Raw genomic sequence first — 57671 nt, 5'->3', positions numbered from 1 at the left:
TGGGGGCACTTGATTGGGCTCCGGAAGCTCGGCGCAAGCGGCAAGCGAAGCTGAAACAATGAGGCTTTGGCAATGCAATACAATCTCACCAGGATCGACCCCGATGCTCCTAACGAGCAGTATCCGATTGGCGAACGGGAAACCGTCGCCGATCCGTTAGAAGATCAAGTCCACAAGAACATCTTCATGGGCAAGCTCGAAGACGTGCTGAACAGCACGGTCAACTGGGGTCGCAAGAACTCCCTGTGGCCGTACAACTTCGGCCTTTCGTGCTGCTACGTGGAAATGACCACCGCCTTCACGGCGCCCCACGACATCGCGCGCTTTGGCGCCGAGGTGATCCGGGCATCGCCGCGCCAGGCGGACTTCATGGTTATCGCCGGTACCTGCTTCATCAAGATGGCGCCGATCATCCAGCGTCTCTACGAGCAAATGCTCGAACCGAAATGGGTTATCTCCATGGGTTCGTGCGCCAACTCCGGTGGCATGTACGACATCTACTCCGTCGTTCAAGGGGTGGACAAGTTCCTGCCCGTGGACGTCTACGTGCCTGGCTGCCCGCCCCGCCCTGAAGCTTTCCTGCAAGGCCTGATGCTGTTGCAGGAGTCGATTGGCCAGGAGCGTCGCCCACTGTCCTGGGTCGTTGGTGATCAAGGCGTGTATCGCGCCGAGATGCCGTCGCAAAAGGAACAGCGCCGCGAACAGCGTATCGCAGTCACCAACCTGCGCAGCCCCGACGAAGTCTGATCCAGCTCTGTTCCTGAACAAGAAACACGAACCTGGCTTCATTCTTTACGTTGACCGAAAGCGATAAATAACCATGACTACAGGCAGTGCTCTGTACATCCCGCCCTACAAGGCAGACGACCAGGATGTGGTCGTCGAACTGAACAACCGTTTTGGCGCCGAGGCGTTCACCGCCCAGCCGACCCGCACCGGCATGCCGGTGCTGTGGGTTGCCCGTGCCAGACTCGTCGAAGTCCTGACCTTCCTGCGCAACCTGCCCAAGCCGTACGTCATGCTCTATGACCTGCACGGCGTGGACGAGCGCCTGCGCACCAAGCGCCAGGGCCTGCCCGATGGCGTCGACTTCACCGTGTTCTATCACCTGATGTCGATCGAGCGTAATAGTGACGTAATGATCAAGGTCGCCTTGTCCGAGGGCGACCTCAGCGTGCCGACCGTGACCGGTATCTGGCCGAACGCCAACTGGTACGAACGTGAAGTGTGGGACATGTACGGGATCGATTTCCCCGGCCACCCGCACCTGTCGCGCATCATGATGCCGCCGACCTGGGAAGGTCACCCGCTGCGCAAGGACTTCCCGGCCCGTGCCACCGAGTTCGATCCGTACAGCCTGTCCCTGGCCAAGCAACAGCTCGAGGAAGAAGCCGCGCGCTTCAAGCCTGAAGACTGGGGCATGAAGCGTTCCGGCGCCAACGAGGACTACATGTTCCTCAACCTGGGCCCGAACCACCCTTCGGCCCACGGTGCGTTCCGCATCATCCTGCAACTGGACGGCGAAGAGATCGTCGACTGCGTCCCGGACATCGGCTACCACCACCGTGGCGCCGAGAAAATGGCCGAGCGCCAGTCCTGGCACAGCTACATTCCGTACACCGACCGCATCGACTACCTCGGCGGCGTGATGAACAACCTGCCGTACGTGCTTTCGGTCGAGAAACTGGCCGGGATCAAGGTGCCGGACCGGGTCGACGTCATCCGCATCATGATGGCCGAGTTCTTCCGTATCACCAGCCACCTGCTGTTCCTGGGCACCTATATCCAGGACGTGGGCGCCATGACGCCGGTGTTCTTCACCTTTACCGACCGCCAGAAGGCGTACACGGTGATCGAAGCCATCACTGGTTTCCGTCTGCACCCGGCCTGGTACCGCATCGGTGGCGTGGCCCACGATCTGCCACGGGGTTGGGAAAAGCTGGTCAAGGACTTCGTCGAGTGGATGCCCAAGCGCCTGGACGAATACACCAAGGCCGCCTTGCAGAACAGCATCCTCAAGGGTCGTACCATCGGCGTCGCCGCCTACAACACCAAGGAAGCCCTGGAATGGGGCGTCACCGGTGCAGGCCTGCGTTCCACCGGTTGCGACTTCGACCTGCGCAAGGCCCGCCCGTACTCCGGCTACGAGAACTTCGAATTCGAAGTCCCGCTGGCGGCCAACGGCGATGCCTACGACCGCTGCATGGTTCGCGTCGAAGAGATGCGCCAGAGCGTCAAGATCATCGAGCAATGCATGCGCAACATGCCGGAAGGCCCGTACAAGGCGGATCACCCGCTGACCACGCCGCCACCTAAAGAGCGCACGCTGCAGCACATCGAGACCCTGATCACGCACTTCCTGCAGGTTTCGTGGGGCCCGGTCATGCCGGCCAACGAGTCCTTCCAGATGATCGAAGCGACCAAGGGCATCAACAGTTATTACCTGACGAGCGACGGCGGCACCATGAGCTACCGCACCCGGATCCGCACCCCAAGCTACCCGCACCTGCAGCAGATCCCTTCGGTGATCAAAGGCAGCATGGTCGCGGACTTGATCGCGTACCTGGGTAGTATCGATTTCGTTATGGCCGACGTGGACCGCTAAGCATGAACAGCACGCTTATCCAGACAGACCGTTTCGCCCTGAGCGAAACCGAGCGCTCGGCCATCGAGCACGAGCTGCATCACTATGAAGACCCGCGCGCGGCGTCGATCGAAGCCCTGAAGATCGTCCAGAAGGAACGTGGCTGGGTGCCTGACGGCGCGCTCTACGCCATCGGCGAGATCCTCGGCATCCCGGCGAGCGACGTCGAAGGCGTCGCCACCTTCTACAGCCAGATCTTCCGCCAGCCGGTAGGCCGCCACATCATTCGCGTCTGCGACAGCATGGTCTGCTACATCGGTGGCCACGAATCCGTGGTCAGCGAAATCCAGAGCAAGCTGGGCATCGGCCTCGGCCAGACCACCGCCGACGGCCGTTTCACACTGCTGCCGGTGTGCTGCCTGGGCAACTGTGACAAGGCCCCGGCGCTGATGATCGACGACGACACCTTCGGTGACGTTGCACCCGCTGGCGTCGCCAAATTGCTGGAGGGCTACGTATGACCCTGACTTCCTTCGGGCCCGCCAACCGCATCCAGCGCTCGGCCGAAACCCATCCCCTGACCTGGCGCCTGCGTGACGACGGCGAAGCCGTGTGGCTGGACGAGTACCAGGCCAAGAACGGCTACGCCGCCGCGCGCAAGGCGTTCGCCGACATGGCCGTGGACGACATCGTCCAGACCGTGAAGGACTCTGGCCTCAAGGGTCGCGGCGGTGCGGGCTTCCCCACCGGCGTGAAGTGGGGCCTGATGCCCAAGGACGAATCCATCGACATCCGCTACCTGCTCTGCAACGCGGATGAAATGGAACCCAACACCTGGAAGGACCGCATGCTGATGGAGCAACTGCCCCATCTGCTGATCGAAGGCATGCTGATCAGCGCCCGTGCGCTGAAAACCTACCGTGGCTACATCTTCCTGCGCGGCGAATACACCACCGCCGCCAAGCACCTGAACCGTGCCGTGGAAGAAGCCAAGGCCGCGGGCCTGCTGGGCAAGAACATCCTGGGCAGCGGTTTCGATTTCGAGCTGTTCGTCCACACCGGCGCCGGACGCTACATCTGCGGTGAAGAAACCGCACTGATCAACTCCCTCGAAGGCCGCCGCGCCAACCCGCGCTCCAAGCCGCCCTTCCCTGCCGCCGTGGGCGTGTGGGGCAAGCCGACCTGCGTGAACAACGTCGAGACCCTGTGCAACGTGCCGGCGATCATCGCCGACGGCGTGGACTGGTACAAATCCCTGGCCCGCGACGGCAGCGAAGACATGGGCACCAAGCTCATGGGCTTCTCCGGCAAGGTCAAGAACCCCGGCCTGTGGGAACTGCCTTTCGGCGTCACCGGCCGTGAGCTGTTCGAGGACTACGCCGGCGGCATGCGCGACGGCTACAAGCTCAAGTGCTGGCAGCCCGGCGGTGCCGGTACCGGCTTCCTGTTGCCGGAACACCTGGACGCACAAATGTATGCCGGCGGCATCGCCAAGGTGGGCACCCGGATGGGTACCGGCCTGGCCATGGCGGTGGACGACAGCGTCAACATGGTGTCGCTGCTGCGCAACATGGAGCAGTTTTTCGCCCGCGAATCCTGCGGCTTCTGCACCCCTTGCCGCGATGGCCTGCCCTGGAGCGTCAAGCTGCTGATGGCCATCGAGAACGGCGAAGGCCAGCCCGGCGACATCGAGACCCTGCTGGGTCTGGTGGGTTTCCTCGGCCCAGGCAAGACCTTCTGTGCTCACGCACCGGGTGCCGTGGAGCCGTTGGGCAGCGCGATCAAATACTTCCGCTCTGAATTCGAGGCCGGCATCGCGCCCACCCGCACAGGCGATCTCAATCAGGTGGTCACGCCGACCATGGTCGGCGCGTAACACGCTTAAAAAGGCGAAGGGTCCGTGCCCTTCGCCTTTCGTCCGATGACGCCTTTGCAGGCTGTTTGGATTCGGACGAATAACAAGATTCCATTAGCCACGCCCGCTGACACCGGGCCAACGAAGAACTTTGAACCATGGCCACTATCCACGTAGACGGCAAAGCGCTCGAAGTCGACGGGGCAGACAACCTGTTACAGGCATGTCTGTCGCTAGGCCTCGACATCCCATATTTCTGCTGGCATCCCGCGCTTGGTAGCGTCGGGGCCTGCCGCCAGTGCGCGGTCAAGCAGTACACCGACGAAAACGACACCCGTGGTCGGATCGTCATGTCCTGCATGACCCCCGCCACCGACAACACCTGGATCTCCATCGACGATGAAGAATCCAAGGCGTTCCGCGCCAGTGTCGTCGAATGGCTGATGACCAACCATCCGCACGACTGCCCGGTCTGCGAGGAAGGCGGTCACTGCCACCTGCAAGACATGACCGTGATGACCGGCCACAACGAGCGCCGTTATCGCTTCAAGAAACGCACCCACCAGAACCAGCAACTGGGCCCGTTCATTTCCCACGAGATGAACCGCTGCATCGCTTGCTACCGTTGCGTGCGTTTCTACAAGGACTACGCCGGCGGCACCGACCTGGGCGTGTACGGCGCCCACGACAACGTGTACTTCGGTCGCGTTGAAGACGGCACCCTGGAAAGCGAATTCTCCGGCAACCTCACCGAGGTCTGCCCGACTGGCGTGTTCACCGACAAGACCCACTCCGAGCGCTACAACCGCAAGTGGGACATGCAGTTCTCGCCAAGCATCTGCCACGGCTGCTCCAGCGGTTGCAACATCAGCCCGGGCGAGCGCTACGGCGAACTGCGTCGCATCGAGAACCGCTACAACGGTTCGGTGAACCAGTACTTCCTCTGCGACCGCGGCCGCTTCGGCTACGGCTACGTCAACCGCACGGATCGCCCACGCCAGCCGCTGCTGGCAGGTGGCGCCAAGCTGAGCCTGGACGAAGCCCTGGACAAGGCCGCCGAACTGCTGCGCGGCCGTAACATTGTCGGCATCGGTTCGCCACGGGCCAGCCTGGAAAGCAACTACGCATTGCGTGAACTGGTCGGCGCCGAGCACTTCTACAGCGGTATCGAAGCCGCTGAACTGGAGCGCATCCGCCTGGTGCTGCAAGTGCTCAAGGACAGCCCGCTGCCCGTGCCGACGATGCGTGACATCGAAGACCACGACGCTGTGTTCGTCCTCGGCGAAGACCTGACCCAGACCGCCGCGCGCATGGCCCTGGCCCTGCGCCAGTCGGTCAAGGGCAAGGCTGAGGACATGGCCGACGCCATGCGCGTCCAGCCATGGCTCGACGCTGCCGTGAAGAACATCGGCCAGCATGAGCTGAACCCGCTGTTCATCGCCAGCCTGGCTGAAACCAAGCTCGACGACGTCGCCGAAGAATGCGTCCACGCCGCCCCTGACGACCTGGCGCGCATCGGTTTTGCCGTGGCCCACGCCCTGGACGCCAGCGCCCCGGCCGTCGAAGGCCTGGACAGCGAAGCGACCGCCCTGGTCCAGCGCATCGCCGACGCCCTGCTGGCGGCCAAGCGTCCGCTGGTGATCGCCGGTACTTCCCTGGGCTCCAAGGCCCTGATCGAAGCCGCCGCCAACATCGCCAAGGCCCTGAAGCTGCGCGAGAAGAACGGTTCCATCAGCCTGGTCGTGCCGGAAGCCAACAGCCTCGGCCTGGCCATGCTCGGTGGCGAATCGGTCGATGCCGCCCTGCAAGCGGTGATCGACGGCAGCGCCGACGCCATCGTGGTGCTGGAGAACGACCTGTACACCCGCACCGACAAGGCCCGTGTGGACGCTGCTCTGAGCGCCGCGAAAGTGCTGATCGTTGCCGACCACCAGAAGACCGCCACCACAGACCGCGCCCACCTGCTGTTGCCGGCGGCGAGCTTCGCTGAAGGCGACGGTACGCTGGTCAGCCAGGAAGGCCGCGCCCAGCGCTTCTTCCAGGTGTTCGACCCGCAATACCTGGACGCCAGCATCCTGGTCCACGAAGGCTGGCGCTGGCTGCACGCCCTGCGCGCCACCCTGCTGAACCAGCCGATCGACTGGACGCAACTGGACCATGTCACCGCTGCCGTGGCTTCGAGCACCGCGCAACTGGCCGGCATCGTCGACGCCGCGCCGTCCGCCGCGTTCCGCATCAAGGGTCTGAAACTGGCCCGTGAACCGCTGCGTTACTCCGGCCGCACCGCCATGCGCGCCAACATCAGCGTGCATGAGCCACGCACCCCGCAGGACAAGGACACCGCGTTCGCCTTCTCCATGGAAGGTTACTCGGGCTCCGCCGAACCGCGCTCGCAAGTGCCGTTCGCCTGGTCGCCGGGTTGGAACTCGCCGCAAGCCTGGAACAAGTTCCAGGACGAAGTCGGTGGTCACCTGCGTGCCGGTGACCCGGGCACCCGCCTGATCGAAAGCCAGGGCGATGGCCTGAGCTGGTTCGCCAGCGTACCGCGTGCCTTCAACCCGGCACCGGGCACCTGGCAGGTCGTGCCGTTCCATCACCTGTTCGGCAGCGAAGAGAACTCTTCCAAGGCCGCGCCGGTGCAGGAGCGCATCCCGGCCGCCTACGTGGCCCTGGCCAAGTCCGAAGCCGATCGCCTGGGTGTCAACGACGGCGCCCTGCTGAGCCTGAACGTGGCCGGCCAGACCCTGCGTCTGCCGCTGCGCATCAATGAAGAACTGGGCGCCGGCCTGGTGGCCCTGCCGGCCGGTCTGGCGGGCATCCCGCCGGCGGTGTTCGGTAAAACCGTCGACGGTCTGCAGGAGGCAGCGCAATGAGCTGGTTCACCCCTGAAGTGATCGATGTGATCCTGACGGTCCTCAAGGCCATCGTGATCCTGCTGGCCGTGGTGGTCACAGGCGCGTTGCTGAGCTTTGTCGAACGTCGCCTGCTGGGCTGGTGGCAGGACCGCTACGGTCCGAACCGCGTCGGCCCGTACGGCATGTTCCAGATCGCCGCCGACATGATCAAGATGTTCTTCAAGGAAGACTGGACGCCGCCGTTTGCCGACAAGGTGATCTTCACCCTGGCACCGGTGGTGGCCATGAGCGCCTTGCTGATCGCCTTCGCGATCATCCCGATCACCCCGACCTGGGGCGTGGCGGACCTGAACATCGGCCTGCTGTTCTTCTTCGCCATGGCCGGCCTGTCGGTGTACGCGGTGCTGTTCGCTGGCTGGTCGAGCAACAACAAGTTCGCTCTGCTGGGCAGCCTGCGGGCTTCGGCCCAGACCGTGTCCTACGAAGTGTTCATGGGCCTGGCGCTGATGGGCGTGGTGGTCCAGGCCGGCTCGTTCAACATGCGCGACATCGTCGAGTACCAGGCCCAGCACCTGTGGTTCATCATTCCGCAGTTCTTCGGCTTCTGTACCTTCTTCGTCGCCGGCGTGGCGGTGACTCACCGTCACCCGTTCGACCAGCCGGAAGCGGAACAGGAACTGGCGGACGGTTACCACATTGAATATGCCGGCATGAAATGGGGCATGTTCTTCGTCGGCGAGTACATCGGTATCGTCCTGATCTCGGCATTGCTGGTGACGCTGTTCTTCGGCGGTTGGCACGGTCCGTTCGACATCCTGCCGCAACTGTCCTTCGTGTGGTTCGCCCTGAAGACCGCGTTCTTCATCATGCTGTTCGTCCTGCTGCGCGCCTCGATCCCGCGCCCGCGCTACGACCAGGTGATGGACTTCAGCTGGAAATTCTGCCTGCCGCTGACCCTGATCAATTTGCTGGTGACCGCTGCGATCGTGTTGATGAACACGCCTGCGGCCGCGGTTCAGTGAGGATTTGACCCATGTTCAAATATATTGGCGACATCGTTAAGGGTACCGGTACCCAACTGCGAAGCCTGGTCATGATCTTCGGCCATGGCTTTCGCAAGCGCGACACCCTGCAATACCCGGAAGAGCCGGTCTACCTGGCACCGCGTTATCGCGGCCGCATCGTCCTGACCCGCGACCCCGACGGCGAAGAGCGCTGCGTGGCGTGCAACCTGTGCGCCGTGGCCTGCCCGGTGGGCTGCATCTCGCTGCAGAAAGCTGAAACCGAAGACGGTCGCTGGTACCCGGACTTCTTCCGCATCAACTTCTCGCGCTGCATTTTCTGCGGCCTCTGCGAGGAAGCATGCCCGACCACCGCGATCCAGCTCACGCCGGATTTCGAAATGGCGGATTTCAAACGTCAGGACCTGGTGTACGAGAAAGAAGATCTGCTGATTTCCGGTCCCGGTAAAAACCCTGATTACAACTTCTATCGTGTTGCAGGTATGGCCATTGCCGGTAAGCCCAAAGGCGCCGCACAGAATGAAGCCGAACCGATCAACGTGAAGAGCTTGCTGCCTTAAGGAAGAAAGATGGAATTCGCTTTCTATTTCGCATCGGGTATCGCGGTGGTGTCCACGCTTCGTGTGGTCACCAACACCAACCCCATACATGCCCTGCTCTACCTGATCATTTCGCTCATCGCCGTGGCCATGACTTTCTTCGCTCTCGGTGCACCGTTTGCCGGGGCCCTGGAAGTGATCGCCTACGCCGGCGCCATCATGGTGCTGTTCGTGTTCGTGGTGATGATGCTGAACCTCGGCCCGGCCTCGGTGCAGCAGGAGCGCAACTGGCTCAAGCCCGGTATCTGGGCGGGGCCGGTGATTCTCGCCGCCCTGCTGCTGGGTGAACTGCTGTATGTGCTGTTCGCTCACCAGAGCGGCCAGGCCATCGGCCACACCACCGTAGGCGCCAAGACCGTGGGCATCAGCCTGTTCGGTCCGTACCTGCTGGTGGTCGAACTCGCCTCGATGCTGCTGCTTGCCGCAGCCGTCACGGCGTTCCATTTGGGCCGTAACGAGGCGAAGGAGTAATCACATGCCTGCTATCCCTCTCGAACACGGTCTGGCGGTTGCCGGCATCCTGTTCTGTCTCGGTCTGGTCGGCCTGATGGTCCGCCGCAACATTCTGTTCGTGCTGATGAGCCTGGAGGTCATGATGAATGCCGCCGCCCTGGCCTTCATCGTCGCGGGCGCTCGCTGGGCGCAGCCCGATGGACAGATCATGTTCATCCTGGTGATCAGCCTGGCAGCCGCCGAGGCCAGTATCGGCCTGGCGATCCTGTTGCAGCTGTATCGCCGCTTCCACACGCTCGATATCGACGCTGCCAGTGAGATGCGCGGATGAACATGATCTTTCTGACTTTCGTATTTCCCCTGATCGGTTTCCTGCTGCTGGCGTTCTCCCGTGGACGCTGGTCGGAAAACCTCTCGGCACTGGTTGGCGTCGGCTCCATCGGCCTGTCGGCGATCGTTGCCGCCTACGTGATCTGGCAGTTCAACGTCGCACCGCCCGAAGGTGGTCACTACACCCTGGTGCTGTGGCAATGGATGGCGGTGGAAGGCTTCACGCCGAACTTCGCCCTGTACATCGACGGCCTGTCGATCACCATGCTCGGCGTCGTGGTCGGCGTGGGTTTCCTGATCCACCTGTTCGCGTCCTGGTACATGCGCGGTGAAGCCGGTTACTCGCGCTTCTTCGCCTACACCAACCTGTTCATCGCCAGCATGCTGTTCCTGGTGCTCGGCGATAACCTGTTGTTCCTGTACTTCGGCTGGGAAGGCGTGGGCCTGTGCTCGTACCTGTTGATCGGTTTCTACTACAGCAACCGCAACAACGGCAACGCGGCACTCAAGGCGTTCATCGTCACCCGCATCGGCGACGTGTTCATGGCCATCGGCCTGTTCATCCTGTTCCAACAGCTGGGCACGCTGAATATCCAGGAACTGCTGGTCAAGGCACCCGAGCACTTCAAGGTCGGCGACTTCTGGATCGTCCTGGCGACCCTGATGCTGCTGGGCGGCGCCGTCGGTAAATCCGCGCAACTGCCGCTGCAGACCTGGTTGGCGGACGCGATGGCCGGCCCTACCCCGGTGTCGGCTCTGATCCACGCCGCAACCATGGTGACCGCGGGCGTCTACCTGATCGCCCGTACCCACGGCCTGTTCGCCCTGGCGCCGGACATCCTGCACCTGGTCGGCATCGTCGGCGGCGTGACCCTGGTACTGGCCGGCTTTGCCGCCCTGGTACAGACCGACATCAAGCGCATCCTCGCCTACTCGACCATGAGCCAGATCGGCTACATGTTCCTGGCCCTGGGCGTCGGCGCCTGGGAAGGCGCGATCTTCCACCTGATGACCCACGCCTTCTTCAAGGCCCTGCTGTTCCTTGCCTCCGGTGCGGTGATCGTTGCCTGCCACCACGAGCAGAACATCTTCAAGATGGGCGGCCTGTGGAAGAAACTGCCGTTGGCCTATGCCAGCTTCATCGTCGGTGGCGCGGCCCTGGCGGCCCTGCCACTGGTCACCGCCGGTTTCTACTCCAAGGACGAGATCCTCTGGGAAGCGTTCGCCAGCGGTAACCAGGGCCTGCTCTACGCCGGCCTGGTGGGTGCGTTCATGACCTCGCTGTACACCTTCCGCCTGATCTTCATCGCGTTCCATGGTGAAGCCAAGACCGAAGCCCACGCCGGCCACGGGATTGCCCACTGGCTGCCGCTGTCGGTGCTGATCGTGCTGTCGACCTTCATCGGCGCCATGATCACCCCGCCGCTGCACGGTGTACTGCCGGAAAGCGTCGGCCATGCCGGCGGCGAAGCCAAGCACAGCCTGGAAATCGCCTCCGGTGCCATCGCCCTGGCGGGGATCCTGCTGTCCGCCCTGCTGTTCCTGGGCAAGCGTCGTTTCGTCACGACCATCGCCAACAGCGGCCTGGGCCGTGTCCTTTCGGCCTGGTGGTTCGCTGCCTGGGGCTTCGACTGGATCTACGACAAACTGTTCGTCAAGCCATACCTTGCGATCAGCCACATTCTGCGCAAAGACCCGCTCGACCAGACCATTGGCCTGATCCCGCGCATGGCCAAGGGCGGCCACACTGCCCTGAGCCGTACCGAGACCGGTCAACTGCGTTGGTATGCGGCTTCCATGGCGGCTGGCGCCGTGCTGGTTATCGGCGCCATCGTGCTGGTAGCGGTCTGATATGAACCTTGCGAACTTGCGAAAGGAAACGAGCCCGTCATGATTCTGCCCTGGCTAATCCTGATCCCCTTCATCGGCGGCCTGCTGTGCTGGATCGCGGAGCGTTCCAGCTCCACGCTCCCGCGCTGGATTGCGCTGCTGACCATGTCCCTGGAACTCGCGCTCGGCCTCTGGCTGTGGGCGACCGGCGACTTCTCATTTGCCCCGGCCCCTGGCGCCAACCCGACTTGGGCGCTTGAGTTCAAGCACCTGTGGATCGCGCGCTTCGGCATCAGCGTGCACCTGGCCCTCGACGGCCTGTCGCTGCTGATGATCCTGTTGACCGGCCTGCTGGGTATCCTCTCGGTACTCTGCTCCTGGAAAGAGATCCAGCGTCACGTCGGCTTCTTCCACCTGAACCTGATGTGGATCCTGGGCGGTGTCGTCGGCGTGTTCCTGGCGCTGGACCTGTTCATGTTCTTCTTCTTCTGGGAAATGATGCTGGTGCCGATGTACTTCCTCATCGCGCTCTGGGGTCACAGTTCTTCGGACGGCAAGAAGACCCGGATCTACGCGGCGACCAAGTTCTTCATCTTCACCCAGGCTTCCGGCCTGATCATGTTGGTGGCGATCCTGGGCCTGGTGCTGGTCAACTTCAACAACACCGGCGTGATTACCTTCAACTACGCCGACCTGTTGAAAGTGCAGATGTCGCGCACCACCGAGTACGTGCTGATGCTGGGCTTCTTCATCGCCTTCGCGGTGAAGCTGCCGGTGGTGCCGTTCCACTCCTGGCTGCCGGATGCCCACGCCCAGGCGCCGACCGCCGGTTCCGTGGACCTGGCCGGTATCCTGCTGAAAACGGCGGCCTACGGCCTGCTGCGTTTCGCCCTGCCGCTGTTCCCCAATGCCTCGGCCGAGTTCGCGCCGATTGCGATGACCCTGGGCCTGATCGGGATCTTCTACGGTGCGTTCCTGGCGTTCGCCCAGACCGACATCAAGCGCCTGATCGCCTTCTCCAGCGTCTCGCACATGGGCTTCGTGCTGATCGGGATCTACTCCGGCAGCCAGCTCGCCCTGCAAGGCGCGGTGATCCAGATGCTCGCCCACGGCCTGTCGGCGGCGGCGCTGTTTATCCTCAGCGGCCAGTTGTACGAGCGCCTGCACACCCGGGACATGCGTGAGATGGGTGGCCTGTGGTCGCGCATCGCCTACCTGCCGGCCATCAGCCTGTTCTTCGCAGCCGCTTCCCTGGGCCTGCCAGGTACCGGCAACTTCGTCGGCGAGTTCCTGATCCTGATCGGCAGCTTCGTCAGCGCGCCGTGGATCATCGCCATCGCCACCTCCGGCCTGGTGTTCGGTTCGGTCTATTCGCTGATCATGATCCACCGCGCCTACTTCGGCCCGTCGAAGTCGGACGAAGTGCTGCGCGGCATGGACGGTCGCGAACTGATCATGGTGCTGGGCTTGGCGATGCTGCTGGTCTACCTCGGCGTCTACCCGCAGCCGTTCCTCGACACGTCTGCCGCCACCATGCATGGCGTGCAGCAGTGGCTCGGCACCGCCTTCTCTCAACTCGCTTCGGCCCGGTAAGAGCGCTATGGAATTCACGATTCAACACTTTATCGCGCTTGCACCGCTGTTGATCACCAGCGCCACGATCATCGTGGTGATGCTGGCGATCGCCTGGCGGCGCAATCACTCACAGACCTTCCTGCTGTCGGTGGCGGGGCTGAACCTGGCCTTGCTGTCGATTTTGCCGGCGCTAAAAGTCGCACCATTGGCGGTAACGCCACTGATCCAGATCGACAGCTTCGCCTGCCTGTACATGGCGCTGATCCTGGTCGCCACCCTGGCCTGTGTCACCCTCGCCCACGCTTATCTGGGCGATGGCGGTTCGGGTTACCCGGGCAACCGCGAAGAACTGTACCTGCTGATCCTGATGGCCGCCGCCGGTGGCCTGGTCCTGGTCAGCGCGCAGCACCTGGCCAGCCTGTTCATCGGCCTGGAACTGCTGTCGGTACCGGTCTACGGCCTGGTGGCCTACGCCTTCTTCAACAAGCGCTCCCTGGAAGCCGGCATCAAGTACATGGTGCTGTCGGCGGCTGGTTCGGCGTTCCTGTTGTTCGGCATGGCCCTGCTCTACGCCGAAGCCGGTACCCTGAGCTTCGTCGGCATCGGCCAGGCCCTGGCGGCCACCGGCCTGCCTAGCCCGATCGCGCAACTGGGCCTGGGCATGATGCTGATCGGCCTGGCGTTCAAGCTGTCGCTGGTGCCGTTCCACCTGTGGACCCCGGACGTCTACGAAGGCGCCCCGGCGCCAGTAGCGGCGTTCCTGGCCACCGCGTCGAAAGTGGCGGTGTTCGCGGTGATGGTGCGTCTGTTCCAGATCTCGCCAGTGGCCAGCAGCGGTGTGCTGAGCAACGTGCTGACCATCATCGCCATCGTGTCGATCCTGTTCGGTAACCTGCTGGCACTGACCCAGAGCAACCTCAAGCGCCTGCTGGGTTACTCGTCCATCGCCCACTTCGGCTACCTGCTGATCGCCCTGATCGCCAGCAAGGGCCTGGCGGTGGAAGCCATCGGCGTGTACCTGGTCACCTACGTGATTACCAGCCTCGGCGCCTTCGGCGTGATCACCCTGATGTCCTCGCCGTACAACGGTCGCGACGCCGACGCCCTGTACGAATACCGCGGCCTGTTCTGGCGCCGTCCGTACCTGACCGCCGTGCTGACCGTGATGATGCTGTCCCTGGCCGGCATCCCGCTGACCGCCGGCTTCATCGGCAAGTTCTACATCATCGCCACCGGCGTCGAGGCCCACCAATGGTGGCTGGTCGGCTCCCTGGTGCTGGGCAGTGCCATCGGCGTGTTCTACTACCTGCGCGTCATGGTCACCCTGTACCTGATGGAACCCAACCTGCGTCGCCACGACGCCGAGTTGCACTGGGAACAGAAAGCGGGCGGCGTGATGCTGCTGGCCATCGCCATCCTGGCGTTCTTCCTCGGTGTGTACCCGCAGCCGTTGCTGACCCTGGTCCAGCAAGCGGGCCTGACGGGTTGATTGCCTGAGCAGAGTCGCTGTGAAAAACCCGTATCGCGAGATGCGGGTTTTTTTATGCCTGTGTTTTGATCTTTTGATCTTTCGCTTGAGATTCAACTGGTAGTGGAAAGATCGCAGCCTCGCTTCGCTCGACAGCTCCTACAGTTGTCCAGCGGGGCGGGGCGACGTTTCGCTAAATCCCTTCACCACAGATAAATTCCTTCGCGGATTCGTTACTATGTCCGCTCCCCTGCCCTTTCAGTCACCGAGCCCACACCGATGCCCACCCCCAAGGACATGGCCAGCGACAGCCCCGCACCGATGATTCCCGAGCAGCGTCGGGAACAGATCCTGCGTCAGTTGCGCAAGCATCAGGTGCTGAGCGTTCATCAGTTGATGGAGATGTTCGATTGCTCGCACATGACCGTGCGCCGCGACATTGCCCTGCTGGAGCAGGAAGGCCGGGCTTATTCGGTGACCGGTGGGGTGCGTATCGCCAGCCAGTTGCACAGCGAGCCGAGCCATCAGTCCAAGGCCGTGGTGGAGCTGCCGCAGAAGCAGGCCATGGCCAAACTGGCGGCCAGGCTGTTGAAGGATGACATGACGGTGTACCTGGATGCCGGCACCAGCACGCTGGAGATCGTGCCCTACATCAAGGCGTTGTCGGGGATGACGGTGGTGACCAACGATTTCGGAGTGGTCCAGGCGTTGATGGAGGCGCCGCAGGTGACGGTGATTCATACCGGCGGGCAGTTGGATCATTCCAACCACTCCTGCGTCGGCGGGCTGGCGGTGGCGACCTTGCGTCAGGTGGTGACGGACATTGCCTTCATGTCCACCAGTTCGTGGGACCTGCAACGGGGCATCACCACACCATCGGCGTTGAAGGTGGAGGTCAAGCAGGTGGCGATGCAGTCGGCCTCGCAAGTGGTGCTGGTGGCCAGCAGCTCCAAGTACGGCACCTTCAGCATGTACCGCATCGCCGGGCTGGAGCAGTTCGATTTCATCATCAGCGACGACGCCCTGGCATCGGCGGCGGCCGATGGCATTCGCAAGCAGGGCGTCGAGTTGCTGCTGGCGGGTGGGCAGTCTGCCTAAGATCGTCGTAAGCCGGTCCATCGCTATCGCGAGCAGGCTCGCTCCCACAGGGGATTGATGGCGAACGCGAATCTTGTGAACAGCCGAAATTTCTGTGGGAGCCAGGCTTGCCCGCGATGGCGGTGGCACAAATAGATTGATGCAAGCTGTGCCATCGCTTTCGCGAGCAAGCCCGCTCCCACAGGGGGATTGATGGCGGATGCGGATCTTGCGAACAGCCGAAATCCCTGTGGGAGCGAGCCTGCTCGCGATGGCAATGGGTCAGTCAACATCAAAGCAGGCTGACCCCACCACCATCTCTCACAGTTCCTAGCGCGCTTTCCAGTCTCGCAGCCATTGCAGGCCGGCCGAAGTATCGCCGCGGGGACGGTATTCGCAGCCGACCCAGCCGTCATAGCCCAGCTCGTCCAGCAGTCCGAACAGGAACGGATAACGAACCTCCCCCAAGTCCGGCTCATGCCGATCCGGCACGCCGGCAATCTGGACATGCCCGATACCCCTGAAGTCGCGCCTGAGTTTGCTCGCCAGGTCGCCCTCGACGATCTGGCAGTGGTAGCAATCGAACTGGACCTTGAGATTCTCCGCCCCGACCTCCCGGCAGATGGCATGGGCCTGATCCTGGCGATTGAGGAAAAAGCCGGGCATGTCCCGGGTGTTGATCGGTTCCAGCAACACCGTGATCCCGGCCTTCGCCGCCCGAGCGGTGGCGTAGGCAAGGTTTTCCAGGTACACGCCGTGGTGCCGGGCCCGCTCGGCTTCGGACGGGAGCAAACCCGCCATCACGTGAATGTTCGAGTTGCCGAGCACCGCGGCGTATTCCAGGGCACGCTCGAAGCCTTGACGAAACTCCTGCTCGCGCCCGGGCAACGTCGCCAGCCCCCGCTCCCCCGCCGCCCAATCCCCGGGCGGCGCGTTGAACAACGCCTGGACAAGGCCATTGTCATCCAGCCGCAGCTTGAGCACCTCGGGGCTGTACTCGTAGGGGAACAGGTATTCCACGGCATCGAAACCGTCGGTCGCCGCGGCCGCGAAACGGTCGAGGAAATCATGTTGCGGGTAGAGCATGCTGAGGTTGGCTGCAAAACGGGGCATACCGACGCTCCTTGAATAAAAGGTCAGACAAAAGGCCAGATCAACAAAGTGATAGCAAAACCGAGTGTACCGAGCAGCGTGGTGATCACGGTCCAGGTGCGCAGGCCGTCCGCCACGTTGAGCCCTGCCAGTTTAGTGAAGATCCAGTAACCGGCATCGTTGATGTGGGACATCGCCAGCCCGCCACCGCCCATGGCCAGGCACAGCAGCGCCAGGTGGTTGGGGGTCAGGCCGAGGGTGGCGATCAAGGGACTGATGATACCGGCAGTGGTCACCAGCGCCACCGTGGTCGAGCCTTGCACGGCGCGCAGCAGCATGGTTAGCAAAAAGCCCAGCGCCAGCACCGGCAACCCGGTGGTGCGCAGCATCTCGGACACCACCGCACCGATCCCGGTGTCTACCAGCACCTTACCGAACACACCACCGGCACCGGCGATCAGAATCACCATCGCCACCCCCGGCAACGCCGAGCCGATCACATCAGACACCTGGCTGCGACTCCAGCCCCGCCGTGAGCCCAACAGCCAGGCGCAGAGCAAGGTGTCGATCAGCAGCGCCACCAGCGGCGCCCCCAGCACCGTCATGACCCCACGAACCGTGGACTCCATCGGCAGCAGCGTGGTCGACAACGTGCCCAGCAGAATCAGCACGATCGGCAGCAGGATCAGTCCGACAATCAGGCCGAAACCCGGGGGCGGCGCGGGCGGCAACTTGGCGACCAACGTGCCGGTGGATTCCTCCAGGCCCATGTGGGACACCGCGACGGCAGCTTGCAGCGGATCCCGGCCGTTGCCATTGCTCCAGGCGGCCAGGTCTTCGTTGGTGACGTGGGGACCGTAGACTTCGGCGCGGATGTCATCGGTCATCGGGTAGAAACGACGCGTCATGCGCCCCGCCACTTTGTAGCCGACAAAACACAGAAATGCGGTCAACGGCAGGCCGAACATCAGCACACGCCCCAGGTCGGCACCCAACTGGCTGGCCGCCGCCACCGCCCCCGGATGGGGCGGCAGGAACGCATGCACCGTGAGCAGCGCCGCGCACATCGGCAAGGCGAACACCAGCAACGGCTTGCGGGCGCTGCGGGCCACGCCATAGGCCAGCGGCATGAGGATGATGACGCCCACTTCGAAGAACACCGGCACGCCAATGATGAAGCCGGCGATGGTCAGGGCCAGTGGTGTACGGCGGTTGCCAAAGCGTTCGATCAGGGTTTTCGCCAGGGCCTCGGCGCCGCCGGAAAGCTCGATGATGCGCCCGATCATCGCGCCCAGGGCAATGATGATTGCGATGTGGCCGAGGGTCTTGCCCATGCCGCCTTCAATGGTCGCCACCAGGTCCGCCGGTTTCACCCCGGCCACCAGCGCCACCAGGATGCTCACCAGCATCAGCGCCACGAACGGTTGGAACTTGTACTTGAGCACCAGGAACAGCAACAGCGCGATCCCGGTACCGGCCGTGATCATCAGGATGACCGGGCTCATGGGCGCGACCCTCGGGAGCAGATCGGAAGAACGCTTGCGCGACAAACACTGCGATTACGATGAGTCATGGAATGAATCCTGTTGTTATTGTTTTTCAGATAGCCCGCTCTGCACCTGCGGCGAGGGGATTTAGCAAAACGTCGCACCGGTCCGCAGGACTGCCGTAGGAGCTGCCGAGCGAAGCGAGGCTGCGATCTTTCCACTGCCAGTTGAATCTCAAGCGAAAGATCAAAGGATCGCAGCCTCGCTTCGCTCGGCAGCTCCTACGGGGCGCTGTTCGGCATGGCGCCCTACCAATCGGCGCCAAAGGTGTCGCGCAGCTCATCCAGTGCCGCCTGATCGAGCGGCTCGGGCCGGGGATTGCTCAGCAGCCAGAGCCGCGCGGTTTCTTCCAATTCCTCCAGGGCGTAGCTGGCCCGGGACACGCTACTTTCCCAGACCACCGGGCCCAGGCGTTCGAGCATCACGCCGCGAACCCGATTGGCCAGTTGCGCCACCTGCTCCGCCACGTCGGGCGAGCCGGGACGCTGGTAGCCGATCAATGGAATGTGCCCGACCTTCATCACCTGATAAGGCGTGAGCGGCGGCAAGATGTCGTCGGGGCGCCAGACTCCGGCCAGGGTCAGCGCCACCAGGTGGGTGGAGTGGGTGTGCACCACGCCGCCGACCGTCGGGTTGCGGTCGTAGACCTGGCGATGCAAGGCCAGGGTCTTGGACGGCTTGTTCCCGGACAGCCATTCGCCGGCGGCATTGACCTTGGCGATGGCTGCTGGATCGAGACGTCCCAGGCAGGCATCGGTGGGCGTGATCAGCCAGCCATCGTCGAGCCGGGCGCTGATGTTGCCGGCGCTGCCGACGGTGTAGCCACGCTGATAGAGGCTAAGGCCGACTTCGCAGATCTCTTCGCGCAAGGCGCTTTCCGGGCTCATCGGGTGCCTCCGGCCAATTGCGCGAGGGCTTTGGCGAAGAAATCGCGACCGCCGAAATTACCCGACTTGAGTGCCAGGGCCAGCGGTTGCGCGCCGCTGCTGACGGTGGCAGGCACCCCCGGATCGATCTGCGCGCCGATCTGCAACAGCGTCACCCCCAGCGCCTTGACCACCGCGCCGGAGGTTTCGCCACCGGCAATCACGAAACGCCGTACCCCTTGTTCGCGCAAACCTTGGGCGATCTCGCCCAAGGCGTTCTCCACCAGCGCACCGGCCCGCCCGGCGCCCAATTGTTGTTGCACCGCCTTGACTTCATCGGCGCTGTTGGTGGCATAGATCAGCACGGTGTCCGCCGCGTCGCGGGCAAACGCCAGGGCTCGGGCGACCACCGGTTCACCGGCGGCCAGCGCCACGGGATCGATGCGCAAGGCCGGCCGCCCGGCCTCGAGCCAGGCGGCCACTTGTCCGTTGGTGGCGATTGAGGCGCTGCCGGCCAAGACCACTTCGCCACCGGGGACCTGGGGCAGCGTCGACACATCGAAATCCCTCAGCTGGCCGGTTCGCCGGAAGTTGTCCGGCAGCCCCAGGGCCAGCCCGGAACCGCCCGTCAGCAGCGGCAGGTCCGCGCAGGCCGTGCCGAGGGTGTGCAGGTCTGCATCGGACAACGCATCGGCGATGGCCATGCCCACACCCTGGCCGCGCAACTCGGCCAGCTTCGCCCGCACCGCGTCCACGCCTCGGGCGACACTGTCGTAACGCAACAGGCCGACCTTGTGGGAGGTCTGGGCTTGCAGCACACGCACCAGGTTGGCGTCGGTCATCGGCGTCAACGGGTGGTGTTGCATGCCCGACTCGTTGAGCAATTGGTCTTGCACGAACAGGTGACCACGGAAGATCGTCCGGCCGTTCTCCGGGAACGCCGGGCAAGCCAGAGTGAAATCACTGTCCAGGGCTTTGAGCAGGGCTTCGCTGACCTGGCCGATATTGCCCGCGGCGGTCGAGTCGAAGGTCGAGCAATATTTGAAAAAGATCTGCTGGCAGCCACGCTCACGCAGCCAGGCCAGCGCCGCGAGGGATTCGTCGATGGCCTCGGCCACAGGCAGGGTCCGCGACTTGAGAGCAATGACGATCGCATCGGCCGCCAGGCCTTCAGCCTCGTCGGCACCGGGAATGCCAATGCTCTGCACCGTGCGCATGCCGCCGCGCACCAGCATGTTGGCCAGGTCCGTAGCACCCGTGAAGTCGTCGGCAATGCAGCCCAGCAGTGGGCGCGCGTTGGAGGGGGTCATGGCGGTTCCTCAGAGCGAGTCAGGCTTGGCGGTCGGCAGGTCGATGCCTGGGAAAATCTTGATCACCGCCGAATCATCCTCCCGACCGAAACCGGCGCTGGAGGCCTGCATGAACATCTGGTGCGCGGTGGCCGACAACGGCAGCGGGAATTTGCTGGCGCGGGCGGTATCGAGCACCAGGCCCAGGTCCTTGACGAAGATGTCCACCGCCGACAGGGGCGTGTAGTCAGCCTTGAGGATGTGCGGCACGCGGTTTTCGAACATCCAGGAATTGCCAGCGCTGTGGGTGATCACTTCGTACAGCGCATCGGCATCGACGCCTTCGCGCAGCCCCAGGGCCATGGCTTCGGCCGAAGCGGCGATGTGTACGCCGGCCAGCAACTGATTGATGATTTTGACTTTGGAGCCCAGGCCATGGACGTCGCCCAAGCGATAGACCTTGCCCGCCATGCCTGCCAGGACCGCTTCGGCCTTGGCGTAGGCCGGCGCCGGGCCGGACGTCATCATGGTCATCTCGCCGGCCGCTGCCTTGGCCGCGCCGCCGGAGATCGGCGCATCGAGGTACAGCAGGCCGGTCTGCGCCAGGCGCTGGCCCAGCTCCACGGCGAAGGTCGGCGCCACGGTGGCGCAGCCAATGACCAGACTGCCCTCGCCCAAGGCTTGCACGGCACCGTTTTCACCAAACAACACGGCATCGGTCTGCTCGGCATTCACCACCACGGTGATGATCACGTCGCATCGAGTCGCCATGTCGGCAGGCGACAGGCAGGCCACCCCACCCTCGCCGGCAAACTGCTCGGTGACCGCGGCGCGCACATCACAGGCATGCACATTGAAACCTGCGCGCAGCAACGAGCGGGCAATGCCCAGGCCCATCGCGCCCAGACCGATCACACCGACATTCTTGTTATTCATGAGGCACTCCGGAAGCGACAGCGAACTGTTCTGGTGGGTCTTGTTAGCGAGCTTTGTCCTACAGGTTGGGGTCGATCATCCACCAATGAACAGATCTTGTGAAGTATTTTTTCAATCTAACATTTTTTAACATCGCCGCTGTACTTCACCCACTGCCTAGGCAGGACTACCCTGAAACGCCAGAGAGCCCTGAAGGAGAGATGAGGTTGAGCGTCGATATCGAATGCGTGGTGGTGGGCGCGGGGGTGGTCGGTCTGGCCGTGGCCCGGGAGATGGCCCAGGCCGGTCATGAGGTGCTGCTGATCGAAGCCGGCGGCGCCATCGGCATGGGCACCAGCTCGCGCAATTCCGAAGTCATCCATGCCGGTATCTATTACCCATCCGGCAGCCTCAAGGCCCGGTTGTGCGTCGAAGGTCGGCACCGGCTGTACGCCTATTGCGCAAGCCACGGCGTGACGACTCGCCGGCTCGGCAAGCTGATCGTCGCCACGGACCTGGCACAGGTGGCCGGGCTCCAGGTGTTGCTGGAACGCGGCTTGATGAACGGTGTGGACGACCTGCGTCTGCTCGATCAGGAGCAGGCGTTGGCCCTGGAGCCGGCGCTGGCGTGTGTCGCGGCGTTGTATTCGCCTTCCACCGGCATCGTCGACTCCCATGCCCTGATGCTGGCCTTGCAAGGCGATGCCGAAGCGGCCGGCGCGAACATTGCCTTCCACACGCCGTTAATGGGGGTGCGCATCGATGCAGGGCACTTCCTGCTGGAGTTGGGCGGCACGGCCCAGATGAGTCTGTCGTGCCGCCGACTGATCAACGCAGCCGGCCTCCAGGCGCCTGCGCTCGCCCGACGCATGGAGGGCCTGTCGGCGCAAGCAGTGCCCGAGGACTATCTGTGCAAGGGCAACTACTTCAGCCTTGCCGGACGCGCGCCCTTCCGTCATCTGGTCTACCCGGCCCCGGAAGCCGCCGGGCTGGGCATCCACATGACCCTGGACCTGGCGGGCCAGGCCCGCTTCGGGCCTGATATCGAATGGGTCGAACATGAGGACTACCGGGTCGATCCGACTCGGGCCGAAACCTTCTATCCGGCGATTCGCACTTACTGGCCCGACCTGCCCGAGCACAGCCTGCAACCGGCCTACAGCGGCATCCGCCCGAAGATCTCCGCCCCGGGCGAACCCGCTCGTGACTTCCTCATCAGCAGCGCCGCCGAGCACCAGGTGCACGGACTGATCAACCTGTTCGGCATCGAATCGCCAGGGCTGACATCCTGCCTGGCGATTGCCGGACGGGTGCGGCAGCTGCTCGATGACTGAGCCGCAAATCCCCCTGTGGGAGCGAGCCTGCTCGCGATGAGGCCAGGCCAGCCGACATCATCATCGGCTGAGCGACCGCTATCGCGAGCAGGCTCGCTCCCACAAGGGGGTTCTTGGTCAGGGCAGCGCAAAGTGCAAGGCGCTTTGGCCCCGCTTCATGCAGCCTGCACGATGATAAAAACCATGGTTATCTCAACCACTTGTTTTTAAAGGAATTTTAAAAACATCCTGGCTGGCACGACCGATGCAACTCTCGGTTAACGCGACGTCGGCGCTTGAAGCCGGCGCGCAACCGTGAATTGCCGAGGAGCTGTATATGAACGCCATCGATCTGTTGAAAGCTGACCATGAACGCGTCAAAGGCATTCTTGCTCAACTGAGCGAATCCACCGAACGCGGCGTCAAGAAACGCACCGACCTGTTGGCGAAGCTGGAAATGGAAGTCTCCATTCATACCCGACTGGAAGAAGAGATCCTCTATCCGGCCTTCAAGCAGGCAGGCGGCAAGGATGAGGCCGAAATGTATTACGAAGCCAAGGAAGAACATCGCACTGTCGATTCCCTGGTGCTGCCGGACCTGAAGGCCACCGATCCTTCCCAACCGGAATTTGCCGGGCGGGTGAAAGTGGTCAAGGAACTGCTTGAGCACCACATCGAAGAAGAAGAAAAAGAGATGTTCCCTCAGGCTAAAAAACTGCTGGGCAAAGCCAAGCTGGATGCCTTGGGTGAACAGATGGAAACCATGAAGGCGCAGTACAAGAAGGAACTGAGCAGCCCTAACCTGGCCGCTTGATCGGACATGGCTGTGCGTCCGGCCGTCCAGCGACGGCTGGACGCTCAGCTATTGCATGTGTTCACGCAGAAACTCCACCAACGCCTGTACCGGGCGTGAGCTCTGGCGATGTTGCGGGTAGACCGCCGACAGGGCCAACGGCTCGGTTTCGAAGCCCTCCAGAACCTTGATCAGCCGCCCGTCCCTCAACGCCTCGCCGAGGATGAAGGTGGGGAGATAGGTTATGCCCATGCCGGCGATGGCCGCATCCCTGAGCAGATCACCGTTGTTGGCGCGCATGCGCCCGGCGACTTCCAGTACCAACGGTTTGCCAGCCCCTGCGAAACGCCACTGAACCTGACGGCTGTGACCGTAGGGCAGGCAGTCATGGTTGCGCAGGTCTTCGGGGCGCGAGGGGGTGCCGCGTTGCGCCAGGTAGGTCGGGCTGGCGCAGTACACCCGGTCGATGGTCGCGATGCGGCGGGCGATCAAGGTCGAATCCTCCAGCACGCCGATCCGTAGCGCCAGGTCGTAACCCTCCCCCAGCAAATCCACCGAGCGATCACTCAGGTCGACCTCGACGCTGACCTGCGGATAGCGCTGCAGGAACAACGGCAGCAGACAGCCCAAGTGCGCCACAGCAAAGGACAACGGTGCACTGAGCCGAAGAGTGCCGCGAGGCTCGCTGGTCTGGCCGCTGATGCCCTGCTCCACCTGTTCGAGCTCGCTGAGCAGACGCAACGCGGCTTCGTAATAGCGCTGGCCCAATGGGGTGACATCCAGCCTGCGCGTCGAACGGTTGAGCAGACGAACCCCCAGCCGCTGTTCCAGCTCCATGAGCTTGCGGCTGACAAACTGCTTGGACAGCCCCAACTGGTCCGCCGCCGCCGTGAAGCTGCCCGACTCCATGACCTGGGCGAAAATGCGCATTTCTTCGAAGGGGTTCATTGTCATTCCAGGGGTGGACAGTGAGGAATGTTATAGAGCGATTCAGGTTGAATTCAAACCTGATGACAAAAGGATTTTCTGTGGCGAGGGGATTTATCCCCTCGCCACAGGTTTCACCAGACAAAAAGATGCCCGCACGAGGGCGGGCATCTTTTTAAACAGGCGACTCAGCTTACTTGGCAGTCAACGCCGCGTAGCTGTTCATCAGGTTGCGGTAGTTCGGAATGCGCTGGGACAGCAGGTTGCCCAGGCCTTCGATGTCGTTGCGCCAGTCGCGGTGCAGTTCGCAAGCCACCGAGAACCAGTTCATCAGTTGCGCGCCAGCCGCGGTCATGCGGGCCCAGGAAGCCTGCTGCACGGTTTCGTTGAAGGTGCCCGAGGCGTCGGTGACGACGAACACGTCGAAACCTTCGGCCAGTGCCGACAAGGTCGGGAACGCGACGCAGACATCGGTCACCACGCCAGCGATGATCAGTTGCTTGCGGCCGGTGGCCTTGATCGCCTTGACGAAGTCTTCGTTGTCCCAGGCATTGATCTGGCCTGGACGCGGGATGTACGGCGCGTCCGGGAACATTTCCTTGAGCTCCGGCACGAGCGGGCCGTTAGGGCCTTTTTCGAAGCTGGTGGTCAGGATGGTCGGCAGACCGAAGAACTTCGCCAGGTCGGCCAGGGCCAGCACGTTGTTCTTGAACTCGTTGGGCGAGAAGTCCTGCACCAGAGAGATCAGGCCGGTCTGGTGATCGACCAGCAGGACGACTGCGTCGTCTTTGTTCAGGCGGTTGTAGACAGGGGCGTTGCTCATGGGATGACTCCTTTGGATGGATGTTACGAAACCCTTGTGGGAGCGAGCCTGCTCGCGAAAGCGGTGTGTCAGTTGCGAAGGCGTCGGATGCGCCGACGTCTTCGCGAGCAGGCTCGCTCCCACAGGGGGGAATGTTGTGTGTCAGTCAGAACGCGAAGCAGGAACAGCCAAACGCGCCCCAGAAGCCTTGGAAGTCGCTGACCGGGACGTTCGACAGCCGCGCCCTTTCATGGCTATGGGAATGCACCGTGCAAGGACCGCTGCACTGGTGAACCTGGGCCTGCAACGGCGAGGTCGGACGCCAGTGGCCTGGGACCTTGACCACCGGTGACCAGTCCGGCAGTACCGGGACGCTGGCAGGGCCGAGTTTTTCGAAGTCGCCGGCGGCGTACACCACCTTGCCGTCGACCACCGTCAGCACGGACTCGATCCACTTGATGGCTTCTTCCTCGACGCTGAAGAAGTCGGCGCTCAGTGCCGCCAGGTCCGCCAGTTGGCCGACCTTGATCTGGCCTTTCTTGCCCTGCTCCGAGGAGAACCAGGCGCTGCCATGGGTGAACAGCTCCAGTGCGGTGAGGCGCGGCAGGCCTTCTTCGTGCAGCGCCAGGCCGCCGACTGTGCGGCCGCTGACCATCCAGTACAGCGAGGTCCAGGGGTTGTAGCTCGACACCCGGGTGGCGTCGGTGCCGGCACCCACCGGCACGCCTTCGGCCAGCATGCGCTTGATCGGCGGCGTCGCTTCGGCGGCCTTGGCGCCGTAGCGGTCGACGAAATACTCGCCCTGGAAGGCCATGCGGTCCTGGATGGCAATACCGCCGCCCAGTGCGCGGACCCGTTCGATGTTCTGCGGGGTGATGGTTTCGGCGTGGTCAAAGAACCATGGCAGACCGTTGAACGGGATGTCACGGTTGACCTTCTCGAACACATCGAGCATGCGGCTGATGGACTCGTTGTAGGTGGCATGCAGGCGGAACGGCCAGCGCTGCTCCACCAGGTGCCGCACCACCGGTTCCAGGTCCTGCTCCATACTCGCCGGCAAGTCCGGGCGTGGCTCCAGGAAGTCTTCGAAATCCGCCGCCGAGAACACCAGCATTTCACCGGCGCCGTTGTGCCGCAGGAAATCATCGCCCTGGTGCAGCTTGACGCTGCCGGTCCAGTTCTTGAAGTCGCTGAGCTCTTCCTTGGGCTTCTGGGTGAACAGGTTGTAGGCGATGCGCACCGTCAACTGCTCTTCCCGGGCCAACTGCTCGATCACCGCGTAATCGTCCGGGTAGTTCTGGAAACCACCACCCGCGTCGATGGCACTGGTCAGCCCCAGGCGATTGAGTTCGCGCATGAACTGGCGAGTGGAGTTAACTTGATACTCCAAGGGCAACTTCGGCCCCTTGGCCAATGTCGAGTAGAGGATCATCGCGTTGGGACGCGCCACCAGCATGCCGGTGGGCTCACCCTTGCTGTCGCGCACGATCTCGCCGCCCGGCGGGTTCGGCGTGTCGCGGGTATAGCCGGCCACCCGCAACGCGGCGCGGTTGAGCAAGGCGCGGTCATACAGGTGCAACACGAACACCGGGGTATCGGGGGCGGCCTGGTTGAGTTCTTCCAGGGTCGGCATGCGCTTTTCGGCGAACTGGAATTCGTTCCAGCCGCCCACCACACGTACCCATTGCGGCGTCGGCGTACGGTCGGCCTGGTCCTTGAGCATGCGCAGGGCATCGGCCAGGGACGGAACGCCTTCCCAACGCAGCTCGAGGTTGTAGTTCAACCCACCACGGATCAGGTGCAGGTGGGAGTCGTTAAGGCCGGGGATGACGGTGCGGCCCTTGAGGTCGATGACCTGGGTACCGCTGCCACGCAGGGCCATGGCTTCGGCGTCGGTGCCTACGGCAACGAACGTGCCCTGGCTGATGGCCACGGCGCTGGCCCGGGGCTTTTCCCGGTCGACGGTGTGGAACTGGCCATTGAACAGAATCAGATCGGCGTTCATAGGGTTTTCCTTTGACTATCAAAAAATAAATTTGTGGCGAGTGAGCTTGCTGTGGCGAGGGGATTTATCCCCGCTGGGCTGCGTAGCGGCCCCCAGAAGAGCGGCCGCTACGCGACCGAGCGGGGATAAATCCCCTCGCCACAGATAAATCCCCTCGCCACAAGAGCGCTCGCCACCACAATGTAATAACGCTTACGGTTCCAGATGTTCGTGTGCCTTCGAGGCCTCCATCCAGGGTGCGAACAGACGGGTCGCCAACGGCATGCACACGTAGCAGACCGAGAGCACGATGGTCAGGGTGATCAGGAACGTCGCGACCACGTAGTTGGAAAGAATCGGGTGGAGTTGCAACACCGGTCCCCAGATCAGCGGCACCAGCAGTGTGTGCGGCAGGATGACCAGCAGCGTCACCACGGCCTGCTTCCAGCGCGGTGGTGGCGTGGCGGCGTCGGCCAGCGGGGTGAACCAGAACTCCTTGTGGGACGCGACTTCGGTCTGGTCACCGTCAGCCAGCAACGGCGCGGCCTCTTCCACCAGCTCACGGCGCTCGGGTGAATCGAGCCAGCGCTGCAGGGCCTCGGTGGAGCAGAAGCGCAGCACGCAGGTAAACAACGACAACCCGCCCTGCTTGCCCCGGACCACATCCACTCCCAGGTGTCCCGGCCAACGGCCGGCCACGCTCACGATGCGCCGCAACCAGGCCTCATAGGCCGCGTCCTGGCCGGCCTTGATCCGGTGCTTGACGATCAGGGTCACGATTTCGTCGGCGCCGGATGAGACAGCGCCCGTTGTGGGCTCGACAGCTTGAGATTCAGACATGGCGTAACACTCCGGTAAAACGCGCGTTCAGCGCCAGGCGACCCGGCCCGGCAATGAACACGCTGGTAAAGATAATCAGCAGCAGCCAGCCGAACTGCCCTTCCTCCAGGCTCCATTGCGGGTGCACCACCCACAGTGCAACCGCCAGCAGGAACAGGATGGGCAGGCACGCCAGGCGCACCAGGACACCGGCAGCGATCAACAACGGGCACAGCACTTCGGCGAAGATCGCCAGCATCAGGGTCAGGCTCGCCCCCAGGTGAAACGGGTCTTCGATGCGGGTCAGTTCGTCGCTGTAGTGCAGCCACTTCGGCAGCCCGTGGACCCACAGCAGAAACAGCGCGCCACTGAGGCGCAGGAACAGCAGTCCCCAGTCCGGCAGCGTGCGTTCGTCGGCGACGTTCATCGGTGTGCTCCGTCTGGGTCCGCGTAGGCGGCGGCCGGCAATGATTGGGACATGTGGGTGGCAATGCGCGAGCGCAGCCAGCGCTCGGCCGGGTCGTTGTCATGCACCCCGCTCCAGACCATCGACAACTCGGCCGCGTTGATCTCGAACGGCGGATCCTCGGCCCGCAACGCGCAACCTTCCACCAGCGCGCAGGCCGCGTAGTCGGGCACGGTGGCGATCAGTTCGGTGCCGGCCAACAGTGCCCGCAAGCCGCTGAACTGCGGGACGCCCAGCACCACTTTGCGGGTCCGGCCAATGCGCGCCAGGTCCAGGTCGATGTTGCCGCTCAGGTCGCCCGAGAACGACACCATGGCATGGGGACGCGCGCAGTACTCGTCCAGGGTCAGCGGGCCCGGACGCTTGTCGCCGCGCAAGACCTTGCAAGGAATGTCCCGCAGTTTCTTGCGCTTGGCGTTGGCTGGCAGATCGGTGGTGTAGCTGACCCCGACGCTGATTTCCCCGCTGCCCAGCAACGACGACATCAGCAGGTAATTGGCCCGGCGCACCACCACGATGATGCCCGGCGCTTCTTCGCGCAGTTGGCTCAGCAAGGGCGGAAACAGGCCGAACTCGGCGTCGTCCGACAGGCCGATGCGAAACACATCGCAGCTGGTGGACGGGTCGAACGCCTTGGCCCGGCTGACCGCGCCGGAAATCGTGTCCATGGCCGGTTGCAGCTCGCGCAGGATCGCCATGGCCCGAGGCGTCGGTTCCATGCCGCGACCGTGGCGGATCAGCAACGGATCATCGAACAGATCCCGCAGCCGCCCCAGCGCCGCGCTCACGGCGGGCTGGCCCATGAACAGCTTTTCAGCGACGCGGGTCAGGTTCTTCTCGAACATCAACGCCTCGAAGATCACCAGCAGGTTCATGTCGAGACGGCGTAAATCGTTGCGGTTCATCGGGTAGAGTCCTATGGAGTGCCGATCCTGTGGGAGCGAGCCTGCTCGTGAAGCGTCGACACATCCGACATCGTCACAAGCTGACCCACCGCTATCGCGAGCAGGCTCGCTCCCACAGGTTCTGTGCTCGATCAGCCGCGGATGAACGCCAGCAGGTCGGCGTTCAGTCGATCCTTGTGGGTATCGGTCAGGCCGTGGGGCGCGCCGGGGTAGACCAGCAGTTGCGCATTCTTGAGCAGCTTGGCGGCTGCGATGCCGGCGGCTTCGATGGGGACCACCTGGTCGTCATCGCCATGGACCACGAGGGTCGGCACGTCGATGTTGCGCAGGTCTTCGGAAAGATCAGTCTCCGAGAACGCCTTGATGCAGTCATACGTGTTCTTGTGGCCGGCGAGCATGCCTTGCATCCAGAACCAGTCGATCATGCCCTGGGACACCTTGGCGCCCGGACGGTTGGCGCCGAAGAACGCGCTGGCCACATCCTTGTATAGCTGAGAACGGTCAGCCAGGGAGGCCTGGCGGAAACCGTCGAACACTTCGATGGGCAGGCCGCCGGGGTTGGCCGGGGTCCTGAGCATCAGTGGCGTCACCGCCGAGATCAGCCCGAGCCTGGCGACGCGAGCGGCGCCATGCCGGCCGATGTAGCGGGCCACTTCTCCACCGCCGGTCGAAAAGCCGAGCAACACGGCTTCCTTCAGGTCCAGCCGCTCGATCAGCTCGGCCAGGTCATCGGCGTAGGTGTTCATGTCGTTGCCGTTCCAGGGCTGGCTGGAGCGCCCGTGTCCACGGCGGTCGTGAGCGATCACCCGATAACCGTTGGACGCCAGGAACATCATCTGCGCTTCCCAGCTGTCCGAGTTCAACGGCCAGCCGTGGCTGAAGACAACCGGCTGACCACTGCCCCAATCCTTGTAGTAGATCTCGGTGCCGTCGCGGGTGATGAAGGTGCTCATGACATGACTTCCTTGAGGGGATGGAGGTCTTCATGGTCCGGTCAGGGGAGGCATATGCGTGAGTTAAACGTTGTTAATTTTTTCGGATTGGTGTGTTGGAACCGAGACTGTGCTGCTTTTGTGGCAAGGCAGGAAGGCTCTAAACCGTTGCACCTGAAGCAAAACCTGAGGAACATACTCGGATTAAAGCCCCAGCAGCGGTACAAGAACATTGAGAGCAACATGAGCCACCCCCCCAGCCTGCCCATCGAACAGACGGTGCATTTCGGTCCTTACCGCGTCCATCCTCGCCAGCGCCTGGTGTTGGAGGGTGGACAGCCGCTGCGCCTGGGCCGGCGGGCGGTGGAGATCCTGCTGGTGCTGCTCGAGCACGCCGGAGAGGTGGTGAGCAAGCAACAACTGATCGCCCGGGTCTGGCCCAGGAGTGTCGTTGAAGACACCAACCTGCGGGTGCATGTCGCGGCACTGCGCAAGGCCCTGGGGGATGGCCAGGCCGGGCAGCGCTACATCGTCACCGTGGCCCAGCGCGGCTACAGCTTTGTCGCACCGGTGTCAGCCGAGCCCTTCGCACCCATGGCGGATATGCCTCATCCGTCACCGGCCCATAACCTGCCACCGCGCCGTACCCGGATGATCGGACGCCAGGCGCTGGTGGAAAGCCTGGTGGCCCAGCTGCCGCGCAAACGCTTCGTCACCCTGGTCGGTACCGGCGGCATCGGCAAGACCACTGTGGCCCTGCGGGTCGCCGAGCGGCTGATCGATCACTACCGCGACGGCACTTATCTGCTCGACCTGTCATTGCTCAACGATCCGACCATGATCGCCCCGGACCTGTGCGCGCTGCTGGATCTGCCGCCGCCGGACAGCGATCCGCTGGAGAGCATCGCACGACAGCTCAAGGACCGGCATCTGTTGCTGGTGATCGACAATTGCGAACATTTGATCGACGCCGTCGCCCAGTTCTGCGAAACCCTGCTGCGCGGCGCCCCTCACCTGCACATCCTGGCGACCAGCCGCGAAGGCCTGCGAGCCGAAGGCGAACACGTGCAGCGCCTGGACGCCCTGGCCTTCCCGCCCCGGGAGATGCCCATCGAAGGCTACCCGGCCCTCGAATACCCGGCCCTGCAGCTGTTCGCCGAGCGAGCGATGGCCAGCCACGACGACTTCGAACTGAGCAACCGCGAGGTGCCCTTGGTGGCGGACATCTGCCAGCGACTGGACGGGATTCCCCTGGCCATCGAACTGGCCGCCGCGCAAGTGGGTCGCTTCGGGCTGGAGGAGCTTCACCGGCAACTGCAAGGCAGCGTCACCCTGCTTCACAACGACAGCGATGTTGCGCCGCGCCAGCAAACCCTGCGCGCCACGCTGGACTGGAGCTTCGCACTGCTCACGGCGTGCGAGCAGATCTGCCTGCGGCAGCTGGCGGTGTTCATGGGCAGCTTCAACCTGACGTCGGCCGCCGCGGTGATCATCGGCGCCCATGTCGCTCCCGACCAGGTGCTGGTGTCGATCAGCCAATTGGTCGCCAAGTCCCTGCTCAACGTCGAGGTCGGCGATGAAGAGGTGCGCTATCGCCTGCTGGACACCACCCGTAGCTACGCCCTGGAGAAACTGGCCGAAGCCGGCGAACTGGCCGCCAGCCGGGAACGCCATGCCGAGCGCTGCCTGGCCCTGATGGAGCAAGCTGAAAACGATTGGGAAAACACCGCCACGCCATTGTGGATCGCTCGCTACGCGGCCTATCGCGATGACATCCGTGCCGCCCTCGACCGCGGGTTGGGCCCGCACGGCTCCCATCAGGTGGCAATCCGCCTGACCGCGCGCACCCTGCCCCTCTGGCAGGAGCTGTCACTGCTCAAGGAGCACGGGCTGTACGTCAGCAAGGCGCTGCAATTACTGCGTGCCACTGCGGCGCCCTGCCCCAGGCTGAGCCTCGCCCTGGAACTGGCCCACGCCACTTACAACTATCACACCGAGGGCGGTACGCCGGCCACGGTTCGCGCCTTCGTCACCGCCCGGCAACTGGCGCAGCAATGCCAGAACCGCGCCGGCGAGCTACGGGCGGTTTCAGGGCACATGGCAGTCAACCTCAGTTGCGGCCATTACCAGCAGGCACTGGAACAGAGCCAGGATTTCGACCGGCTGGGCACCCATGGCGACCCGCTCCTGTCCTTGAGTGCCCAGCGCTTGCGGGTGCTGGCGCTGCATTTTGCCGGCGACCAGGGCGCGGCCCGGTACGAGGCCGAGCAGGTCATCCAGCGCCTGGCCCAGAGCGGCCACCTCAGCCGCTTCACCCACGGTTTCGGCGTGCAATACGACCAGAGCGTGGCCTCGCTGACCATCCTGGCGCGCATACTCTGGCTGCAAGGCTTTGCCGAGAAAGCCCGGCGGGCCGCCAATCTCGCCCTGCAGATCGCCTTGCAGATCAACCACGGCACCTCGATCTGCTACACCCTCGCACTGGCCGGCTGTGTGATCGCCCACTACAACGGCGATCATTCAGTCACGCGGCAAAGGCTCGATATGTTGCGATACCAGGCCAACAAACATTCGGTGATGCTGTTTCATGACTGGGCCCGCCATTACGAATGTGGGTTCAATGGCGACACCCTCGAGGCGAATCCGGTCAATGGGCTGGTCCAGGACATTGTCGTTACCCTGCGGGCCGATCGGATCAGCCCCCGGCAACTCGACCGCGCCCGCTGCGGCGCTGCGGGCTGGTGCACGGCCGAGATCCTGCGGGCCGGGGCGCAGACCTTGCTGGCAGGCAACGACCCGGCCCTTGACGACCGCGCCGAAGAACAACTGCTGACGGCCCTGGACGTGGCCCGTGATCAGGAGGCCCTGGCCTGGGAGCTGCGCAGCGCCACGACCCTGGCGCGGCTATGGCAACGCCAGGGCCGGGCACAGGCCGCGCAAGCACTGCTCGAACCGGTCTATCGACGCTTCACCGAAGGCTTTGACACCCCCGATCTAATGGAGGCCGACGCGCTGCTCCACGCCCTGTCTCGACAGTGCGGGGCTTGAATGAACCGGCTCCCAGGCGTCCTGCAGCACATAACGCCGATGATATAAATCCCATTGGCCACTGCGCCGCAGTTTTTCCCGGGCATAGGCTCGCGTGGTGTGGAGCCAGTGGAAACGCACGCCACTGGCGCAGTGTTCGACCCTCAACAGAGACTGGTTCGCCAAGCGTGACAGCAGCCAGGGCAACTGCCCGACATCCAGCTCCGGGCAACTGATCACCGCCATTGCCGCCTTGGCGGTAAAGGGCCGGTCGAACACCGAGAGGCGCTGGAGAACCGCTTGCTCATCGCCACTCAACCGCTCGAAGCTCCAGTCCAGCAAGGCTTCCAGGCTCTGGTGACGAGGCACGGCCGTGCGCCGGCCAAAGCTCAGGAGTGAAAGCCCAAGGTCCAACTGCTCCAATACCCCGGCCACACCCAAGGTACTGACCTGGGCTGCCGCCAACTCCAGGGCCAGCGGCAAACCGTCCAGGCGCTGGCAGATTTGCGCAATCGCCACCAGGTCGCGGTCGCTGGCTTTGAAGCCTTGCTGCAGGGCGCCGACCCGGTCGACCAGCAACTGCACCGCTGGGCATGCCAATAACTGATGCTCGGGCTCAAGGGGCGATGCCAGCGCCAGGCCTGGCAGTTGCACGATATGTTCATCGGTGAGATTCAGCGGCTCGCGGCTGCTCAACAACAGCGATACACCCGGTGCCGATGCCCGCAGCGCCTGGGCCAGCGCACGACAGGCACCGAGCAGGTGTTCGCAGCCGTCGAGCACCAGCAGCAGCCGGCAACGTCCGAGTTGTCGGCTCAACGCCTCGGGCGCAAGACCCAGTGTGCTGGCGATCCGTGCCTGCACCTGGCAAGGGTCGGTGACGGCCGCCAGGTCGATAAACCAGGCGCCGTCGTCAAAGTGTTCCAGCAAAAGCTCCGCCACCCGCAGCACCACCGTGGACTTGCCGACGCCGCCCGGGCCGGTCACGGTGGTCAGGCCCTGGCGCGGCACCTCGACCAGCAACCGGCCCAGCAGCTTATCGCGGCCGATCACCGGGCTCAGCCGTGCAGGCAGATTGTGTTTTTCGCGTAGGGACGAAGCCAGCGGCGCGGCAAAGCAATAGCCACGCCGGGGATCGTTGAGGATGTACTGGCGACCGTCGCGACCGTCATCGAACGCCCGACGCAACGCTGCAATGTGCACCCGCAGGTTGATGTCTTCCACGACACTGTCTGGCCAGACGCAAGCAATCAGCGCTTGCTTGCTGACATAGCTGCCGGCGTGATCGGCCAACACCTGGAGGATGTCCAGCGCCCTTCCGCCCAATGGGAGAGGTTCGCCGTCGCGGGTGACCAGCCGTTGCTGCCGGTAGAAGGCAAACGGGCCGAAGCCCACCGCCGGTTCGGTATCGGGTTTGACGAAACTGTTCATGGTGATCCAGCGCCGGATAACCAATGCGGGCATCGCGTCACGGATCACCGGATGCATCTGCCCTGGCTCCTGCGCATCCTTTCCAGAGGGTTCGCCGTTATCTTGGCAGCCGCTGGCCGCAGGACAATGCTGGCACAGGACGCATCACGGACATCGCGATGCCCTGGACGGACATCGCCGGCTCAACTGAACTGTTGGCGGTACTGCACCGGGGTCAGGCCGAGTTTTTCGCTGAACAGGGAGCGCATGTGCCGAACGCTGCCGAACCCGCTGCGAAACGCCACGGTCTTGAGGGGCAAGTCGGTGCTTTCCAGCAACTGACGGGCCCGGTCGATGCGTGCGCCTTGCAGGAACTCCATCGGCGTCATCGTCACTTCGCGAGCGAACATCCGGGCGAAATGCCGCGGGCTCATGGAAGCCAGCGCCGCCATGCGCTCAATGGTGAACGGCTCTTCCAGGTGCTCCATCACATAATGTTGCACCCGGGTGATGGCCGACTCCTGCGCCGCCACCGCCGCCACCAGGGGACTGAACTGGGCTTGCCCGCCCTGGCGTTTCATCACCACCAGCAGCACCTTGGCCACATCCAGCGCCACTTTACGGCCGTGGTCCTGGGCGACGATGGACAGCGCCAGGTCGATGCCGGCGGTGACGCCGCCGGAGGTGAACAGGCGCCGGTCCTGCAGGAAGATCTTGTCGGTCTCGACCAATGCCTTGGGGAAACGCCGGATCAGGCGTTCGGTGTAATGCCAGTGTGTGGTGACACGGTATCCGTCGAGCAATCCCGCCTCACCGAGTACAAAGGCCCCGGTGCAGATGGAGCCGTAGCGCGTGGCCCGTTGCGTCGCAGCGCGCAGCCAGGTGTGCAACCCCGGATGCCGGTCGTTGTAGGCTCCCGGCCCGCCCGGCACCAGCAATACATCGTAGGCCGCCCAGGCCTGGTCGATGTGCATGTCGGCCTCTACCGCCACACCGTTGGACGCCCGCAACGCGCCGCGCTCAGTCCCCAGGGTCAGCAATTGATAGCGCTGGTCCGGTTCAAGGTAGCGGTTGGCGATGGAGAACACTTCAAGCGGCCCGGCCATGTCGAGCAGCAGGAAATCCGGGAACAGCACCATTGCAACGGTTTTCATCAGTTAAAACGCCAAAAAATCCAGAGGAACGCAACAAAATTTCGAGCCCGCCTGATGAGCCCTGTGGGAGCGAGCCTGCTCGCGATGGCGTGGGTACACTCAACATTCCGGCAAGCTGACCCACCGCTATCGCGAGCAGGCTCCCACAGGGTCCGATGTGGCCTCAGGCGCAACTTCGACATTATGGCAACGGGATGAGCGAGCCGGTAGGTCTCGTTTATTGTCCACTCATAGGTGACAGTCTTTCGTTTTCCACCTACTTATTGAGTGTTCCGATAACCATTAATCTTCTTCTGTACCCGGCGAACGGCCCAAGCCGCCGCCCACTGAACCAGGAGAATTACCATGCTGACCCTTCGCAAAGCTGCGGACCGCGGTATCGCCCGTCACGGCTGGCTGACCTCGTTCCATACCTTTTCCTTCGCCAACTACCGTGACCTCAATCAACAAGGCTTCTCCGACCTGCTGGTCATCAACGATGACCGTGTCGCCGCCGCCAAGGGTTTCGGCCAGCACCCCCACCGGGACATGGAGATTTTTTCCTATGTGCTCGAAGGCGCGCTGGAACACAAGGACACCCTGGGCACGGGTTCGGTCATTCGTCCGGGCGATGTACAACTGATGAGCGCCGGCAGCGGCGTGGCCCACAGTGAGTTCAACCACAGCGCGGACGAGTTGGTGCACTTTCTGCAAATCTGGATCGTGCCCAACGTCAGCGGCGCCAAGCCACGCTACCAACAGGAGCATTTCAGCGCCGGGCAGAAACGCGGTCGCCTGCAATTGATCATCTCCCCGGACGGCGCCGACGGCTCCCTTGAGGTGCGCCAGGACGCACGGGTCTACGCAGGCCTGTTCGATGGCAGCGAAAGCGCCACCCTGACGTTGGCACCCGATCGCTATGCTTATGTGCATGTGGCCCGGGGCAACGTCGAGCTCAATGGTGTGCCGTTACAGGAAGGTGATGGTGTGCGAGTGCGCGAGGAACAGATGCTGACGTTGGGCAACGGCCAGGACGCCGAGGTGCTGGTGTTCGATCTGCAACCCAGGGAACTGCCACAAATGCCATGATTTGCCCGCAGGATAACCTGCGGCCCCTCCCCCACCTGAGGCCTGGTCGCCAAGCATCAAGCCATCCGGCTCGCTTTCAACGACGATCAGGCCTCAGGTTTTCATCCCCGTTGCCGATAAGACTTTCGTGGACAGTCAACATCTAGAAAGATCGGTAACGTAGGATTTGTTCCGCTTTTCAAGCGAACCTCCGAAAGTTCCGATAACCTGTTGCCGTCCGATCGACGGTCAGTTGTGGAATTCTTTTGCAATGTTGACTCAATGTTACGAGCCAAGCAAAATGATCTCACTTGGCCACCAATTTACCCCGGCCCTGCTTATTCATGGAAGAAAGCATGAAAACGGTTATTGCCCTCGTTGCTCTTTGCGTAGCGTGTCACGCGACAGCGGACATGCAGAAAATCCAGTACAGCTACGATGATTCGGACGCCGAGTATTCCCTTGTTTCGTTTGCCGAAAGCGGCTCTGCCATTCAGGCCATCGTGCAAAGGCAAGGTGTGTATTTCACCAGTTACACCAAAGTGGAACTCGATTGCGCCAATCGCAATGTTCGCCACATGGGGATGTACAACAGCCTAGAGGGACTGGAAAAAGCCCAGTTCGACCAGATGCAAGGGCGAATCGTTGAGGGCTCCATCGCTGATGAAGTGGGCAAGGTACTGTGCAACGGCACGACCCTGACCGCCTCGAAAACCGACGACCTGCCTGCCGTAGCACAACCGGACGATAGAACCTGATCCCAACGCCGCGTCACCCTTCGCCTGCGTGCGAATGTCACTGCTGAGTGAAGGTCTCGGACATGGAATGTCTGCATCGTGGATGACGAAGCCCGACGGCGATTCGCCTTCCACTGCCGAACCCCTTTATTTCTGCGCAGACAGAAAAAGGTACCTGACCGATAACCTGTAGTACCCGTCTCTCACCGACGGGTGGAAGACACTTATGCACGCAAAAAAGATATTCGAGTTTCTGATGACGCTGTTGGCTTTCGTTCTTGTCACGCTGCTTTGGTTTGCCTACGCAGTTCCCGACATGATCGAGTACGACTCCGACCTCTCATTGATAGTCGCTTCCGCCGGTTCGATTATCTGGCTGTGCGCTACCGGTTGCATTGTCTTGTACATAGTCCAGAAAACGCGCAAGTCCTGAGTGCAAGACCGGGCTCACGTTCCCCCACGAATGGGAGCCCGGTTTCAACAATGCAGAAAAGCGTCCGGCCGTGACGCTCCCCCGACGTTTACTTGCGCCCAAACGTCGAACGATAACTGCCAGGGGGAACGCCGAAAAAATCCCGGAAACGTCGCTGAAAATGCGGGGAGCTGACGAACCCCGTCGCCACGGCGACCTCTGTCATCGACCGATTGGTCTGCTGGATGAGCTGGCGTGCCCGGGTCAGGCGCAACTCCAGGTAGTAACGCGTCGGGGTCGCCCCGAGAAAGCTGCAGAAACGCCGCTCCAGCTGGCGCTTGGAAATCTTGACGCAGGCCGCCAGTTCATCGATGGTCAACGGCTCTTCGATGTTCTGCCACATCAACTCCAACGCCAGCTTGAGGCTTTCCGGCAGCCTCGGGTCCGTCTCGACGAAGACCGGCGGCAAGTCCGACGCATCGCCTGATTCGTCACACCGCAGAATCTCCTCGATGGCGCCTACCAGGGCCTCCCCTCCCGTCTGGCGGATCAACTGGAGCATCATTCGCAGCGAACTGTTCGCACCGGCACAACTGACCCGACCCCGATCAACCACATAGGCCCGGCTCGACACCTTCACATGGGGGAAAACCTCCACCATCATCGCGCGACTTTCCGGGTGGACGGCGCATTCGAAACCATCCAGCAAACTCGCATCGGCGACAAAGAAAACCCCATTCCACAGCCCTCCCAGTATCGCCCCCGATGCCCCATTGGCGCGCAGTTTGCGCCGCAGCAGGGGAACCCCTTGCAACTTCACGCGAAAACCGCCGGCGACGATGAGAACGTCCTGGTTATCCGACAGTTGCGCCAGTTCGATGTCGGTGGAAATGACAATCCCCAGGTCGCTCGTCACCTGGCTCCCCGAAACCCCTACCGTCAGAATTTCGTAGAGGGGCATGTCGCACATCAGGTTGGCCGTCACCAGGGCGTCCACCGCACCGGTGAAGGACATCATCGAGAAATTGTCCATCAACACGAGCGCGACACGGGTCGGCGCCTGATCAACCCCCGGCGAGCCGAGTGGCCGATAAGCCATGTTCTTGTTTTTAAGTACGCTCTCGAATGCGCTTGGCATAGGGCCTTTCCTGAAGACGATCAGACTGGCGTCACTCTCGCATCTCGGGCAAGGGGCCATGGTATGGGGAACGTCGCTATCGTGTGGATTAGCGACGCGGACTGCAATCGACGCCTCTTTAAACAGCTGCCGCTCTAAAGTCTGTACGCCTTTAGTCGATAGACTGGAAGTAGACATGGGCGCTTTCCTTCAGCACTCGCAACGCGCACAGCCATTGTTTCCGCCGATCCAACACCTATAAATACCTGCGGGAGAAGTCATGAATATCAAACAGAAGCTGACATGGGCGTTCGCGACCATCGCCTGCCTTCCGGTCATCCTGGTGGCGGTGCTCGTCGTACTGAACCTGCGCGATGCGGCAAAAGCCAACTTCCTCGACAGCAGCGGCCGTGAAATCCGCCAGATCGACAATGGCATGAAGACGTTCTTCGATGGCATCAGCCAGAACGTCGAACAGTTCGCCAAGGATCCACGGATCATTGCGGCCAAAGGCTTGAAGAATTACTCCGGCGCCGACGCGGCAACCATTCCCCTGCCTGAAATCAATCAGCAGTTGTTGGCTATTTTTGACGGCTTTGCCAAGACCCATCCGACCACGGCCTATCTATCCGTGGCGCAGACTGACGGCGGCTACGCCAGCTGGCCCGACGACACCAAGCTGTCGAACTACGATCCGCGTGTGCGCCCCTGGTACAAGACCGCCATGGCCTCACCGGGTACCATCGGCCGTACAGACGCCTATTACTGGGCACCGGATGACGTGACGCTGATCTGCACCGTACATACCGTCACCGACGCCAGCGGCAAGATTATCGGCGTGGTCGGCCTGGACGTGTCGCTCAATCAACTGACCGCCCTGGTCAAACAGCTCAAACTGGGCGAAAGCGGCTACCTGATGCTGATCGAGGGGAACGGCAACGTCCTGGTCGACGCCAGCGATGCCAAGCACAACTTCAAGCCCCTCGCCGACCTCGGCCCCAACTATGCCGCGCTGGCCAAGAGCAGCGATGGCATGACCCAGGTCGAGATCGACGGCGTGACCTACATGGTCAACATCGTGACCTCCAAGACCCTGGGCTGGCGCTTCATCGGCCTGATCAAAAGCGACGAAGTCATGGCCGGGGCCTCCAGCCTGACCTGGTTGATCGCCATTATCGCTGCTGTGCTGGCGGTGATCTTCGCCGTGGTCGGCGCCAGCTTCGCCAGTGTCATCGTGCGACCGATTCGCGGCGTTGCCAATGGCTTGCAGGAAATCGCCGAAGGTGAAGGCGACCTCACCCGTCAACTCTCGGTACAAGGCAAGGACGAAACAGCCACCCTGGCAAGCTGGTTCAACCAGTTCCTGGGCATGATTGCGCAGTTGGTGCAACGAATCGGCAGCGCCTCCTCCGACCTGCAAAGTGCCGCGGCCGACACCAGCGAAGTTGCCACCAACATGAACGAAGCCGCCGGCCGCCAGCGCCAGGCGGTGGAACTGGTCAGTACCGCCTTCAACGAAATGGTCGCGACCGCCAACGAAGTGGCCCGTTCCTGCAGCCAGGCCGCCTCCAGCGCGGACACCGGCTACCGTGACGTGCACGACGGCCAGCACCACATCGGCGAGGCCACCGGCAGCGTGCTGAAACTGAGCGAAGACCTGCAACAGTCGACCCAGACCATGCAGGCCCTTGAACAGGACAGCAAGAACATCAACACCATCCTCGATACCATCCGCTCGATTGCCGAGCAGACCAACCTGTTGGCCCTCAACGCCGCCATCGAAGCAGCGCGCGCCGGCGATCAGGGTCGCGGGTTCGCTGTGGTGGCCGATGAAGTGCGGGCCCTGGCACGACGTACCGCCGACTCCACCGGCGAGATCGACAGCCTGCTCGGCAACCTCGCCCGCCGCACCCAGGAAGTGACCCAGCAGATGCAGAGCAGCCTGCAGGTGTCGCAGACCAGCGTGGAACGCATCCAGCAGGCCCGCGACAGCTTCGACAAGATCCGCAACTCGGTGGACTCGATCCGCGACCAGAACACTCAGATCGCCACCGCAGCCGAAGAACAGCACCAGGTGGCCGAAGACATCAACCGGCACATCGCGCAGATCCATGCCGATGCGCAATTGGTTGAAGAGTTCGCTCACTCGGCGCAGACCGGTTCGGGCCGCCTGACGGATATTTCCGGTCAACTGAGGGGCCTGGTCGGACGCTTCAAGTTCTAAGCAAGGTTGCCTGAAGAGCCAGGGACGGCTCAAAGGTCAAGCTTATCGCGACTATCCCACCTCGCTCAGGCCACCTTCAGTCAAACGAGCGCTGACCTTCTAAAAGTTGACGGTATAGCGAACAATGAATCGGTTCTCGTTCACGCTGTCAGCGTAAGTCGACCGATTGGTCGAGTTACGCCATTGCACCGACATCCCTTTCGCGGGTCCACTCTGGACAGCGTAAGTCATATCGGTCACCCGCTCCCACTCCTGGCCTTCACGCCCCTCTGCCCGTAACGCCGCCGCGCGTGCTCCACCAAGCAAGGTGGGGTCGACATCTTCACCGCTCACATACTTGACGCCCAATGTCAGCCCCGGCACACCGATTGTGGCGAAGTCGAAATCATATCGGGCAAACCAGATGCGTTCGTTTGGCGCCGTGAAGGTACTTGCCAGGGATTCGGCGAACAGATAGGTATCCGTGCCATTGACGAAGGCGAACGGCGTATCGCCCCAAGCCTTCTGATACCCGCCCCCCAGGGTGTGTCCCTTGAGGCTGTAGGCGAAGTAACTGCTCAGCGTGCGGTTGTCGACCTCGCCGAGTGCTTTATCGCCTGTTCCCCTGGCATCAAACAGGCGGATATCGGTGATCAGTGTGCCGACCGACAGCGGTTGGTTAAGCTTGAAGCCGTAGTAGTTCGAGCGGTACAGGTTTTCAAGCTCAGCGGTATGCAAGCTCAGCGTCAGTGTCGGCAACGCTTTGTAGTCAAGGGCGAGATAGTTGTAATGATCGGCTTCAACCGCGCGATAACCCGTGGTCGTCAGGGATTCGAAGTCGGTGGAGTTTCGTTGCTTTACCGCATTCACCCGGATGGCCGTGATCGTGACGGGATCCAGGTCATTGGAAACCAGCATTCCCCCTCTGAAGACTTGAGGCAGCAGCCGACTGTTATTGCTCCACAGCATGGGCATCAGAGGGCTGAGTCCACCGATCTTGAGCTCGCTTCGACCTAGCCGTGCCTTGGCGGTAAGCGTCATTTTCGCGTACTCGTCTTCTACATTGCGTTGCGAGTCATACGCGAGCAGTCCTGAACCGGTGCGATCCGAACTGGAATCCAACTTCACGCCCAGCAATCCGAGGGCATCGACACCGAAGCCAACCTTGCCTTCGGTAAATCCTGATTGAAGATTGAGAATGAAGCCCTGGGCCCACTCATCGCGCTTGGACTGGCTGGCGCCTTCATTTCTATAATCGCGATTGTAATAAAAGTTACGAAACTCCAAGCTCCCCTTCGAGTCGCTGAGCAGGTCAGCTGACGCGCTGGACATCGCAGAACATACCCCAACAGCCACGACCAATTGTTTGAACGTTATCGGCATCACAAGCACCTTTTATTTTTGTTGTCTGCATGAAGACCTACCACCTGAGAGTTTCAGGCAGTGTTTGTCATATCCGGGCTAAGCGAGACGGTGATGGAACGTGGCGAACGAACTCACCGGTTCTCGACCAGTCACCAGGCTGTTCTCGATGCTGGCCTCGTCTGCATAGCCAAGGCTCATTCCGCACACCAGCATCTGGTCGGACGGGATGGCGAGTAACTCGGCAATCACCTGGTGATACTTCAGAAAGGCGGCCTGGGGACAGGTATGCAGCCCCCTGCCACGCGCCGCGATCATCACGCTCTGCAGGAACATTCCATAATCGAGCAAGCTGCCTTTCTGCAGCACTCGATCGATCGTGAACAACAGGCCAACCGGCGCATCGAAGAATCGATAATTACGCCCGTGCTGCTGATGCATGCGCTGCTTGTCGCCCTTTTCGATCCCTAACAAACCGTACAGCTCCCAACCCACTTGCCTCCTTCTGTCGATGTAAGGCGTGACCCATTGGCGCGGGTAATACTCGTAGGCGTCTTCAAGGCGAAGGCTCAACGCCGGATCGTCGTCAAGCTGGGTAATTGCCCGGGACAGCCGATCCTTGACCTCCCCCGTCACCACATGAACCCGCCACGGCTGCATGTTCACGCCGGTGGCGCAGAAGCGAGCAATGTCGAGGATTGCTTCAACTTCTTCATGGGGCACCGGAGTCGGCAAATACGCCCTCATGCTGCGACGTGTGGTGATCGCCCAATCCACTGTTCGGCTCAGCAGTTCGGGCGAGAGTGGAGGTTGTGCTACGCGGTTCATGCTCTTGTCCCATGGGTGACGAATTCAGTAGAACTCAGGCGTTTCAACCGTGAAGTCAGCCCGGCAGCGCAGCGGCTTTTCGCACGCGGGTCGAATCGGCGCGGGTCTGATTGATCAGGGAAACGGCGGCCGCGCCAATGAGACCGGCCAGGCTGATCGCCATGAAGTTTTGTTCGAGGGGCAATTTGATCGACACCAGCCAACCGATGAGAATCGGCGCGACGATAGCGCCGACCCGACCGACTCCGGAGGCGAAACCAACGCCGGTCGAGCGAATGGTCGAGGGGTAGAAATCGCCGGCATAGGCATACGCCAGAAGCTGCGTACCCAGGGTTGATGCACCGACGATGAACACGACTGCAAATAACAAGCTGGTGGACCGTGTGTACCCCAACACCGTCAGCGCGATTGCGCCGATCAGATAAAACGCGACCAGTACATGCTTGATATTCAGCTTGTCGCTGAGCCAACCGCCCCCGAGCGCGCCAACAATCGCCCCCACGTTGAAGACGATGACAAAGTTCAGCGCCGACCCCAGGCTGAACCCAGCCATGGCCATCAACTTGGTGAGCCAGGAGTTGAGTGCGTACACCATGAACAAGCCCGTCATGAACGCAGCCCAGATCATTACCGTGCTGAACCCACGTCCGTCCCGGAACAGGTTTCGAACCGGCGCTTGCTGCTTGTCCAATACGTCTGCATGGCCGGTCATCAGCGCTTCATCGCTGATCACCAGGCTCGGATCAATTTTCCGGGCGATGACACGCAGCTCGTCCTGGCGCCCCTTCTTGAGCAGGTTCCCGATGGACTCGGGCATGGTCTTCAAAATGAACGGGATCAGGAACACCGGTAGACCCGCCACATAAAAAACCGACTGCCAGCCATGGCTTTCGATGAGTTGTTTAGCGGTCAGGGCCACCAGAATCCCCCCGACCGAATAGCCTGCGAACACCAGCGTTACCATGCGGGTACGCAGCTTGATGGGAGAGAACTCGCCCATTTGAGCGGTACAGATCGGCAGGACGCCGCCAATACCAAGACCGGCGATAAACCGCGCGATGCTGAAGCTGATCGGATCGCTCGTGAGGCCCGCCGCAGCGGTGAAAAGACTGAACAGCGCCACGCAGATGGCGACCATCCTCGGCCGGCCGATCCGGTCTGCCAACGTCCCGAGAAAGATTGCACCGAGCATGGTTCCAAACAGCGCGGAGCCGGCCATGACACCCGCACTGGTCGGATCAATGTTCATGTCAGTCATGATGGCGGGCAGCGCGGCGCCCACAACGGCGAGGTCATACCCGTCGATAATCAGAATGAGCACGCACCAGAACAGGATAAGCCCATGGAAGCGATTGAACTTCGAGTCGCCCGTGAGCGCATATACATTTACCGATTGCATAGGGTGTCTCCTTCGATCTTGTTCTTATTAGAGAAGTGCACAGGGAGGTTGCCGGCCTGACGGGCTACCTGTGACGCATCCTAGAATTCAAAATGAAGTTGGCCCATGCCCAAGGACATCGTTGTGATTGACCGATCCGGGCACTTGCGGGCGTTGACCCGTTCAACTTGTCTATTGGTGATCTGACGCCGCGCCGCGTTGGCCCCTGGGTGCCCAAACAGGTCACCGCAATTGATTTTTCTCACCCTTGCCAGAACCTGCGAAGGCTACCGAATATGGGGCCGTGTCGTTCCTGGCGGCCTACCGCCCTCGCGTTCACGTTCTGACTTTTACCTTCATCCTTCCCGCATGAAACAGCTCAAGCCATGGAGTGCCCATGCCCGGCGAAACAGTGAAACGACAAGGCCCTCTGGTGGGATTGCGAGTGATCGAGTTCGCGGGCATTGGCCCTGGCCCACACTGCGCGATGCTCTTCGCTGACATGGGCGCCGAGGTCATACGCATTGAGCGCGAAGGCGGAAACGGATGGCCGAATCCGGTCGTCGACAGGGGCCGCAAGCACATCACGCTGGACATTCGCAGTGAAGGCGGCGTCGAGAAGGCTCTGGCCTTGATTGAAAGTGCAGACGTGCTTATCGAAGGCTTTCGGCCAGGGGTGATGGAGCGTTTGGGACTGGGGCCCCAGGAGGCTACCGCACGTAATCCGCGACTGATCTATGGCCGGATGACGGGATGGGGACAAAGTGGGCCACTCGCTGAACGCGCGGGCCATGACATCAACTATCTTGCCCTCACGGGCGCGCTGGCAGCGATTGGCACCGCCCACGGTACCGCCCTGCCGCCACTCAACCTGGTCGGGGACTTTGGTGGTGGCTCCATGTTCCTGGCCTTTGGCATTCTAGCGGCGCTGTGGGAACGCGAACGTTCAGGTAAAGGCCAGGTGGTGGACGCCGCGATCATCGACGGGGTGTCTTCCATGATGACGTTCTTTGCCGGGCTATTGCCCAGCGGCTTGATCAACCTGGAACGGGACCGGAATCTGCTGTCAGGCGCAGCGCCCCATTACCGTTGCTACACCTGTTCAGACGGCCGGGAGATTTCCGTTGGCCCTCTCGAGCCGCAGTTCTTTGCCGAGTTGATGGCGCTCATTGACGCACCGCTCGACGTCAGGTCCGGCTGCGAAGACCCGGATAAATGGCCAGAGCAAAGTGAGCAGTTGGCCCAGCTGTTTGCGACGCGTACACAAGCACAGTGGTGTTCCCTGCTTGAAGGCCGCGACGCCTGCTTTGCGCCGGTGCTGACACTTGCCGAAGCCGCCGAACACCCTCAGATGCGGGACAGAGGCGTCTATCAAAATACCGACGGTGTGTTGCAGGCAGCACCCGCGCCGCGATTTTCGCGCACCCCGGGCGCGATACAGGAAAACACCTCGAATGCTGTGGGATGGGACTCTAGGGAGTTGCTGGGGTATTGCGATACGCCCCTGGGCTGACGCCGGTCCACTTCTTGAACGCGCGGTGAAACGCACTGGTTTCCTGAAATCCGGTGAGTGCCGCTACATCACTGACACTTAACTCAGCCTGGCTCAAGAGATTGATCGCCATGTCCCGTCGAAGATCGTCCTTCAAACGTTGATAGCTGGCGCCCTCAGCCTGGAGACGGCGCTGAAGCGTTGAACTGGAGACTCGAAGGTCTTTGGCGACGTCATCCAGTTCCGGCCATTCGTCAGGGCTTTGTCCCCGGAGACGATGCCGGATCAGCGCACTCACGCTCTCATCATTTCGATACTTCACCAACAGATTGGCCGGAGCCTCGCGAAGAAAGGCTGAAAGATGATTATTGTTCTGGGCAATTTTCAGGCTCAAAAAACTGCGATCAAAGCGAACCAGCGTCACAGCCGCACCATATTCAATTTCTGAATGAAAGCGCAGGCGATAGTCGCTATCGTCCTCTGGGCGTGGGGGACGAAAGCGCACTTCTTGCAGCGGAATTCTTCTATTGGCCAACCAACAAAGCAGGCCATGCACCAGGACCAGCCACGTACCGTAAGCGTACAGGCGGCGCTCGGTGCCATAGTCATGAATAATGATCCGGGCATCGTTGCCCTCCATTTCCAACGTCCCGTAGACGTCATCAAGAATGCATCGAAGAAAAGCCAGCATCCGCTGTAGAGCCTGCTCCAGGGAACGGCAGCCGATGACGGCATGGCACATCAGTTGAAAGCTGCCTCTGCGCATCGGATGACTGTCAATACCGAAAAACTCATCATCCATCTGGTCTGACAAGGCGATCCACAGACGTGAAAACGCCGATGCCTCGACTCGCGCCTGCGGAGCATTCAGAAGTTCAGGATCAATACGGGCGAACTGCAGAATCGGTTGGATATCCAGGCCACGCTGAATGGCCCCGGACAACGCTTCACGGACCAATCCGATTGAAGTGGTTCCCTTGTACTGAGCGTGTGCCATCTCTTCTCCATAAAGCCATGTAAGGGCTGCCCGCCACCGGCTGGCGCGCAGTGGCTGTTCACTGGCGCGATCATCGGTACGTTCGGTTGCCCACACCCTTCTGTCAACAGCCTGAATATTCACCTGTGCTGAGGTCTTTGGACATTGCCGGCGTCCACGACCCGCTTCAGGATCAGTGTCGCTTGCAGAAGACTCGTGGTTTTAGAATATGAGGGCAATGACCCCATGACCGTAGCGACTTTATTCTGGGAAGACTTCCAGCCAGGCAACACCTGGACAGCTTCACGGCCTGAAGCGATGACTGAAGAGGAGATTGTAGCCTTTGCCTTGGCATACGATCCCCTCGACATTCACGTTGATCCTGAACGGGCTCGCAAAAGCCCCCTCGGCGTCCACTGTGCCAGCGGGCTGCAAACCTTTGCTATCGTGCAACGCCTGATGTGTGAAGTCTTGTATCTCAGAACCCGCATTGTCGCGGGTGGGCAATTCGATAAATTCCGAATGTTGTCACCGGTGCTGCCTGGGGATGTGATCAGCATTTGTGCGAAGGTGCTTACCTCAACCTGCCACCCTCGAAGAGAAGATCGAGGCTGGGTGGTCCTTGCCGTTGACGTATTCACCGCAGGTCTTAAAAAAGTGCTCACCTATGAAGTGTCGGTGCTGATCATGCGCGATGGATCTGCCCTCCCTGTCCGTCAGACTTTATAGGACAGGGTCACATCCGGATCGAGCTTGTCGCCATAGTTTTTGACATTGACTTTGATCTCTGCCCGGGACTTGGTCCCGAAATCGTCCACGATCAGACTCCTGACCCCGTGCAACTGCGCGAGCCCCGGCACCCCTTCGAAAGTGGTTGCGTGGGTGGAGCCGACGAATGCGATCCACTTGCCTTCGGGTCTGGTGAGCCGTATTTTTTCTGCGGCGTAATAGTTCATCACTTTGGTCCGCGCATTTTCGCTGCCACCCGAAGTGGCATAGGTTTCAGCAGTATCCACCGGGATGACTTGCAGCCCGCCGTCCTTTGCAGCCTTTACCAGTTCCTTGAAGCCGTACTCGGACCTCTTCTGGCCAGGTGCCGAATTACCCCAGGTCAGGGCGTCAAGATAGACCTTCAACCGGGCAGGCATCGGACTGCCTTTGGGGGCCGCCATGTACTCATGGAGTGCTTTGCCATGGGAGTCCGCGCACACGTGCTCCAGGTACAGCGTGGTCACGCCGGCGGCCTTGAGCGCCGGGATATTGTTGATGATCACGCGCTTACTGGATCTGGCCCTGTGCGCTTCACCAATCACCAGGCCCGGGGCGTCCTGAAGCAGTTCGCGCATGACGCCAATGCTGTCTTTACTCTTCAACCCGGGCAGTGGCGCCAACGCGGTCGGGTTCTCGGCAAGAAAGTGGCTCATATAGGCATCGGCCCTGGCGATCAGTTTGTCCTTCAACTTATCGCTCTCCGAGGGAACCCAGAGCCCTTCGCGGCTCACGTAATCCCTCATCTCGATGTAGTTCAAGTTGATTTCGAGGCGTTTATCGGTCGCCCGGGTGACCACATCGCTCAGCTTCAGCCCGTGGGCGTGAAGTTTTGATTCCATGTACTGTTTTGCATCATTCAGCAGTTTATTGTGTACGGAGCGAGGGACCTGTGCACCACGACCAAATGCATGGACAGGATCGGCCGCATAGGTGTGCGACCGCTCGCTCCAGCTTGCCAGCTCTGCAAGGTCCGCGGCCATGAAGCGTTCAGCCGCCCCGGCCGGCCGGTGCGAGGATGACGCCACCCCCTGGGAACCGGACAGCGCCTTTGCGCTGACACCGTCAGCGTTTCGACCGCTCTGGCGCTCCTTGTCCTGCCCGGTGATTTTCATGTGGACAATGGCTTCTGCCAGGTGCGCATAGCGCCCACCGGGATAGCGCTGCACACTGCCCAGTTGTGGCGCCTCAGGCGGTGGTTGGGAAGCGCTGGATGAACCTGCCTGTTCCTGGTGCGTGGAGCGCGTGGTTGACGTTTCGGTTTCCGGGACAGGGGGCTGGTAACGGGGCGTAGGGCCGCCGATGGGTCTCATGCATTACTCTCCGAAGGGCCGGCCACCCTGTGGATAAGGGCAGCCGTGAATGTGTCAATGCGCCTTAGGGATACCGAACTGGTTCAGTACCGGGTCGACGTTGTGGTCGAAGGCTTTCTGCACCTTGTGTTTCTTGACGGCGTCGACAATCAGGGAGATACCGAACCCCACGGCCATGGCAGCGTCGATGGCCCAACCGATCACCGGAATCGCCGCCCCCATCGCGGCCCCTGCGGCCAGGCCGGTGGCTTCGCCCGCAACCATGGCCACCGCCCGGCCGGCGAGCTGGCCAGCCATGCGTCCCAGCCCTCCTGAAGCCTCACGGCCGAGCAACCTGGCCCCCGTCTCGATGCCCTCCTTGATCGCCTGCCCACCCAGTTTGGTGCTGTCATAAATGGTTTGTGCGGCGCCCAACTTGTCGCCATGGGCCAGCATGTCGGACACCGAGGCGAAGCCCATGACCGATTGCAGCGCCCGAGGGCCCATCTGCGCAGCGATCTGGCTGACCATCGACGGCCCCTTGTTTTCGTCGGTCTTGCCTTCGAGCAACTTGCGGCCCTTTTTCGTGTCCTGCAGTTGCGCAAACGTGGCGTCCAGATAGTTCTGATGCTGGCCTTCGGTCACATCGCTGGGCATCACGCTGTCGTAGGCGGCTTTCTGGGCATCGGCCATCTGCAGGGCCTGATTGGCATCGAGGTTCTTCTGCCCGAGCAATTGCTTCAGTGCACCACCTTCGCTGAAGTTGCGCGCATAGGAGTCACCGATTTTTGCTTGCAGGTCCGGACGGCTGTCCAGCACAGCGGAGGGATCAGGCACCTCGGTTTCGGGGAACAGGTCTTTCTGCAACTGCAGTTGCGCGGACAACCCGTTGAGGGCACCGCTGTAGTCAGCGATGGGTTTATGTTTGTCCACAGCCCTGTCAGCAGCGTCCATGTCGGTTTGCAGGGCTTTGCCACTGTTGACGTTCTTCACCTGCTCCTTGACCGCCTTTTGCAGCGCGGCATCACTGCGCACCAGGGCACGTTCCTGCTCGGGAATGCTCTTGTTGAGATACGCCTGCACGTCGGAATCGGCCTGTAGCTGGGCAATTCTCTCGGCCAGCGCCTGCTCGGTTTTTTCGGTGTTGCGCAAGTTGCGCCCGGCAATCACGCTCTGCTGGGTCTGTTGCAACTTGACCATGACAGCAGCCTTCTGCGCCCCCGTATAGGACTCGGGTTGTTCGAAGACCTTCTCATCGAGCTTGCTGATATCGATACCGGCCACCGCATTGAGGGTGGCCGCGTCGCTGAGCATGCCCGCGAACTGCCCGCCGTTGGTGGGGGCACTGGCCCTGATCCATTCACTCAGGTTCTTGGCGTTGAACAACTGATCTGGACTATGGGTAGCCTGATCGCGGCCTGTCATGCCCGCCTCGTCAAGCTGTCCTAGGAAACCCGGCTGCGCCCAGGTGTTGCAGGATTGTTTAAGCGCACCGGAAAGTCCCGGATTGTTTGCCGATAAACCTTTCAAGTCGTCGGCACTGATATTGTCGTCGACCTCTATCTTGTTGGCCGCATCCGCGGCGTTATGAGGGTCGGCGGCCCTGACCAGCGGCAGGTTCGCCTGCATCAGCGAGGCATTGCGAACCATTTCCAGGGACTGCGGATCGGCATTCGGGTTACGCCTTTGATACCCGATCAGCCCCTTGCCTGCCTTTTCCGCCGCCCTCTCCATGCTCTTGGCAAAAGCCTTGAGATCCTTGTCTGTGATCTTGCCATCCGCATTGCCGTCATCTTTACCGACGTCCACCGCGGTTTTCAGCGCAGGGTTGGCATTAATGAATGCCATCGCCTTGGCCGCATCAGGACCGTCCCCCCTGGCCATATGAGCCGCTGCAATTGGCCGATTGAGCTCCTTCTCTGCTTGCAGACGCTCCTCGGGCGGCAAATGGGCTACAAGCGGCTCCCAACGCTCCAAGGCTTTGGGAGACGAATAGTTATCAAGAAACTCCGCATCGGCGGCCTTCGGGGCATTGGCGGGGTCGGATGCGTTGCTGCTCGATGGAGCAGCGACTGGCGCAACCGGAGCCGTGGGCGCCACCTGGCTTGGTGTGTCGTCGCATGACGGCGTATCGGATGGCGCGACATTGTTTCCTTGAAACAACTGCGTCAGAAAGGACCCCGCCTTCTGCGCATTGTTCTGCACCAGGCCTGACGCGTCCGCCGTTTCCAGGCCGAATTGCACCCCGGCCTGGACGCCGCCATTGCCACGCAGATTACTGGGAACCGGCAACTCGCCCGCCACTTCGCCAGGGGTGGGGAGGTGCACAGTACCGCTGAAGGAAGAACCGGAAATACGCATGGGAAGTCACCATCCGAGAGTGAAGGATGGCAACTGAGTGGCTGCCCCCCACAATCGGTTCCCGAAAAAAAACCGCCCCCTGCTCAGCCGAAAGGATCCACATGCTGCTTGAGCTGGACGCGCGCCCGCGACAGCCGTGACCGCACGGTGCCGATCGGTACTCCGAGACTGCTGGCCGTATCCTGATAGTTACCGTTCATTTCCAGGCAGGCTTCCAACACCTTCTGCATGTTCGGCGGCAAGCAACCAATGGCCTGGATCACCCGCGCCAACTGGCGATGCCCGTCCACCTGATGGCCGATATCGCCGTGCCCGTCCTGTTCGGAATGAACTTCATCTTCCCAGCTTTCCTGGAACGGTTGCCGGTACATCTTTCGAAAGTGGTTACGGATCAGATTCAGGGCAATGCCGCATAACCACGTCTGCGGCTTACTGGCATGTTGAAACTTGTGCTCACTGCGCAAGGCCTCGAGCAGGACGCATTGCAGCAGGTCATCAACATCGTCGGGGTTCATCACCCGCTTCTGAATAAAGGCCCTGAGCATCGATATCTGATCACCGCTCAATTGGCGAATCCCGGCGGCCGACGCGTGCGCGCTGGAGAAGTTCGAGTCAACGATCGCAAGGCTTTGCAACATGGGGGCATACCCTTATCTAGTGGTGTGCAAGCCCTATTGCGATAACCATACCAACCAAATAATGCTTATAACTCATTGATTATTAATGTATTTAAAAACAATGAAAAACCTTGAAATACAAATCTTTGCGCAGCCACCTTTTTGGCTCGACGGGATTTGGCACAAACCCGGCCACTTTCCCGACCAGGGAACCGAACCCGGTGTACGGCCCACTTAGCGGGTATGACCCGGCTCAGAACCGTCCTATGAAAATCGTCGCTCCGCCCCTGATGCAGCCTCCACCCCTCGCGCCCACCCGCGTGGCGCCCCCTGTCGCGCAGCCGCTGCAAAGCGCGGTTCAGCAAAGCATCGTCCAGCACAGCGCAGGGACTTCGCCGCAACAGATCTCGCGCTTCGCCGCCGCGCTGGTACAGCACAGCCGCATCCTCAGCCAACGCGAACTGATCGCCAGCAACAATGCGTTGCAGTCGCGCGCGGTCAAACTGAGCGAACTCTATCAACTGCTGATGGGCGCCCAGGACACCGGGCTGGATAACGCCGCGAGGATGCTGCGCAAAAGGCTGCAACTGGAAAATTCGATGGATCTGTCGCAGGTGCTGGCGTACACCGATGGCGACGCGGCCAAGGCCCACGTGCTGCTGCAAGCCGCCCGCAAACAGGCCCAGGCCGATGGCGCAACGGGCGAGCATGTGGTGCTGACACAGCAGTTAAAGGTACTGCGGCGCAAGTACGGCCCTCGCGCCCGTGCCGGTATCAACTCCGCCAAGGCCTTCGCCCGCCCGAGCCTCGACAGCAAGCGCCGGACGACCTTGCGCAACCTGTACAGCGTGGCGGTTTCCGGCCAACCGAATATCACGGGGTTGATCGAGGCACTGCTCAGCGAGCAGGAGGAGCCGGGGCAGTTCGACCTCAACCTGCGCGACATGCGCAGCGCGATTGCCGATGACCTGTCGGCCTTGACCCCCTCCGCGTCCCACGAACAATTGCGCACACTGATGCACGGCCTCAATACCGCACGACACGTGACGACGCTGTTGCGAGGCTGCGAGCACCTGCTGGGGCGCATGCGCAACAAGAACCCCGATCTGAAGGTCGATCCACCCGCCTTCCTCAAACATCTGCTGGCGCTCACCGCCAACGGCATGAACATCAGCCAGACCCTGCAACTGACCCAGCACATCGGTGGTCCGCAACTCAAGCATCAACTGGCGTTCCTCAATGGTCTGCGTCCGATGCTGTTGCAGCTGCCGATCCTGCTCTGGCGCGATATGAAAAGCCGCCAGAACGCCCTCGGCAATCTGCTGACACTCATGGCCGAACTCACTCAGCAAGAACAGAAGCAGCTTTACGGGGGCCTTGCCTGATGAATCAAGCCATCAACCTGCTGAACATGATCGCCCTCTCCGCCATGCGCCGTTCGGAAGTGGTCGGCGCATTTTTCGTGATCGCCATCGTCTTCATGATGATCACACCGTTGCCCACCGCCCTGGTTGACGTACTGATCGCCGTCAACATCTGCATTTCCTGCCTGCTGATCATGCTGGCCATGCACTTGCCCAGGCCGCTGGCGTTCTCGACCTTTCCGGCGGTGCTGCTGTTGACCACGATGTTTCGCCTGGCACTGTCGATTTCCACTACCCGGCTGATCCTGCTCAACCAGGACGCCGGGCACATTGTCGAAGCCTTCGGTGAATTCGTGGTCGGCGGTAACCTGGCGGTGGGCCTGGTCATCTTCCTGATCCTGACGGTGGTCAACTTCCTGGTGATTACCAAGGGCTCGGAACGGGTGGCCGAAGTCGGCGCGAGATTTACCCTCGATGCGATGCCGGGCAAACAGATGTCCATCGACAGCGACCTGCGCGCCAACCTGATCAGCGTGTACGAAGCACGCAATCGACGTGCCGAGCTGAACAAGGAGAGCCAGTTGTTCGGCGCCATGGACGGGGCGATGAAGTTCGTCAACGGTGACGCCATTGCCAGCCTGATCATCGTCGCCATCAACATGATCGGCGGCATTTCCATTGGCGTGGTGCAACACGGCATGAGCGCCGGAGACGCCTTGCAGCTCTACACCGTACTGACCATCGGCGACGGCCTGATCGCGCAGATTCCGGCGCTGCTGATCTCCGTCACCTGCGGCATGATCATTACCCGCGTGCCCAATACCGACGCAGGCGTGGAAGCCAATATCGGCCGGGAAATCGCCGAGCAGATCACCAGCCAGCCCAAGGCCTGGATCATTGCCGCCGTGGCCATGTTCGGCTTTGCCATGCTGCCCGGGATGCCGACCGGTGTGTTCATCACCATCTCCCTCATCTGCGGCAGCGGCGGCCTGTTGCAGTTGCAGCGGGCCAAACCCAAGGTCGAGCAGGAAGGCGCGGTGGCCGTTGCGCCGGAAATGAATGGTCAGGAAGACCTGCGCACGTTCTCCCCCAGCCGGCAGTTCGTCCTCCAGTTTCATCCCGGTCAGGACTCCAACCAGGTCGATGCACTGGTCAGCGAAATCCGCCAGCGCCGCAACCGCCTAGTGGTGCAGTACGGCCTGACGCTGCCCTCCTTCATCATCGAGTACGTCGATCACCTGCCACCGGACGAATTCCGCTTTACCGTGTATGACGTGCCTCTGCTCAAGGCGACCTTTACCCAGACCCATGTCGCGGTGGATGAACGCTTGCTGAACCGTGAACCGCTGGCCGTGGCTATCGCGGGCACTGCCGAGCGCCAGGAAGATCAATGGGTCTGGCTGCCCGCCAACCTTCCAGACCTGCAAGACGGCGGGCTCGCCAGGGTCAGCGCCAGCACCCTGATCATCGAGCGCATGGAGCGCGCATTGCAGTCGTGCGGGCCGCAGTTCATCGGTTTGCAGGAAACCAAGGCGATTCTGAACTGGCTGGAGTCCGAGCAACCTGAACTCGCCCAGGAGATGCAGAGGGTGATCACCCTGACGCGTTTTTCGGCGGTCCTGCAGCGCTTGGCCTCGGAGTGCGTGCCGCTGCGAGCGATCCGCCTGATCGCCGAAACCCTGATCGAACACGGCCAGCACGAGCGCGACATCAGCGTGCTGACCGACTACGTGCGCATTGCCCTGAAAACGCAGATCTATCACCAGTACTGCGGGGCCGACGGCCTGATGGTGTGGCTGCTGACACCGGAAAGCGAAGGGTTGTTGCGCGACGGCCTGCGTCAGACGCAAACCGAAACGTTCTTCTCGCTCACCAACGACATCAGCCAGATGCTGGTGCAGCAGTTGCACATTGCCTTTCCCCTGCGCGCCCCCGAACAGGCGGTCCTGCTGGTCGCGCAGGACCTGCGCAGCCCGCTGCGCACGCTGCTCAAGGAAGAATTCCATCACGTGCCGGTGCTGTCTTTCGCCGAGATCAGCAACGCGGCCAAGGTCAAGGTCATGGGGCGCTTCGACCTGGAAGATGATCTGGAGCACCTGGATAACGATCATGCCGCTTGAGCCGGACAGGCTCAGTATCGGGAGTTTGTCGGATGTTTGAATTACGCGTACTGAACGGCCAGCAGCAAGGTGCGGCCCTGCCGTTGATAGGCGAGCAATGGTCGATTGGCTCCGCCGACCAGCGTGATCTGTCCCTGGACGATCCTGGCGTGGAAAACCTGCACTGCCGCCTGCAACGCCAGGACGACAACTGGACCCTGAACGCCGAGCAGGGCTCGGTCTGTGATGATGAAGGCAACGCCACGGCCCGCGTCGAGCTGATCCCCAACAGCGCCTTCCTGCTGGGCTCGGTGTGGCTCTGCGTTTCGCCTGCCGAAGACGCCTGGCCTGCCGTGCCGGCGGTCGTCGAGCAACAGCCGCAGGTCGAGCCCGAACCTTTGCGCGCGACCGCGCCCCTGGAAAAAGTCAAACCCCGCTCACAGTTTCTCAACCGCACCACAGGCATCATTGCCGGCCTGCTGATCGGCATTATCGGCAGTGCCTGGAGCCTGACCCGCCCGGCCGCCACGGTGCCGGACGAAAGCGTTGCCCAGGCTGGACCCGCAGCACCGGCCAAACCGACCCAGGCGTCCGCGAGCGTCACCCGGACGGTGGCCGACAAGCGCCAGCGCCTGGCTAACGTCGACGCGGTCCGGCATACCCTGGGCCGAATGCTCAGCGACCGCCTGCTCACGGACGTCAACATCGAGGAAACGCCCCAGGGACTGGTCCTGAATGGCAATCTCAAGGACGAAGCCCTGCTGGTGTATCAACGCATGCTGCAGCGTTTCAAGGACAGCTACGAATCGCCGGTGACGGTGCTCGACAACGTCGCCAGCGTACGCAATGGCCTGCCCTTCGTGATCGTGCAGATCATGACCGGCCCCCATGCCCACCTGGTGACCGCCGACGGACGACGCCTGTATGTGGGCGATGAGGTGCAGGGCCTGCGCCTGACGCGCATCGACGATCAGCGCCTGCAATTCGACGGTGATCGCCACATCGAGGTGGACTGGTGAATACCGCGCTGAACCAATGGAAACAAAGCCATTTCGAGCGCCTTGCGCACTACTCTGCCGTGCGTGTGCGTGGTCGGGTCAGCGCCGTGCGCGGCATTTTGCTGGAGTGCAAGATTCCCGCCGCCAAGGTAGGGGACCTGTGTGAGGTGAGCAAAGCAGACGGCAGCCTGCTGCTCGCCGAAATCGTCGGCTTCACCCAGGATTGCACCTTGCTCAGCGCCCTCGGTGCCCCGGACGGGATTCAGGTCGGCGCAGCGATCCGCCCGCTGGGCGTGGCGCACCGGATCGGGGTTGACGACAGTCTGCTCGGTTGCGTACTGGATGGCTTCGGCCGCCCTTTGCTCGGTGATTGCCTGGGCGCGTTCGCCGGGCCCGACGATCACCGCCCGACCCTGCCGGTGATTGCCGATGCCTTGCCGCCGACCCAGCGCCCGCGCATCACCAACGCCCTGCCGACCGGAGTGCGCGCTATCGACAGTGCCATCCTGCTGGGCGAAGGCCAACGTGTCGGGCTGTTCGCCGGTGCCGGTTGCGGCAAGACCACGCTGATGGCCGAGCTGGCCCGCAACATGGGCTGCGACGTGATTGTCTTTGGCTTGATCGGCGAACGGGGCCGTGAACTGCGCGAGTTTCTCGATCATGAGCTGGACGAAACCTTGCGCAGCCGCTCGGTGCTGGTCTGCGCCACGTCCGACCGCTCCAGCATGGAA

48 protein-coding genes and 1 pseudogene (2 of these 49 only partly in view) are annotated in these 57671 nt (G+C 62.0%); 27 read left to right on the top strand and 22 right to left on the bottom strand.

Annotated features, from left to right (window positions below):
• From LOY67_RS09970 to LOY67_RS09905, 14 genes are all read left to right on the top strand, one after another.
• On the top strand, positions 1-62 hold the 3' end of the coding sequence (locus LOY67_RS09970; protein WP_024779313.1) for an NADH-quinone oxidoreductase subunit A. 352 nt of this gene lie to the left of the window's left edge; the window shows 62 of its 414 coding nt (coding positions 353-414); the start codon falls outside the window, past its left edge; the stop codon is at positions 60-62.
• A gap of 10 nt (positions 63-72) precedes the next feature.
• Complete coding sequence (locus tag LOY67_RS09965) at positions 73-747, top strand: NuoB/complex I 20 kDa subunit family protein (RefSeq protein ID WP_003180065.1); 675 nt, start codon at positions 73-75, stop codon at positions 745-747.
• A 73-nt stretch (positions 748-820) separates the two neighbouring features.
• Positions 821-2605, top strand: coding sequence for an NADH-quinone oxidoreductase subunit C/D (gene nuoC, locus LOY67_RS09960; protein ID WP_265067000.1), 1785 nt, complete (start codon positions 821-823; stop codon positions 2603-2605).
• Positions 2606-2607: 2 nt separating this feature from the next.
• Positions 2608-3105, top strand: coding sequence for an NADH-quinone oxidoreductase subunit NuoE (nuoE, locus tag LOY67_RS09955; protein WP_024779316.1), 498 nt, complete (start codon positions 2608-2610; stop codon positions 3103-3105).
• Positions 3102-4460, top strand: coding sequence for an NADH-quinone oxidoreductase subunit NuoF (gene nuoF, locus LOY67_RS09950; RefSeq protein WP_265066999.1), 1359 nt, complete (start codon positions 3102-3104; stop codon positions 4458-4460). The genes nuoE and nuoF overlap by 4 nt, the downstream gene beginning before the upstream one ends.
• A 137-nt stretch (positions 4461-4597) precedes the next feature.
• Positions 4598-7312, top strand: coding sequence for an NADH-quinone oxidoreductase subunit NuoG (nuoG, locus tag LOY67_RS09945; protein WP_265066998.1), 2715 nt, complete (start codon positions 4598-4600; stop codon positions 7310-7312).
• Positions 7309-8316, top strand: coding sequence for an NADH-quinone oxidoreductase subunit NuoH (nuoH, locus tag LOY67_RS09940; protein WP_265066997.1), 1008 nt, complete (start codon positions 7309-7311; stop codon positions 8314-8316). Before nuoG ends, nuoH begins: the two co-directional genes overlap by 4 nt.
• 11 nt (positions 8317-8327) lie before the next feature.
• Positions 8328-8876, top strand: a complete 549-nt coding sequence (gene nuoI, locus LOY67_RS09935) for an NADH-quinone oxidoreductase subunit NuoI (protein WP_024779320.1) — start codon at positions 8328-8330, stop codon at positions 8874-8876.
• A 9-nt stretch (positions 8877-8885) separates the two neighbouring features.
• Positions 8886-9386 carry an NADH-quinone oxidoreductase subunit J gene (gene nuoJ, locus LOY67_RS09930; RefSeq protein ID WP_024779321.1) on the top strand — a complete coding sequence of 167 codons (501 nt, stop codon included), beginning with the start codon at positions 8886-8888 and terminating at the stop codon, positions 9384-9386.
• A gap of 4 nt (positions 9387-9390) precedes the next feature.
• Complete coding sequence (gene nuoK, locus LOY67_RS09925; RefSeq protein WP_017131317.1) at positions 9391-9699, top strand: NADH-quinone oxidoreductase subunit NuoK; 309 nt, start codon at positions 9391-9393, stop codon at positions 9697-9699.
• Entirely contained in the window at positions 9696-11549 is a 1854-nt protein-coding gene (gene nuoL / locus LOY67_RS09920) for an NADH-quinone oxidoreductase subunit L (RefSeq protein ID WP_265066996.1), read from the top strand. Before nuoK ends, nuoL begins: the two co-directional genes overlap by 4 nt.
• A 39-nt stretch (positions 11550-11588) precedes the next feature.
• Positions 11589-13121 carry an NADH-quinone oxidoreductase subunit M gene (gene nuoM, locus LOY67_RS09915; protein WP_265066995.1) on the top strand — a complete coding sequence of 511 codons (1533 nt, stop codon included), beginning with the start codon at positions 11589-11591 and terminating at the stop codon, positions 13119-13121.
• Between the two features lie 7 nt (positions 13122-13128).
• Positions 13129-14592, top strand: coding sequence for an NADH-quinone oxidoreductase subunit NuoN (nuoN, locus tag LOY67_RS09910; protein WP_265066994.1), 1464 nt, complete (start codon positions 13129-13131; stop codon positions 14590-14592).
• A 258-nt stretch (positions 14593-14850) separates the two neighbouring features.
• Complete coding sequence (locus LOY67_RS09905; protein ID WP_265066993.1) at positions 14851-15669, top strand: DeoR/GlpR family DNA-binding transcription regulator; 819 nt, start codon at positions 14851-14853, stop codon at positions 15667-15669.
• 309 nt (positions 15670-15978) lie between these two features.
• On the opposite strand, the gene otnI is transcribed toward LOY67_RS09905, so the two are convergent.
• The 5 genes from otnI to ltnD form a co-directional block, all read right to left on the bottom strand.
• Positions 15979-16761: a 2-oxo-tetronate isomerase gene (otnI, locus tag LOY67_RS09900; RefSeq protein WP_265066992.1), complete on the bottom strand. Its 783-nt coding sequence runs from the start codon at positions 16759-16761 to the stop codon at positions 15979-15981.
• Positions 16762-16784: 23 nt separating this feature from the next.
• Positions 16785-18245: an SLC13 family permease gene (locus LOY67_RS09895; RefSeq protein WP_265066991.1), complete on the bottom strand. Its 1461-nt coding sequence runs from the start codon at positions 18243-18245 to the stop codon at positions 16785-16787.
• A gap of 290 nt (positions 18246-18535) precedes the next feature.
• The gene (locus LOY67_RS09890; protein ID WP_265066990.1) at positions 18536-19174 is read right to left on the bottom strand and encodes an aldolase; all 639 of its coding nucleotides are present in this window, start codon (positions 19172-19174) and stop codon (positions 18536-18538) included.
• Complete coding sequence (gene otnK / locus LOY67_RS09885) at positions 19171-20463, bottom strand: 3-oxo-tetronate kinase (protein WP_265066989.1); 1293 nt, start codon at positions 20461-20463, stop codon at positions 19171-19173. Before otnK ends, LOY67_RS09890 begins: the two co-directional genes overlap by 4 nt.
• A gap of 9 nt (positions 20464-20472) precedes the next feature.
• A complete protein-coding gene (gene ltnD, locus LOY67_RS09880; protein ID WP_413776174.1) occupies positions 20473-21378 on the bottom strand; it encodes an L-threonate dehydrogenase in 906 nt (301 codons plus the stop codon).
• A 206-nt stretch (positions 21379-21584) separates the two neighbouring features.
• On the opposite strand from ltnD, the gene LOY67_RS09875 reads away from it, so the two are divergent.
• Positions 21585-22691 carry an NAD(P)/FAD-dependent oxidoreductase gene (locus LOY67_RS09875; protein ID WP_265066988.1) on the top strand — a complete coding sequence of 369 codons (1107 nt, stop codon included), beginning with the start codon at positions 21585-21587 and terminating at the stop codon, positions 22689-22691.
• A gap of 316 nt (positions 22692-23007) precedes the next feature.
• Complete coding sequence (locus tag LOY67_RS09870) at positions 23008-23484, top strand: hemerythrin domain-containing protein (protein ID WP_265066987.1); 477 nt, start codon at positions 23008-23010, stop codon at positions 23482-23484.
• A 48-nt stretch (positions 23485-23532) separates the two neighbouring features.
• Here LOY67_RS09870 and LOY67_RS09865 read toward each other — a convergent pair whose 3' ends face one another.
• The 7 genes from LOY67_RS09865 to LOY67_RS09835 all read right to left on the bottom strand — a co-directional run bounded on the left by LOY67_RS09865 (position 23533) and on the right by LOY67_RS09835 (position 30319).
• A complete protein-coding gene (locus LOY67_RS09865; RefSeq protein ID WP_265066986.1) occupies positions 23533-24411 on the bottom strand; it encodes a LysR family transcriptional regulator in 879 nt (292 codons plus the stop codon).
• 172 nt (positions 24412-24583) lie between these two features.
• Complete coding sequence (ycaC, locus tag LOY67_RS09860) at positions 24584-25213, bottom strand: isochorismate family cysteine hydrolase YcaC (protein ID WP_041024338.1); 630 nt, start codon at positions 25211-25213, stop codon at positions 24584-24586.
• Positions 25214-25358: 145 nt separating this feature from the next.
• Positions 25359-27197, bottom strand: a complete 1839-nt coding sequence (locus LOY67_RS09855; protein WP_265066985.1) for an amidohydrolase — start codon at positions 27195-27197, stop codon at positions 25359-25361.
• A 192-nt stretch (positions 27198-27389) separates the two neighbouring features.
• The gene (locus LOY67_RS09850) at positions 27390-28016 is read right to left on the bottom strand and encodes an antibiotic biosynthesis monooxygenase (RefSeq protein WP_265066984.1); all 627 of its coding nucleotides are present in this window, start codon (positions 28014-28016) and stop codon (positions 27390-27392) included.
• A complete protein-coding gene (locus tag LOY67_RS09845; RefSeq protein ID WP_265066983.1) occupies positions 28009-28422 on the bottom strand; it encodes a DoxX family protein in 414 nt (137 codons plus the stop codon). Before LOY67_RS09845 ends, LOY67_RS09850 begins: the two co-directional genes overlap by 8 nt.
• Positions 28419-29366 (bottom strand): LysR substrate-binding domain-containing protein, encoded by a 948-nt coding sequence (locus LOY67_RS09840; RefSeq protein WP_041024342.1) that lies wholly within the window; start codon positions 29364-29366, stop codon positions 28419-28421. Before LOY67_RS09840 ends, LOY67_RS09845 begins: the two co-directional genes overlap by 4 nt.
• A gap of 131 nt (positions 29367-29497) precedes the next feature.
• Entirely contained in the window at positions 29498-30319 is an 822-nt protein-coding gene (locus tag LOY67_RS09835) for an alpha/beta fold hydrolase (RefSeq protein WP_265066982.1), read from the bottom strand.
• Positions 30320-30541: 222 nt separating this feature from the next.
• Between LOY67_RS09835 and LOY67_RS09830 the strand changes: the two genes are divergently transcribed.
• Entirely contained in the window at positions 30542-33346 is a 2805-nt protein-coding gene (locus LOY67_RS09830; protein ID WP_265066981.1) for an ATP-binding protein, read from the top strand.
• Here the strand turns inward: LOY67_RS09830 and LOY67_RS09825 are convergent.
• Together LOY67_RS09825 and LOY67_RS09820 are read right to left on the bottom strand one after the other, a co-directional pair.
• Entirely contained in the window at positions 33293-34756 is a 1464-nt protein-coding gene (locus tag LOY67_RS09825) for an ATP-binding protein (protein ID WP_265067736.1), read from the bottom strand. The genes LOY67_RS09830 and LOY67_RS09825 overlap by 54 nt on opposite strands.
• A 182-nt stretch (positions 34757-34938) precedes the next feature.
• Positions 34939-35889 carry a GlxA family transcriptional regulator gene (locus LOY67_RS09820; protein ID WP_265066980.1) on the bottom strand — a complete coding sequence of 317 codons (951 nt, stop codon included), beginning with the start codon at positions 35887-35889 and terminating at the stop codon, positions 34939-34941.
• Positions 35890-36234: 345 nt separating this feature from the next.
• Between LOY67_RS09820 and LOY67_RS09815 the strand changes: the two genes are divergently transcribed.
• Complete coding sequence (locus tag LOY67_RS09815) at positions 36235-36957, top strand: pirin family protein (RefSeq protein ID WP_265066979.1); 723 nt, start codon at positions 36235-36237, stop codon at positions 36955-36957.
• Positions 36958-37292: 335 nt separating this feature from the next.
• Positions 37293-37694: a hypothetical protein gene (locus LOY67_RS09810; protein ID WP_265066978.1), complete on the top strand. Its 402-nt coding sequence runs from the start codon at positions 37293-37295 to the stop codon at positions 37692-37694.
• Positions 37695-38194: 500 nt separating this feature from the next.
• Here LOY67_RS09810 and LOY67_RS09805 read toward each other — a convergent pair whose 3' ends face one another.
• Positions 38195-39223, bottom strand: coding sequence for a GlxA family transcriptional regulator (locus tag LOY67_RS09805; protein WP_265066977.1), 1029 nt, complete (start codon positions 39221-39223; stop codon positions 38195-38197).
• 259 nt (positions 39224-39482) lie between these two features.
• Here LOY67_RS09805 and LOY67_RS28435 point away from each other — a divergent pair.
• Together LOY67_RS28435 and LOY67_RS28430 are read left to right on the top strand one after the other, a co-directional pair.
• Positions 39483-40565: pseudogene (locus LOY67_RS28435) on the top strand (cache domain-containing protein); the annotation flags it as partial.
• A 6-nt stretch (positions 40566-40571) separates the two neighbouring features.
• Entirely contained in the window at positions 40572-41426 is an 855-nt protein-coding gene (locus LOY67_RS28430; RefSeq protein ID WP_408003366.1) for a methyl-accepting chemotaxis protein, read from the top strand.
• A 99-nt stretch (positions 41427-41525) separates the two neighbouring features.
• On the opposite strand, the gene LOY67_RS09795 is transcribed toward LOY67_RS28430, so the two are convergent.
• From LOY67_RS09795 to LOY67_RS09785, 3 genes are all read right to left on the bottom strand, one after another.
• Positions 41526-42788 carry an OprD family porin gene (locus LOY67_RS09795; protein ID WP_320110010.1) on the bottom strand — a complete coding sequence of 421 codons (1263 nt, stop codon included), beginning with the start codon at positions 42786-42788 and terminating at the stop codon, positions 41526-41528.
• Between the two features lie 78 nt (positions 42789-42866).
• Positions 42867-43595 carry a nitroreductase gene (locus LOY67_RS09790; protein WP_265066975.1) on the bottom strand — a complete coding sequence of 243 codons (729 nt, stop codon included), beginning with the start codon at positions 43593-43595 and terminating at the stop codon, positions 42867-42869.
• A gap of 55 nt (positions 43596-43650) precedes the next feature.
• Positions 43651-44994, bottom strand: coding sequence for an MFS transporter (locus tag LOY67_RS09785; RefSeq protein ID WP_265066974.1), 1344 nt, complete (start codon positions 44992-44994; stop codon positions 43651-43653).
• Positions 44995-45370: 376 nt separating this feature from the next.
• Here LOY67_RS09785 and LOY67_RS09780 point away from each other — a divergent pair, with 376 nt between their 5' ends.
• On the top strand, positions 45371-46486 hold the full coding sequence (locus LOY67_RS09780) for a CaiB/BaiF CoA transferase family protein (protein WP_265066973.1): 1116 nt from the start codon (positions 45371-45373) through the stop codon (positions 46484-46486).
• On the opposite strand, the gene LOY67_RS09775 is transcribed toward LOY67_RS09780, so the two are convergent.
• The gene (locus LOY67_RS09775; RefSeq protein ID WP_320110009.1) at positions 46446-47585 is read right to left on the bottom strand and encodes an AraC family transcriptional regulator; all 1140 of its coding nucleotides are present in this window, start codon (positions 47583-47585) and stop codon (positions 46446-46448) included. The genes LOY67_RS09780 and LOY67_RS09775 overlap by 41 nt on opposite strands.
• 102 nt (positions 47586-47687) lie before the next feature.
• On the opposite strand from LOY67_RS09775, the gene LOY67_RS09770 reads away from it, so the two are divergent.
• The gene (locus LOY67_RS09770) at positions 47688-48170 is read left to right on the top strand and encodes a MaoC/PaaZ C-terminal domain-containing protein (RefSeq protein WP_265066972.1); all 483 of its coding nucleotides are present in this window, start codon (positions 47688-47690) and stop codon (positions 48168-48170) included.
• Here LOY67_RS09770 and LOY67_RS09765 read toward each other — a convergent pair.
• The 3 genes from LOY67_RS09765 to LOY67_RS09755 form a co-directional block, all read right to left on the bottom strand.
• On the bottom strand, positions 48158-49522 hold the full coding sequence (locus LOY67_RS09765; protein ID WP_265066971.1) for a membrane-targeted effector domain-containing toxin: 1365 nt from the start codon (positions 49520-49522) through the stop codon (positions 48158-48160). The genes LOY67_RS09770 and LOY67_RS09765 overlap by 13 nt on opposite strands.
• A 54-nt stretch (positions 49523-49576) precedes the next feature.
• Positions 49577-51862 (bottom strand): type III effector HrpK domain-containing protein, encoded by a 2286-nt coding sequence (locus LOY67_RS09760; RefSeq protein WP_265066970.1) that lies wholly within the window; start codon positions 51860-51862, stop codon positions 49577-49579.
• Between the two features lie 83 nt (positions 51863-51945).
• Positions 51946-52500 carry an RNA polymerase sigma factor gene (locus LOY67_RS09755; RefSeq protein WP_265066969.1) on the bottom strand — a complete coding sequence of 185 codons (555 nt, stop codon included), beginning with the start codon at positions 52498-52500 and terminating at the stop codon, positions 51946-51948.
• 245 nt (positions 52501-52745) lie between these two features.
• On the opposite strand from LOY67_RS09755, the gene sctW reads away from it, so the two are divergent.
• The 4 genes in view from sctW to LOY67_RS09735 are tightly spaced (at most 32 nt apart) and all read left to right on the top strand, a layout consistent with a single transcriptional unit that may run on beyond the window.
• Positions 52746-53864, top strand: a complete 1119-nt coding sequence (gene sctW, locus LOY67_RS09750) for a type III secretion system gatekeeper subunit SctW (protein ID WP_265066968.1) — start codon at positions 52746-52748, stop codon at positions 53862-53864.
• Positions 53864-55963: a type III secretion system export apparatus subunit SctV gene (gene sctV / locus LOY67_RS09745; protein WP_265066967.1), complete on the top strand. Its 2100-nt coding sequence runs from the start codon at positions 53864-53866 to the stop codon at positions 55961-55963. Before sctW ends, sctV begins: the two co-directional genes overlap by 1 nt.
• A gap of 32 nt (positions 55964-55995) precedes the next feature.
• On the top strand, positions 55996-56961 hold the full coding sequence (sctD, locus tag LOY67_RS09740) for a type III secretion system inner membrane ring subunit SctD (RefSeq protein ID WP_265066966.1): 966 nt from the start codon (positions 55996-55998) through the stop codon (positions 56959-56961).
• Positions 56958-57671: the 5' portion of a FliI/YscN family ATPase gene (locus LOY67_RS09735; RefSeq protein ID WP_265066965.1), read on the top strand. Its footprint extends 636 nt past the window's final position; only the first 714 of its 1350 coding nucleotides appear in the window; the start codon lies at positions 56958-56960; its stop codon lies beyond the right edge, outside the window. Before sctD ends, LOY67_RS09735 begins: the two co-directional genes overlap by 4 nt.

This window comes from Pseudomonas sp. B21-056 (assembly GCF_026016325.1).
GTDB lineage: Bacteria > Pseudomonadota > Gammaproteobacteria > Pseudomonadales > Pseudomonadaceae > Aquipseudomonas.
Note: the sequence above shows the minus strand (reverse complement) of the source record. Positions and strands in the feature narration are given on the sequence as shown.

Bases quoted from the DNA above. Each gene is read 5' to 3' on its own strand.
- LOY67_RS09810 (WP_265066978.1), top strand. From the start codon at position 37,293: ATGAAAACGGTTATTGCCCTCGTTGCTCTTTGCGTAGCGTGTCACGCG.
- otnI (WP_265066992.1), bottom strand. From the start codon at position 16,761: ATGCCCCGTTTTGCAGCCAACCTCAGCATGCTCTACCCGCAACATGAT.
- nuoJ (WP_024779321.1), top strand. From the start codon at position 8,886: ATGGAATTCGCTTTCTATTTCGCATCGGGTATCGCGGTGGTGTCCACG.
- LOY67_RS09830 (WP_265066981.1), top strand. From the start codon at position 30,542: ATGAGCCACCCCCCCAGCCTGCCCATCGAACAGACGGTGCATTTCGGT.
- nuoC (WP_265067000.1), top strand. From the start codon at position 821: ATGACTACAGGCAGTGCTCTGTACATCCCGCCCTACAAGGCAGACGAC.
- LOY67_RS28430 (WP_408003366.1), top strand. From the start codon at position 40,572: ATGATTGCGCAGTTGGTGCAACGAATCGGCAGCGCCTCCTCCGACCTG.
- nuoH (WP_265066997.1), top strand. From the start codon at position 7,309: ATGAGCTGGTTCACCCCTGAAGTGATCGATGTGATCCTGACGGTCCTC.
- LOY67_RS09770 (WP_265066972.1), top strand. From the start codon at position 47,688: ATGACCGTAGCGACTTTATTCTGGGAAGACTTCCAGCCAGGCAACACC.
- nuoF (WP_265066999.1), top strand. From the start codon at position 3,102: ATGACCCTGACTTCCTTCGGGCCCGCCAACCGCATCCAGCGCTCGGCC.
- LOY67_RS09850 (WP_265066984.1), bottom strand. From the start codon at position 28,016: ATGTCTGAATCTCAAGCTGTCGAGCCCACAACGGGCGCTGTCTCATCC.
- LOY67_RS09905 (WP_265066993.1), top strand. From the start codon at position 14,851: ATGCCCACCCCCAAGGACATGGCCAGCGACAGCCCCGCACCGATGATT.
- LOY67_RS09805 (WP_265066977.1), bottom strand. From the start codon at position 39,223: ATGCCAAGCGCATTCGAGAGCGTACTTAAAAACAAGAACATGGCTTAT.
- LOY67_RS09865 (WP_265066986.1), bottom strand. From the start codon at position 24,411: ATGAACCCCTTCGAAGAAATGCGCATTTTCGCCCAGGTCATGGAGTCG.
- LOY67_RS09780 (WP_265066973.1), top strand. From the start codon at position 45,371: ATGCCCGGCGAAACAGTGAAACGACAAGGCCCTCTGGTGGGATTGCGA.
- LOY67_RS09965 (WP_003180065.1), top strand. From the start codon at position 73: ATGCAATACAATCTCACCAGGATCGACCCCGATGCTCCTAACGAGCAG.
- nuoK (WP_017131317.1), top strand. From the start codon at position 9,391: ATGCCTGCTATCCCTCTCGAACACGGTCTGGCGGTTGCCGGCATCCTG.
- LOY67_RS09890 (WP_265066990.1), bottom strand. From the start codon at position 19,174: ATGAGCCCGGAAAGCGCCTTGCGCGAAGAGATCTGCGAAGTCGGCCTT.
- otnK (WP_265066989.1), bottom strand. From the start codon at position 20,463: ATGACCCCCTCCAACGCGCGCCCACTGCTGGGCTGCATTGCCGACGAC.
- nuoI (WP_024779320.1), top strand. From the start codon at position 8,328: ATGTTCAAATATATTGGCGACATCGTTAAGGGTACCGGTACCCAACTG.
- LOY67_RS09795 (WP_320110010.1), bottom strand. From the start codon at position 42,788: ATGCCGATAACGTTCAAACAATTGGTCGTGGCTGTTGGGGTATGTTCT.
- LOY67_RS09760 (WP_265066970.1), bottom strand. From the start codon at position 51,862: ATGCGTATTTCCGGTTCTTCCTTCAGCGGTACTGTGCACCTCCCCACC.
- nuoG (WP_265066998.1), top strand. From the start codon at position 4,598: ATGGCCACTATCCACGTAGACGGCAAAGCGCTCGAAGTCGACGGGGCA.
- LOY67_RS09790 (WP_265066975.1), bottom strand. From the start codon at position 43,595: ATGAACCGCGTAGCACAACCTCCACTCTCGCCCGAACTGCTGAGCCGA.
- nuoN (WP_265066994.1), top strand. From the start codon at position 13,129: ATGGAATTCACGATTCAACACTTTATCGCGCTTGCACCGCTGTTGATC.
- sctD (WP_265066966.1), top strand. From the start codon at position 55,996: ATGTTTGAATTACGCGTACTGAACGGCCAGCAGCAAGGTGCGGCCCTG.
- nuoL (WP_265066996.1), top strand. From the start codon at position 9,696: ATGAACATGATCTTTCTGACTTTCGTATTTCCCCTGATCGGTTTCCTG.
- ltnD (WP_413776174.1), bottom strand. From the start codon at position 21,378: ATGAATAACAAGAATGTCGGTGTGATCGGTCTGGGCGCGATGGGCCTG.
- LOY67_RS09895 (WP_265066991.1), bottom strand. From the start codon at position 18,245: ATGAGCCCGGTCATCCTGATGATCACGGCCGGTACCGGGATCGCGCTG.
- sctV (WP_265066967.1), top strand. From the start codon at position 53,864: ATGAATCAAGCCATCAACCTGCTGAACATGATCGCCCTCTCCGCCATG.
- LOY67_RS09765 (WP_265066971.1), bottom strand. From the start codon at position 49,522: ATGAGACCCATCGGCGGCCCTACGCCCCGTTACCAGCCCCCTGTCCCG.
- nuoE (WP_024779316.1), top strand. From the start codon at position 2,608: ATGAACAGCACGCTTATCCAGACAGACCGTTTCGCCCTGAGCGAAACC.
- ycaC (WP_041024338.1), bottom strand. From the start codon at position 25,213: ATGAGCAACGCCCCTGTCTACAACCGCCTGAACAAAGACGACGCAGTC.
- LOY67_RS09815 (WP_265066979.1), top strand. From the start codon at position 36,235: ATGCTGACCCTTCGCAAAGCTGCGGACCGCGGTATCGCCCGTCACGGC.
- LOY67_RS09870 (WP_265066987.1), top strand. From the start codon at position 23,008: ATGAACGCCATCGATCTGTTGAAAGCTGACCATGAACGCGTCAAAGGC.
- LOY67_RS09835 (WP_265066982.1), bottom strand. From the start codon at position 30,319: ATGAGCACCTTCATCACCCGCGACGGCACCGAGATCTACTACAAGGAT.
- LOY67_RS09755 (WP_265066969.1), bottom strand. From the start codon at position 52,500: ATGTTGCAAAGCCTTGCGATCGTTGACTCGAACTTCTCCAGCGCGCAC.
- LOY67_RS09855 (WP_265066985.1), bottom strand. From the start codon at position 27,197: ATGAACGCCGATCTGATTCTGTTCAATGGCCAGTTCCACACCGTCGAC.
- LOY67_RS09825 (WP_265067736.1), bottom strand. From the start codon at position 34,756: ATGAACAGTTTCGTCAAACCCGATACCGAACCGGCGGTGGGCTTCGGC.
- LOY67_RS09820 (WP_265066980.1), bottom strand. From the start codon at position 35,889: ATGAAAACCGTTGCAATGGTGCTGTTCCCGGATTTCCTGCTGCTCGAC.
- sctW (WP_265066968.1), top strand. From the start codon at position 52,746: ATGAAAATCGTCGCTCCGCCCCTGATGCAGCCTCCACCCCTCGCGCCC.
- nuoM (WP_265066995.1), top strand. From the start codon at position 11,589: ATGATTCTGCCCTGGCTAATCCTGATCCCCTTCATCGGCGGCCTGCTG.
- LOY67_RS09845 (WP_265066983.1), bottom strand. From the start codon at position 28,422: ATGAACGTCGCCGACGAACGCACGCTGCCGGACTGGGGACTGCTGTTC.
- LOY67_RS09785 (WP_265066974.1), bottom strand. From the start codon at position 44,994: ATGCAATCGGTAAATGTATATGCGCTCACGGGCGACTCGAAGTTCAAT.
- LOY67_RS09840 (WP_041024342.1), bottom strand. From the start codon at position 29,366: ATGAACCGCAACGATTTACGCCGTCTCGACATGAACCTGCTGGTGATC.